This window comes from Gemmatimonadota bacterium, assembly GCA_026706345.1.
Taxonomy (GTDB): Bacteria; JAAXHH01; JAAXHH01; order JAAXHH01; family JAAXHH01; genus JAAXHH01.
In genome coordinates, this window is sequence record JAPOYX010000281.1 from 1 (window position 1) to 54,532 (window position 54,532).

Annotated in this window: 48 protein-coding genes and 1 pseudogene; 23 read left to right on the forward strand and 26 right to left on the reverse strand. The window is 61.6% G+C overall.

The genetic code is table 11. The annotated features are described in order from the left end of the window. Positions 1-510: 510 nt before the first annotated feature. From OXG98_19550 to OXG98_19560, 3 genes are read right to left on the reverse strand one after another with little or no spacing between them, the layout of a single operon-like run. Positions 511-726, reverse strand: a complete 216-nt coding sequence (locus OXG98_19550; protein MCY3774206.1) for a hypothetical protein — start codon at positions 724-726, stop codon at positions 511-513. Beyond that, complete coding sequence (locus OXG98_19555) at positions 723-2,726, reverse strand: class I SAM-dependent DNA methyltransferase (GenBank protein ID MCY3774207.1); 2,004 nt, start codon at positions 2,724-2,726, stop codon at positions 723-725. Before OXG98_19555 ends, OXG98_19550 begins: the two co-directional genes overlap by 4 nt. Position 2,727: 1 nt before the next feature. Further along, complete coding sequence (locus OXG98_19560; GenBank protein ID MCY3774208.1) at positions 2,728-4,239, reverse strand: GNAT family N-acetyltransferase; 1,512 nt, start codon at positions 4,237-4,239, stop codon at positions 2,728-2,730. An 865-nt stretch (positions 4,240-5,104) separates the two neighbouring features. Between OXG98_19560 and OXG98_19565 the strand changes: the two genes are divergently transcribed. Next, on the forward strand, positions 5,105-6,010 hold the full coding sequence (locus OXG98_19565; GenBank protein MCY3774209.1) for a DUF4143 domain-containing protein: 906 nt from the start codon (positions 5,105-5,107) through the stop codon (positions 6,008-6,010). 97 nt (positions 6,011-6,107) lie between these two features. On the opposite strand, the gene OXG98_19570 is transcribed toward OXG98_19565, so the two are convergent. Together OXG98_19570 and OXG98_19575 are read right to left on the reverse strand one after the other, a co-directional pair. Further along, positions 6,108-6,899, reverse strand: a complete 792-nt coding sequence (locus OXG98_19570) for a phytanoyl-CoA dioxygenase family protein (protein ID MCY3774210.1) — start codon at positions 6,897-6,899, stop codon at positions 6,108-6,110. Between the two features lie 66 nt (positions 6,900-6,965). Continuing rightward, complete coding sequence (locus OXG98_19575) at positions 6,966-7,532, reverse strand: gamma-glutamylcyclotransferase (protein ID MCY3774211.1); 567 nt, start codon at positions 7,530-7,532, stop codon at positions 6,966-6,968. Positions 7,533-7,927: 395 nt separating this feature from the next. On the opposite strand from OXG98_19575, the gene OXG98_19580 reads away from it, so the two are divergent. The 3 genes from OXG98_19580 (at position 7,928) to OXG98_19590 (ending at position 8,885) form a co-directional block, all read left to right on the forward strand. Beyond that, positions 7,928-8,152, forward strand: a complete 225-nt coding sequence (locus OXG98_19580) for a hypothetical protein (GenBank protein ID MCY3774212.1) — start codon at positions 7,928-7,930, stop codon at positions 8,150-8,152. A gap of 85 nt (positions 8,153-8,237) precedes the next feature. Continuing rightward, positions 8,238-8,540 (forward strand): hypothetical protein, encoded by a 303-nt coding sequence (locus OXG98_19585; GenBank protein MCY3774213.1) that lies wholly within the window; start codon positions 8,238-8,240, stop codon positions 8,538-8,540. Between the two features lie 87 nt (positions 8,541-8,627). Beyond that, the gene (locus OXG98_19590; protein ID MCY3774214.1) at positions 8,628-8,885 is read left to right on the forward strand and encodes a hypothetical protein; all 258 of its coding nucleotides are present in this window, start codon (positions 8,628-8,630) and stop codon (positions 8,883-8,885) included. A 15-nt stretch (positions 8,886-8,900) separates the two neighbouring features. Here the strand turns inward: OXG98_19590 and gatB are convergent, their stop codons facing one another. The 7 genes from gatB to OXG98_19625 all read right to left on the reverse strand — a co-directional run bounded on the left by gatB (position 8,901) and on the right by OXG98_19625 (position 17,059). After that, positions 8,901-10,442 (reverse strand): Asp-tRNA(Asn)/Glu-tRNA(Gln) amidotransferase subunit GatB, encoded by a 1,542-nt coding sequence (gene gatB / locus OXG98_19595; GenBank protein ID MCY3774215.1) that lies wholly within the window; start codon positions 10,440-10,442, stop codon positions 8,901-8,903. Between the two features lie 64 nt (positions 10,443-10,506). Beyond that, positions 10,507-12,066, reverse strand: coding sequence for an amidase family protein (locus OXG98_19600; GenBank protein ID MCY3774216.1), 1,560 nt, complete (start codon positions 12,064-12,066; stop codon positions 10,507-10,509). 4 nt (positions 12,067-12,070) lie between these two features. Continuing rightward, positions 12,071-13,876, reverse strand: a complete 1,806-nt coding sequence (locus tag OXG98_19605; protein ID MCY3774217.1) for a VCBS repeat-containing protein — start codon at positions 13,874-13,876, stop codon at positions 12,071-12,073. Positions 13,877-13,889: 13 nt separating this feature from the next. Further along, a complete protein-coding gene (locus OXG98_19610) occupies positions 13,890-14,165 on the reverse strand; it encodes a DUF4321 domain-containing protein (GenBank protein ID MCY3774218.1) in 276 nt (91 codons plus the stop codon). Between the two features lie 159 nt (positions 14,166-14,324). Next, positions 14,325-15,083, reverse strand: coding sequence for a CDP-diacylglycerol--serine O-phosphatidyltransferase (gene pssA, locus OXG98_19615; GenBank protein MCY3774219.1), 759 nt, complete (start codon positions 15,081-15,083; stop codon positions 14,325-14,327). Beyond that, on the reverse strand, positions 15,080-15,721 hold the full coding sequence (locus OXG98_19620; GenBank protein ID MCY3774220.1) for a phosphatidylserine decarboxylase: 642 nt from the start codon (positions 15,719-15,721) through the stop codon (positions 15,080-15,082). Before OXG98_19620 ends, pssA begins: the two co-directional genes overlap by 4 nt. A gap of 9 nt (positions 15,722-15,730) precedes the next feature. Further along, positions 15,731-17,059: a trypsin-like peptidase domain-containing protein gene (locus OXG98_19625; GenBank protein MCY3774221.1), complete on the reverse strand. Its 1,329-nt coding sequence runs from the start codon at positions 17,057-17,059 to the stop codon at positions 15,731-15,733. A gap of 582 nt (positions 17,060-17,641) precedes the next feature. Here OXG98_19625 and glnA point away from each other — a divergent pair. Together glnA and OXG98_19635 are read left to right on the forward strand one after the other, a co-directional pair. Beyond that, positions 17,642-19,057, forward strand: a complete 1,416-nt coding sequence (glnA, locus tag OXG98_19630) for a type I glutamate--ammonia ligase (GenBank protein MCY3774222.1) — start codon at positions 17,642-17,644, stop codon at positions 19,055-19,057. Between the two features lie 85 nt (positions 19,058-19,142). Continuing rightward, positions 19,143-20,714, forward strand: coding sequence for a hypothetical protein (locus OXG98_19635; GenBank protein MCY3774223.1), 1,572 nt, complete (start codon positions 19,143-19,145; stop codon positions 20,712-20,714). A gap of 151 nt (positions 20,715-20,865) precedes the next feature. Here the strand turns inward: OXG98_19635 and OXG98_19640 are convergent, their stop codons facing one another. The 7 genes from OXG98_19640 to OXG98_19670 all read right to left on the reverse strand — a co-directional run bounded on the left by OXG98_19640 (position 20,866) and on the right by OXG98_19670 (position 31,393). After that, positions 20,866-23,946 carry an efflux RND transporter permease subunit gene (locus OXG98_19640; protein ID MCY3774224.1) on the reverse strand — a complete coding sequence of 1,027 codons (3,081 nt, stop codon included), beginning with the start codon at positions 23,944-23,946 and terminating at the stop codon, positions 20,866-20,868. After that, entirely contained in the window at positions 23,943-27,230 is a 3,288-nt protein-coding gene (locus OXG98_19645) for an efflux RND transporter permease subunit (GenBank protein ID MCY3774225.1), read from the reverse strand. The genes OXG98_19640 and OXG98_19645 overlap by 4 nt, the downstream gene beginning before the upstream one ends. 61 nt (positions 27,231-27,291) lie before the next feature. Further along, positions 27,292-27,756: a hypothetical protein gene (locus OXG98_19650; GenBank protein MCY3774226.1), complete on the reverse strand. Its 465-nt coding sequence runs from the start codon at positions 27,754-27,756 to the stop codon at positions 27,292-27,294. A gap of 156 nt (positions 27,757-27,912) precedes the next feature. Further along, positions 27,913-29,418, reverse strand: coding sequence for an efflux RND transporter periplasmic adaptor subunit (locus OXG98_19655; protein MCY3774227.1), 1,506 nt, complete (start codon positions 29,416-29,418; stop codon positions 27,913-27,915). 147 nt (positions 29,419-29,565) lie between these two features. After that, positions 29,566-30,024, reverse strand: coding sequence for a Spy/CpxP family protein refolding chaperone (locus OXG98_19660; protein ID MCY3774228.1), 459 nt, complete (start codon positions 30,022-30,024; stop codon positions 29,566-29,568). A 73-nt stretch (positions 30,025-30,097) separates the two neighbouring features. Further along, positions 30,098-30,592 carry a zf-HC2 domain-containing protein gene (locus OXG98_19665; GenBank protein MCY3774229.1) on the reverse strand — a complete coding sequence of 165 codons (495 nt, stop codon included), beginning with the start codon at positions 30,590-30,592 and terminating at the stop codon, positions 30,098-30,100. A gap of 228 nt (positions 30,593-30,820) precedes the next feature. Next, positions 30,821-31,393, reverse strand: a complete 573-nt coding sequence (locus tag OXG98_19670; GenBank protein MCY3774230.1) for an RNA polymerase sigma factor — start codon at positions 31,391-31,393, stop codon at positions 30,821-30,823. A 365-nt stretch (positions 31,394-31,758) separates the two neighbouring features. Here OXG98_19670 and OXG98_19675 point away from each other — a divergent pair, with 365 nt between their 5' ends. Continuing rightward, positions 31,759-32,730 (forward strand): phytanoyl-CoA dioxygenase family protein, encoded by a 972-nt coding sequence (locus tag OXG98_19675; GenBank protein ID MCY3774231.1) that lies wholly within the window; start codon positions 31,759-31,761, stop codon positions 32,728-32,730. A 69-nt stretch (positions 32,731-32,799) separates the two neighbouring features. Here OXG98_19675 and OXG98_19680 read toward each other — a convergent pair whose 3' ends face one another. Next, the gene (locus OXG98_19680; GenBank protein MCY3774232.1) at positions 32,800-33,654 is read right to left on the reverse strand and encodes a sugar phosphate isomerase/epimerase; all 855 of its coding nucleotides are present in this window, start codon (positions 33,652-33,654) and stop codon (positions 32,800-32,802) included. 172 nt (positions 33,655-33,826) lie between these two features. Between OXG98_19680 and OXG98_19685 the strand changes: the two genes are divergently transcribed. The 10 genes from OXG98_19685 (at position 33,827) to OXG98_19730 (ending at position 44,820) form a co-directional block, all read left to right on the forward strand. Continuing rightward, positions 33,827-34,456, forward strand: a complete 630-nt coding sequence (locus OXG98_19685) for a class I SAM-dependent methyltransferase (GenBank protein MCY3774233.1) — start codon at positions 33,827-33,829, stop codon at positions 34,454-34,456. Positions 34,457-34,552: 96 nt separating this feature from the next. Then, positions 34,553-36,403, forward strand: coding sequence for a glucosamine-6-phosphate deaminase (gene nagB, locus OXG98_19690; protein MCY3774234.1), 1,851 nt, complete (start codon positions 34,553-34,555; stop codon positions 36,401-36,403). Positions 36,404-36,646: 243 nt separating this feature from the next. Beyond that, a complete protein-coding gene (locus OXG98_19695) occupies positions 36,647-37,594 on the forward strand; it encodes a 2-dehydropantoate 2-reductase (protein MCY3774235.1) in 948 nt (315 codons plus the stop codon). Positions 37,595-37,761: 167 nt separating this feature from the next. Further along, positions 37,762-38,763, forward strand: coding sequence for a homocysteine S-methyltransferase family protein (locus tag OXG98_19700; protein ID MCY3774236.1), 1,002 nt, complete (start codon positions 37,762-37,764; stop codon positions 38,761-38,763). A gap of 81 nt (positions 38,764-38,844) precedes the next feature. Beyond that, positions 38,845-39,114, forward strand: coding sequence for a virulence factor (locus tag OXG98_19705; protein MCY3774237.1), 270 nt, complete (start codon positions 38,845-38,847; stop codon positions 39,112-39,114). Between the two features lie 35 nt (positions 39,115-39,149). Next, positions 39,150-39,788, forward strand: a complete 639-nt coding sequence (locus tag OXG98_19710) for a hypothetical protein (protein ID MCY3774238.1) — start codon at positions 39,150-39,152, stop codon at positions 39,786-39,788. 109 nt (positions 39,789-39,897) lie between these two features. After that, positions 39,898-40,941 (forward strand): MtaA/CmuA family methyltransferase, encoded by a 1,044-nt coding sequence (locus OXG98_19715; protein MCY3774239.1) that lies wholly within the window; start codon positions 39,898-39,900, stop codon positions 40,939-40,941. 108 nt (positions 40,942-41,049) lie between these two features. Next, positions 41,050-41,814 (forward strand): corrinoid protein, encoded by a 765-nt coding sequence (locus OXG98_19720; GenBank protein ID MCY3774240.1) that lies wholly within the window; start codon positions 41,050-41,052, stop codon positions 41,812-41,814. A gap of 31 nt (positions 41,815-41,845) precedes the next feature. Next, positions 41,846-43,819 (forward strand): ASKHA domain-containing protein, encoded by a 1,974-nt coding sequence (locus tag OXG98_19725; protein MCY3774241.1) that lies wholly within the window; start codon positions 41,846-41,848, stop codon positions 43,817-43,819. 56 nt (positions 43,820-43,875) lie between these two features. Continuing rightward, positions 43,876-44,820, forward strand: a complete 945-nt coding sequence (locus tag OXG98_19730; protein MCY3774242.1) for a GNAT family N-acetyltransferase — start codon at positions 43,876-43,878, stop codon at positions 44,818-44,820. Between the two features lie 80 nt (positions 44,821-44,900). Here the strand turns inward: OXG98_19730 and OXG98_19735 are convergent, their stop codons facing one another. Next, positions 44,901-45,509: a type II toxin-antitoxin system HicB family antitoxin gene (locus OXG98_19735; GenBank protein ID MCY3774243.1), complete on the reverse strand. Its 609-nt coding sequence runs from the start codon at positions 45,507-45,509 to the stop codon at positions 44,901-44,903. 176 nt (positions 45,510-45,685) lie between these two features. On the opposite strand from OXG98_19735, the gene OXG98_19740 reads away from it, so the two are divergent. The 4 genes and pseudogenes from OXG98_19740 to OXG98_19755 all read left to right on the forward strand — a co-directional run bounded on the left by OXG98_19740 (position 45,686) and on the right by OXG98_19755 (position 47,564). After that, a complete protein-coding gene (locus OXG98_19740; protein MCY3774244.1) occupies positions 45,686-45,925 on the forward strand; it encodes an AbrB/MazE/SpoVT family DNA-binding domain-containing protein in 240 nt (79 codons plus the stop codon). Next, on the forward strand, positions 45,925-46,281 hold the full coding sequence (locus OXG98_19745; protein MCY3774245.1) for a type II toxin-antitoxin system PemK/MazF family toxin: 357 nt from the start codon (positions 45,925-45,927) through the stop codon (positions 46,279-46,281). The genes OXG98_19740 and OXG98_19745 overlap by 1 nt, the downstream gene beginning before the upstream one ends. Before the next feature lie 89 nt (positions 46,282-46,370). Then, positions 46,371-46,490 (forward strand): annotated as a pseudogene (locus OXG98_19750) (PH domain-containing protein). Between the two features lie 81 nt (positions 46,491-46,571). Continuing rightward, complete coding sequence (locus tag OXG98_19755) at positions 46,572-47,564, forward strand: zinc-binding dehydrogenase (protein ID MCY3774246.1); 993 nt, start codon at positions 46,572-46,574, stop codon at positions 47,562-47,564. Positions 47,565-47,580: 16 nt separating this feature from the next. Here the strand turns inward: OXG98_19755 and OXG98_19760 are convergent, their stop codons facing one another. From OXG98_19760 to OXG98_19780, 5 genes are all read right to left on the reverse strand, one after another. Beyond that, on the reverse strand, positions 47,581-48,474 hold the full coding sequence (locus OXG98_19760) for a dihydrodipicolinate synthase family protein (GenBank protein MCY3774247.1): 894 nt from the start codon (positions 48,472-48,474) through the stop codon (positions 47,581-47,583). A gap of 97 nt (positions 48,475-48,571) precedes the next feature. Then, positions 48,572-49,948 (reverse strand): amidohydrolase family protein, encoded by a 1,377-nt coding sequence (locus OXG98_19765; protein MCY3774248.1) that lies wholly within the window; start codon positions 49,946-49,948, stop codon positions 48,572-48,574. Between the two features lie 120 nt (positions 49,949-50,068). Then, positions 50,069-50,668 carry a phosphoribosylglycinamide formyltransferase gene (purN, locus tag OXG98_19770; GenBank protein MCY3774249.1) on the reverse strand — a complete coding sequence of 200 codons (600 nt, stop codon included), beginning with the start codon at positions 50,666-50,668 and terminating at the stop codon, positions 50,069-50,071. A 94-nt stretch (positions 50,669-50,762) separates the two neighbouring features. Next, positions 50,763-51,779, reverse strand: a complete 1,017-nt coding sequence (locus OXG98_19775) for a lactonase family protein (GenBank protein MCY3774250.1) — start codon at positions 51,777-51,779, stop codon at positions 50,763-50,765. A gap of 140 nt (positions 51,780-51,919) precedes the next feature. Further along, positions 51,920-52,768 carry a DUF4382 domain-containing protein gene (locus OXG98_19780; GenBank protein ID MCY3774251.1) on the reverse strand — a complete coding sequence of 283 codons (849 nt, stop codon included), beginning with the start codon at positions 52,766-52,768 and terminating at the stop codon, positions 51,920-51,922. 304 nt (positions 52,769-53,072) lie between these two features. On the opposite strand from OXG98_19780, the gene OXG98_19785 reads away from it, so the two are divergent. Together OXG98_19785 and OXG98_19790 are read left to right on the forward strand one after the other, a co-directional pair. After that, positions 53,073-53,771 (forward strand): DUF3299 domain-containing protein, encoded by a 699-nt coding sequence (locus OXG98_19785; protein MCY3774252.1) that lies wholly within the window; start codon positions 53,073-53,075, stop codon positions 53,769-53,771. A 122-nt stretch (positions 53,772-53,893) separates the two neighbouring features. Continuing rightward, positions 53,894-54,532: ABC transporter ATP-binding protein (locus OXG98_19790; protein MCY3774253.1), on the forward strand; the 639-nt coding region annotated here is incomplete at its 3' end.

The following is a 54,532-nucleotide window of genomic DNA, read 5'->3' on the forward strand; positions in this document are numbered from 1 at the left end:
CGTTTATGTCCCAAGGCTTCCATTCGAAATCGCGCTGGAAATCTGGAATGACGTACCTTCCCTCCTTGAGCCTGCTGATGACCGTGTTCAGACTAATGTGATCGGGTTTCTGCGCATCCTTCATTCTTTGTCTCCTTCATTGATAATCTCCTTCAACAACCCCTCCGTCTCCTTCTCCAAGGCCAGTACATCGGCCATGATTTCTTCCAGAGACCGCATGGGCTTCCGCATATAGAAATACCGTTTAAAGCCGATCTCGTATCTGATTCGCACACTATCGGGCTGATACTATGCGTCGGCTACATACGGAAGAATCTCCCGTCGAAGTAACACTCAACGGCTTTTTCTACATTACGCCGGATCGTTTCAACCAACTGCTCCTCCCTGCGTATGGATGCCATATCCAAGTGCGCTCATCGCGTAATCGCCGTCGACTTTTTCATTGCCGGCTACGAAGCTAATCTCGGGGCTGGACTCCGATCCCTGCTGCCGTATCAGTTTCTCTTCGGCTCAGTCGTCGCTACGGTCAGATGGTTTTGCCCGCGCTTCTTTGCGTATCCGTGCAGCCATTTCTTCCAGCACGGGGTCGGAATACCGCCTGGTATTGAACCATTCTACCCGTTCGTCAGGCGTCATATGGGCTGTTTCAGCAGTAATGCGGGCACGAGCTTCCCGCGTGAATTTGATGCGGTCGAATTTCTTTTTTGCGCGAGAGGAATCCGTCATGACGGTTCACTCCCTCCCAAGATCTCATCCAACAACCCTTCCGTCTCCTTCTCCACTGCCACGATATCCGCCCGGATCTCCTCCAGCGACCGCATAGGCTGCGGCTTGTAGAAGTACCGCGTAAAGCTGATTTCGTAGCCGATCTTCACGCTATCCGGTCGGTACCATGCGTCAGTCGCATAGGGCAGGACCTCGCGCCTCAGAAATGCTTCGATACCCCCCGCTTCCTGCAACGGGATCTGTTCGGTGTCGCGAAGATCGGAGTCCGGTTCGTATTCCACCACGGCCGGTTTGCCATCCATTTCGACTTCAAACAAGCCTCGTAGCGGATCGGGTACGGTTCCCTTCCTGTGGATCTTCCGTATAATGGGCGTTCCATCTTCGCTTCGGTTGCCGCTTGGGATTGACCCGGAACCTGCCTTGAGGTCCTTGATCTCTGCGGCTTTGTACACCCGGTTCGGATCGGCGCCGGCGATGCGGAGAGGCCGGTCCATGGTCACCTTCCAGTACCCGAAAGCGGCGTTGTCGAAGATCCTGCTTTCATCGGTTTCTTCGAAAGCCGAGAAAGTATCGCAGATACGGGTGATTTCGTCTTCCCCGAGTTCGCAGTTCTTGTTGCCAAGATTCTTGCGCAGCGGCTGGAACCACTTGGTCGCGTCGATCAACTGTACCTTGCCCCGGCGATGCTCGGGTTTGCGGTTGGTGAGGACCCAGACGTATGTCGCGATACCAGTGTTGTAGAACATGTTGAGCGGCAGGGCGACGATGGCTTCCAACCAGTCGTTCTCGATGATCCACCGACGGATGTTGCTTTCGCCCTGTCCAGCGTCGCCGGTGAAGAGGGAACTTCCGTTGTGCACTTCGGCGATGCGGCTTCCAAGCGGCGTGTCCTGTTTCATCTTGGCTAGCTTGTTGGCTAGGAAAAGCATCTGCCCGTCACTAGAACGGGTTACTAGGGAGTATTCAGGGTCTCCACCATGTTCGATTACGAAACGTGGGTCGCGCATGTCTTTCTTACCACCCATGCGATCCAGGTCGGTCTTCCAGCTTTTACCATAGGGCGGATTGGAGAGCATGAAGTCAAAATCCTCGGACGAGAAGGCGTCATTGGAAAGGGTAGAATGTTCGGGACCGCCCACGATGTTGTCGGCGGCGTCACCCCCTCCCTTCAGCAGCAGGTCCGCCTTGCAGATGGCATAGGTTTCGGCGTTGATCTCCTGGCCGTACAGGTGAGTGGACACCTGCTTGCCGCGTTCTTCGGCCAGTTCCATCAGGGTATCTTCGGCCACGGTCAGCATGCCGCCGGTTCCGCAGGCGCCGTCGTAGAGCAGATAGGTGGATGACTGGATCTGGTCCGCGATGGGCAGGAAGACCAGCCTGGCCATCAGTTTCACGGCGTCCCGCGGCGTCCAGTGTTCGCCCGCCTCCTCGTTGTTCTCCTCGTTGAAGCGCCGGATCAGTTCCTCGAAGACCGTGCCCATGCCGTGGTTGTCCAGGCCGGGACGCCGGGTCGTGCCATCGGTGTTCATCACGGGATCAGGACTCAGATTGATCTCTGTCGAGGTGAGTTTCTCGATCAAGGTGCCAAGAGCGTCGGCGCGGGACAGGCGTGAGATCTGGTTGCGAAACTCGAAGTTCTCCAGGATTTCCTGTACGTTGGGCGAGAATCCGTCCAGGTATGCAGTAAAGTCGGCCGTCAGTTGCTGGCGGTTGGCCCGCGCCCTGAGGTCCCGCAGAGTGAACTTCGAGGTGTTGTAGAATGCCTGACCGGCTGCCTGGCGAAGGGCAAAATCCTGATCCACGACGCCCGCTTTGTCGAGCATCGCCTTGGTTTCCAGCACTTTCCTTTTCGTGTCCTCCAGCACCGCGTCCAGCCGGCGGAGCACCGTCATGGGCAGGATGACGTCGCGATACTTTCCACGGACATAGAGGTCACGCAGGACATCGTCCGCGATCCCCCAGATGTAGTTGGTGATCCAGTTGAGGTCGGAGTTTGCCATATTACTTCTGCAGCCAATCCTTCAATCTACGGTAGCGGTCTTCCGGAACCTGTGTAATAGATTGCGGAGGACCTTCCAATATCCCGTTTTCTTGAAGCGTTTGGAGGTCTATGGGTTCGTTCAGATGTAGAGTAAGAAGGAAATCGATGACCTTCAATGGTTTTTCGCTGGAGTTTACCAGTTCCTCCAACTGTTTGCGAGTATAGGCGGAGCGCCTCGTCGTCAAAAGCATAAGTTCGTTCAACGTCGAGGCCTCTGTCACCCTTTCGACGACACCGACGGTACAAATAGACTGGGAGTGCGAACGCCGCTCATCCTGTGTGGTATAGAACAGGACAACGGAACCAGGTTCAAGTTTTGTGGTAGGCGCACGACATATGTAGGTCTTCCGTATCGTATTGCCCGGTGTACGATTCACATCTGTCGAGGAACCTTCGAACAGCGACAATTGGCTGTCAGGAAAAGCTTCCGGAAACAGTATCCTGTAAAACCTGGGAAGGATCGGAACTACGAATTTCCGAGCGTCCGGTCTATCATAGTACGCGGGATAAAACTGACGGTTGAACGCTACGGGATCCTTCTGATACGACGTATCCGATCGGACATCCTTCCTCAATTCCTTCTCCAGGAGCCATTCACCGTCATCGAGTGTTCGCGTCTTTTGGAAACCATACGTTTCCAGCAAACCGATCAACACGTGCTGTTTTTCGAATGCGGTCAGATATACGACTTCGATGTCGTTCGATCTGGACCACCACAGCACCTGCTTAAGCAGTTGTTCACCGAATTTCTCTCCTTGATACTCAGGCGCCAATTTGAAGGTGGACACTTTTAATATCTTGTCCGCCCTGGTTGCGCAGTCCGCCTCTTCTTGTGTTTCAGGTTTTCGAATCACAAGTCCCGCAAGCTTGGCATCGAATCTGATTACCCAGCAAGACCGATGGCTGTTGACGCATTTTTCCTCGAACCACTCGTTAAAACCAGGATAGTCTGCTCTGAGACTGTCAAAGAACACATCTTCAACGTCGATTTGATAAGCCGGCACTTCTTCGACGTAAGGCAGTTCGACGGTGTGGGATTCGTAAGTTCGACTTATGAAATCAACCGCATCTGCTACGCCGAATACTTTTCCTCCTAGGTTTCCTCGTTCAGCCCGACGTATCAATCCCGTATCTTCTGAAATCAGGAGATCGACCGCTTTCTTCTCCAATATTCCAAGAAGTTGCAGATCGCATCTGTCGTTTTCATTCCTGATGGAACCAAATCTGCAAATCAAGTCGGATTCGGAATCAATTGCTACATCGCGAAGGCGAACGTACTTCTCCAGTTTGCTGTATGTTAACCGACGTCGCGCGCTATCCCTGTCCCGATCGATGTCTGCATAATTAGCATCGGACACGTGGAGAGTCAGATTGTGTTTCTGGCACAACTGCGCAAGAGATGCCGCCTGGGGGTCAACCGGTTTGGGATCTTCCAGTTTGATGGCTACGTTTGTGTCGAGGAGGATTTTCACGGAGTACTTTCGTTAAAAGAGGAGATATATCTTCGTTCACGTACCTGTATGATTGAGGAATTATAAAACCATTGTTACTGAAACTTTCGGCGCCAATCTCCTCCGACAGGCGTGTGATTGAAGACAATACTATAGCATAGCCGTTCCTGGCTCCATCGAAGTAAATATCGAAATCCCGGCGCTTTACCCCACCATCAGTATGAAACCTCGCCCAGAGGGATTCCACGGACATGTTGTATACGTCTTTCACTTTGGCCCAACCTGTTACAGCCTGAATGGGCGATGTGGAGTAAATCCAGAGGATAGCGCCCTCCAGATGCGTTCCAACAGGAAATCTTCGTCTGAACTCGACCGTCTTCGTCCCAGTTAGTATGTTTTCAGCGTGGTGCGGATGTACGCTGAGTACAATCTGCGGTTCTGACTCTATTGGGGTACTGTACATTGCCAAAGACATGCTGTGATCTCCAATTCAGTGTGATGGCTATTAACTGTATTCTCATCAGGTACGAACTTGCGTTGGCTGTATCCGTCACTACTACACGGGCCTGGGCCTGTCGTGGTTAGGATACCCACAGTCCATATCACTATGTCCACAGTACCGTTTATCACCGGAGGAAGAGATAAAGTCTTCCCACTGATTAAGGAAACACTGCTCTTGAGAATCCATTGCATTATGTACGTCGTTTAAAACACCTCCACAAGAAGTAACTAAACATTTGTATTGAATTCCCGGTGAAATGAAGGGCAACAAACGAGATTCAACGCAAAGGTATAGTCGGTATGCGACATCTTCTGCTCGAATTTAACAAACGACCCCAGTAATGAAGTTCAACTCGACATTTACCACCAGGTGTTGTATAGCAAAATGCTGCATCGTTTTATCGAAGAGCGGAAGCTGCGGTTCGTCCTGTGCGGGTCCAGTGCAAGGAAACTCAAGCGGGCCGGCGTCAATCTGCTGGCGGGTCGGGCATTGCGCCGCGCGATGCATCCCTTCGTACCTGAGGAACTGCGGAAACGTTTCGACCTGGAGGACGCACTGCGAAACGGGTTGTTGCCCGCCGTCTGGGATTCGGAGGACCGGTCGGAGACGTTCACCGCCTACACGCAGATTTATCTCAGGGAAGAGATCCAATCCGAAGCATTGGTGCGCAATCTGCCCGGCTTCGCGCGGTTTCTTCCGCTGGCAACGTTATTCCACGCCCAAGCTATGAACGCCAACGACATTTCCCGGGAAGCGCAGGTGTCACGGTCGACAGTGACCAGTTACCTGGAGATCCTCGAGGAGACCCTCCTGTGCATCCGGTTGCCGGCGTTCGAGGGTAAACTCCGCGTACGGGAAAGGAAGCTGCCCAAATGGTACTGGTGCGATCCAGGTATTGTACGTGCCATGAAAAACCAGAAGGGACCGGTCGCACCGGAGGAACGTGGCGTCCTCTTTAAAGGGTTGGTCGCGCAGTTGATCCGGTCGTACAAGGATTACCGAGATCTTTGCGAAGTATGGTACTACTGGGCAACGGCCGCGCAGAATAGGACTGAAGTGGATTTTCTACTTGAACGCGGGGGCGATTTTGTTGCTATCGAAGTAAAATCCGGCGGCACGTACTCTCGTTCCTGGTGCACAGGATTGAGAGCGGTGGCCGGTCTGGACGGCCTTTGCCGGCGGATCATTGTCTACCCAGAAGGACCGGAGTTGCAGACCGAGGACGGCATTGAGGTCCTGCCTTTTCCGGTTTTCTCCAACCTGCTGGCTGATGACGATCTGTGGCCGTGACCCAGACAGTTACCGCATACTCAAATCGCCATTGCACGGTCCGTTACCGAGTTTCTGGCCTTTTTCAAGTTTCCTGCCTTTATACGCCTGATTTACTTCACACCTCCCGCAGCAGTTCGCCCGGAATCCTGGATCCGGGATACTCCGCCTCGGGGTCGCGCTCGGCGATGATGGCCGGAACCGGATCGGTCCAATAGGCCGGCACGGTGTCGGGGCGTCTGTGCCAGGCCAGTACCAGGGTGCGGCGCTCGTCGGTCAGGTTCCGATGCGCCGAGTGCAGCACACGGGCATCGGCCAGTACCAGGTCACCGGCCTTGACGCAGACCTCGACCTGGTCCGGGTGGTCGCTGAACATCGTGGGATGATCTTCGGCAATGAAGCGGGCGCCCTGTTCATGAGCCGGCACCATCTGGTCGTGCAGCGGGATGCGTTTAAGATGGGTGCCGGGGATGATCTTGAGGCATCCGTTCTCTCGCGATGTATCGCTCAGGTAGTAGGACACGAAGATGATCTGCGGCCAGGGAGAGCAACTCATCGGATCGTTCCACTGCATCCAGTCCTGGTGCCAGTACAGTGCCGGTTCTCCGGGATCCTTGGTGAGGAGGATGACACCACCGGTGCTGGTAAAATCGCCCAGACCCATCTGTTCAAGGGCACGCCGCGTGGCAGGCCAGTCGAGCAGTTTCTGAATGGTCGGGTTCTCAGTCCCCTGCGCGGTAACGTGCTGGCCCTGGTACCTGACATCGGGTGGCGGCACCCAGTTTTCCATCATGCGCTCGGATTCGATGCGCAGCTCCTGAAGGAAGGAGTCGCTGAGGATTTTGTCGACCACGCAGAAACCGTCGCGAATTAGCTGTTGGCGTTTATCTTTAGCTTGTTCGGGGGACATGGAATCCTCGATTGAGTGTGGTGCAGCCAGGTCTTCTGATCTAATGTGACTGGAACTAGCCTTCGTTCAGACCGACCGCGTAGCTGACTCGCATAAGTCACGATTTAGGAGACTCCAATGGTCAGTGTAACCAGCCTCGGCCAGAACCTTCTTTGCTTTCATCCGTTCTTCGCGGTCACCACGGGGATCGCGCATGTAAGTTACCTGACGCAGCATCTCGTGATGGTCTTCGTCTGGAATGTGCTCCCGCGCGCCTGCTATCACGAGCGCAAGATACCAGTCGTAAGGCTGGAGATCGGGTTTGGTAAACGTGGCCAAGTAGGTCGCCACCGGAACGATTTTGCCGCTTTCAGCCAGCCGAACGCAAAACGTGTCGCAACGTTCGTAACCAACCCCTTCGGACTTGTCGAGGCAGCAAACCTCCGAACACGGAATCTCAAACAGCATGCCGGGAGTTCGGCAACCATTCTTCGGACTAAGCGTCGCTTTTCCGGAACAATCTTTACTGGGCTTACTGAATTTGATAATCCAGTCGTCGGCGTATGCACGCTCCTTCGAAACAGCCCCAGGACAACGATTTTGCAACCGCTTGGTCAGCATATTCGAGCCATAAGCAAAGTAACACAAAGGCATGGTTGGACTTCTCTCCTTCGCATGGTATGATCGGCCAGATCCTTCTGTACCCAGATTCCTTTGTAGAATCCCAACCACGGACACGGTAAACAAAGTATTCACAATGTATACACGAAACAAGATCGTCCTATGACCCATTCGGCGATTCCCACCGCCGGGTCCACCTTTCCTCGCCTGTTTCTCCCGCAATATAACGCTCGCCCATACCCGCTTTCCGAACCTGCACAACAGTCGCATCAGTTACGCCAGCCCGCACGAATAATCCCATTTTCGCACGATTGTTACCAGATTTACAGCGATTTCTACGACTGATTCGTAAAGGAGTGTTGGTCGCACGCATCGATTCGACGTGCGAATGGGACCATTCACCCAAACTGCATGGGAGGAATTTGAACATGGAACTCGCTCAACTTCTCATATCGCCAGGCATGTTGCTGGCGGCCTTCATCTTCTTCTGGAAACAGAACAGAATCATCATCGACGAACTGAAAAAAGATATCGTGTCGCTGCGCGAGGAGATCACATCCATCCGTGACGGAATGCACGACATCAACGGACGTCTCGGTCGCGTAGAGGGTCTGTTGATGACCCTGGACTTTGAAAAACTGCAAAAGGAGTAGTCGAATCACAACTGGCACACTGGCCGGGACGAGAATGGCTGGATCGATTGACGGACTGCGTCCCTCACAGATTGGAGGAAAGACCGTGGAGATTGCACAACTTCTTGTTACACCAATCACTTTAGTGATGGCATTCATCTTCTTCTGGAAACAGGCCAAAACCGGAAGAGAGGAACTGAGACGTGAATTGAAATCGGATATGAGGGAACTGAAAACAGATCTGAAATCAGATATGAAAGAACTCAAGGAGGCATTTAAGGAAGAAACAACATCGATTCGCAAGGATGTCGCTTCCATTCGTGTAGAAATGCACGACATGAACGGACGCCTCAGCCGCGTCGAGGGCCTGTTGATGACCTCCGACATCGGACGATCAAGCAAGGAGTAACTAAGGCCTGAAAGGTGTAATTTGTATGGCGAGAACGTTTGGAATGATTGCCGGCCTGCGTCCCTTACCAAAGTAGGAGGGAAGACTATGATGGAACTCGCCCAGCTTCTCCTTACACCTGTTACGCTGCTGACGGCCTTTATCTTCTTCTGGAAACAGACCAAGGCCATAACTAACGAACTGCGACGGGAACTGAAGGCAGATATGAAGGAATTGAAGGAGGAGTTAAAGGAAGAGATCGCGTCCGTGCGCACGGAAGTTACCGCCATCCGGGTAGAAATGCACGACATGAACGGACGCCTCGGCCGCGTCGAGGGTCTGCTGAAGATAACGGATTCCGGTTGATTCCCGGGAACCGTCTCAACCTTCCGCCAGCTTCTTCCGGAGCAACTCGTTCACCATCTTCGGATTCGCCTTGCCCTGGGTCGCGCGCATGACTTGGCCCATGAAGAAGCCCAGGAGCTTGGTTTTGCCGGCCCGGTATTCGGCGACGTCGTCCGGGTGTTCGGCGAGGATGCCGCCGACGACGCTTTCGAGTTCGCCGGTATCCGAGATCTGTACGAGGCCCTGTTCTTCGATAACCTTGGCCGGCGCTTTGCCGGTTTCGGCCATGATGTCGAGGACGTCCTTGCCGATTTTGCCGCTGATCTTGCCTTCCTTGATCTGTCCGAGGAGCTGGGCGAGGTGATCGGGTGGAATGCGGGCTTCGAGGGTCTGCTGGTCCATGCGGTTCTCGTGCTGGACGCGCAGGAGTTCGCTGAGCATCCAGTTGCTGACGGTGCGCGCTTCGTCGGCCGCTCCGTCAACTGTTCTGCCGGCCGCTTCGCCAGCCGCGCTGCCAGCCTCATCTCTGGTTGCATCGCGGGCTGCTGCGCCGGATGCCTGGCCGACGCATGCCTCGAAGTAGTCGGCCCGGGCCCGATTCTCCGTCAGTTGCCGCGCCATGTCCTGTGGCAGTCCGTAGTCATCGACGAAGCGCCGCATGCGAACATCGGGGAGCTCGGGCAGGTCTTCGCCGATCTCGTCCACCCAGGAACGGGCGATTTCGACGGTAACAAGATCGGGGTCGGGGAAGTACCGGTAGTCGTGGGCTTCCTCCTTCGACCGCATGGGAAAGGTCTCTCTTTTTTCCTCGTTCCACAGGCGGGTCTGGCGCACGACGGTACCGCCGTCGTCGAGCAGCTCGGACTGCCTGGCGATTTCGAATTCCAGCGCCCGTTCCATGGACCGCATGGAGTTCATGTTCTTGATCTCGACGAGTTCGCCCAGGGGATCGCCGGGCTTGCGGATAGACACGTTGGCGTCGCAACGCAGGCTGCCCTCATCCATATTGCCGTCGCAGACGCCGATGTACTGCAGGATCTGCCGCAGACGGGCGAGGTAGGCCGAGGCTTCGCGGGGGCTGCGGATATCCGGCTCGCTGACGATCTCCATGAGGGGCACGCCCGTACGGTTGAAGTCGATGTAGCTCAGGTCCGGATCGTACCCGGGTTCGTTGTGGATGGACTTGCCCGCTTCCTCCTCCAGGTGGATCCGCCGAAGCCGGACGAAGCGGGGACCGTCCTCGCCCTCGATCTCGATGCCGCCGGCCAGGGAGATGGGCTCGCCCGCCCGGTCGTACTGCGAAATCTGGTAGCCCTTGGGCAGGTCCGGGTAGAAGTAGTTCTTGCGGGCGAAGGCGCTGGTTTCAGCAACATGGCCGTCCACGGCCAGGGCCATGCGGATCGTGTATTCGACGGCGCGGCGGTTCAGAACGGGCAGGACGCCGGGCATGCCGAGGCAGATGGGGCAGACGCGGCTATTCGGCTCGCAGCCGAAGGCCACCGGGCACCCGCAGAAGATCTTCGAGTTGGTCAGGAGCTGGGCGTGCACTTCGAGCCCGATTACGGATTCGTAGTTCATGACCGCGTAGCCTCCGAACCTGGTGCCGCGTCGCACACTTCCATGCAATTTCTATTCTCGCCTCTCATGGCCGCGTAGCCTCCTCGAAGGCGTACGCTGCCCGGAGGATCCGTTCTTCGCCGAAATGCGGCCCGATGATCTGCAGGCCGATGGGCATACCGCCGGGATCCTTACCACAGGGCAGAGAGATGGCCGGCACGCCGGCGAGGTTGATAGGTACGGTATATACATCGGACAGGTACATCTGCAGCGGGTCGTCGATCTTCTCGCCGATCCTGAAAGCGGTGGTGGGCGTGGTGGGCGCCACCAGGAGATCGACCTTCTCGAAGGCCTGGTCGAAGTCGCTCTTGATGAGCGTGCGCACGCGCTGGGCCTTGTCGTAGTAGGCGTCGTAATAGCCGGCGCTGAGCACGTAGGTGCCAAGCATGATGCGGCGTTTCACCTCGAGGCCGAACCCCCCGCTGCGGGTCGATCCGTACATGGCGTCCAGCCGGTCTTCGGGCGCGGGTGGTTGCGCGGCGACCCCACCACCTGATCCTCCGGCGGTCGCTTCAGCGGCCGTCCCTACTGCCACTTCTCCAGTCGATGCGCCGCCGACCGATCCGTCGCCGCCCGGCCCTCGAATCGACGCGCCGCCCTCGCCCCGGTACCCGTACTTCACGCCGTCGTACCGGGCCAGGTTGGAGGAGGCTTCCGCGGTGACGAGGATGTAGTACGCGGCCACGGCGTACTCGGTGTGAGGCAGGCGAACGCTTTCCACGCGCGCGCCGAGGGATTCCATGCGTTCGATCGCCCGGTTTACGTTTTCCTTTACGGCGGCATCGAGTCCCTCGGCCATGTATTCTTCAGGCACGCCGATGCGCACCCCTTCGATGCCCTGCTTCAGGGATGCCGTGTAGTCCGGCACCGCTTCCGAAGACGACGTGGTATCCATGGGGTCGTGGCCCGCGATGACGCCCAGGAGCCGGGCACAGTCTTCGACGTTGCGGGCCATGGGGCCGACCTGGTCGAAGGAGGATCCGTAGGCGATGATGCCGTAGCGGGAGACCCGCCCGTAGGTAGGCTTGAGCCCCACGACGCCGCAGAAGGCCGCGGGCTGGCGGATCGATCCGCCGGTGTCCTCGCCCAGGGCCAGGACCGCCGTGCCCGCCGCCAGGGCCGCGGCGGAACCGCCGCTCGAGCCGCCTGGGACCCGGTCGGTGTCCAGGGGGTTCCGGCAAACCTCGAAACTGGTGTTTTCGTTGGAGGATCCCATGCCGAACTGGTCCATGTTTGTCTTGCCGATGATCACGGCGTCCGCCTCGCGCAACCGGGCAATGACCGTGGCGTCGTATGGCGGCACGAATCCCTCGAGGATCCTGGACGCGCAGGTGGTTTCCAGGCCCTTCGTGCAGATGGCGTCCTTGATGGCGATGGGGACGCCGGCCAGTGGTCCGGTCTCTTCGCCCGCGGCGACGCGCCGGTCCACTTCCCGGGCGTCTTCGATCACCGTTTCAGGCTGGACGGCGAGATAGGCGTTTATAGCGGGGTCTTTCGCTTCGATCAGGCGCAGTACTGCCCTGGCCACCTCTTCCGCCGTCACCTCGCCCGACTTGATTCGCGGCGCCAGTTCGTGGGCCGCCATCTCGTTAAGGTGTTCCAAACTCCGCTCCTGAACCGTCGATGGTTGATGCGATCAGCAGGGTCACGCGATGGGGTTCTACCCCCGGCTGCTGCGTCGGCGCCCCGTGCGCGTCCCGCTGCTTGAAGGGACGATGCAGGACAATATCCTGCCTGCCGTCCCCGTTAAGGTCCGCCATCCAGGCGTATTCCTCGTCGTTGGGCAGTTCGACCGCCACCTTCTGGGGCTGTCCGGCAAAGAGGTCCGGACCCGGCACGCCGGCGTAGACGTGCATTTCCCGGTGGGTCCACTCGATCAGCAGGTCGGAGCGGCCGTTGCCGGTCACATCCCCGATGAACAGGTTCTTGTTAAACGCCCGCCGGTATTGTTCACGGTCTGTTCGCCGGGCGTGCTTCCCTCCCTGCAGCACGAAGTCAAGGGGGACCCAGCCTGGTTCGCGGGGACTTGGCGCACCATCCAACTGAATCTTCCGGATGGCGGTGGGCCGGTCCGGGATGCGTCCCTCGCTCACCCGGTAGAACGCGAGATTGAGCCACACGTCATCGCCCATGAAGCCTTTGATCCGCTTGAATAGACTGCTTTCGAGGTATTTGTTCTCAATCGTCGTGACGACCAGGTCGATTTCACCATCCCCGTCGAAATCACGTTGGTCCATGGCGAGTTGGATATTGCCTTCGGACCGGATCGAGATGTCGGCTTTGGGCGCGAAATGGATGCCGCCATCCGAAGTACGGCCATCGGAGGCACGGCCATCGGAGGCACGACCTTCGGGTGCGAACCGGGTGGAGCCATCGGAGGCGCGTGAACCGTAATACACTTCATAGACGGACCGCTTGTCGGCAATACTGTCGCCTTCAAGGGCGTAGACCACCAAGTCCGCGACGCCGTCCCCGTTCAGGTCGGTGAACGAATACAAGACCCGGCCCTTCATGTCCCCGGCGGCAAGCGTGGAAAGATCGTCGGAGTCGAAACGCACGGCGGTCGTGAAGGTCACGGCCTCAGGGTCGAACAGGCCCCGATCGTCCTGGATATGCGCCTCGAAGTGGTCCCCGTTCCAGAAGACCAGGTCGACGCGGGCGTCTCCGTTGTAGTCGAACGCGTGGACGCGGCTTACGCTCCAGGGGTCGAATCGATATCCGTCGGCTCCGTAGATACGTTCTAGTACAGCGGGGGGACCGACCACCACGGGATCGGCAAATGAACCGTCGTTCAACTGTACAAATACCCTGAATCCATCGTCGTCCGGCAGGACCAGGTCGATCCGCCCATCGCCGTTCACGTCATGGGTGACGTCCACGTGCGGCACTTCGCCCGGGTGAGGGGGGTCGAAACTGGACGTGGCGGCTGCGAGGACGACTTCTGTCGACGATTCGGGATCCCACGCGTCGAGCCGGCCCTCCCCGTACGTGATCAACCGGTCGCGGCTTCCGATGCGGGCCAGGTCGACGAACGATACTCCGGGACGAAGCCGCGCATTCGTGTTCAGCGCCCAGGTCCCGTCCTCATAGGCGTATACACGCAGGTAGGGGTCGCCGCGCTCGTCCACATGCACCACGGCGAGGTCCGCGACGTCCCTGCCCAGCAGAAATCCGGACAGTACGGTTTGCCTGGCTGCCGGCCCGATGACGACTTCCTGTTTTTCGAATGTGAATACCGGGACGGTTTGTGCTGTGGATCGCGCGGCGGCGGGGCTCGGGGCGCCTGCTAAGAGGAGTATACCCGCCGGGAATATGGCAAATGCCAGAAACAGGGTCAGCGCCGGGCTGATGCGAACGGGGTTGAATCGGGATCGGCCTGGATATCGTTTCGTCATCTTAATATGGGTACTAGTACCACCGGTAGTAGTAAGTGGCGAAACCGATGCCGAGGATGCTGATGACGTTCACTTTCAGCGTGAACCCGAAGGTGACGGAGAATATGACGAGGGGCAGCGTCGCGGGTGGAAAGGTGTAGGTGAAGGCCTCGAGGAAGAACTGCTCCGCCATGCTGCCTGGCATGAAGTATCCGAAGAGGAGCGCGATCAACTCTCCGACGACGCTGCCGAGGATGGCGCCTACCAGGATGTAGAGTACCAGTTTACCCATCCCTTTGTATTGCGTCATGGCAGGTCTCCCTGTGGGGTGGGTGCGGTGTCTCGCATCTCGCCGAATTCATATTGTATCTTGGAGTCATTTTGTACATCGGAGTCAAATAGCGCGGGGCCATGCCGCCCTTTCCGCTCGCTCCTCCATGGTTCCCGCTCGCTCTTCCCTTGATTTCGCTCACTCTTCCACGGAAAGCGCCACGTCCTCGTCATGCCGGACCATGTGGATGCCCCATGCCGCGATGCCGGAGAGGATGTACAGCAGCACGATCGGGAAGATCGTGAGCTTCGGGTCCCATACCAGGGCGACCAGGGCGACGGCGATGACAAGCAGCTTGAGGATGGACCACTTGCTCTTGAAGGCGAGCGAAGGCAGGGTTCGGTAGGACAGCGGGCTGACCATGAGAATGGACAGCAGGAGCATGAACCCCATGAACGGTCCTTCCAGGTGCAGCTCTTCCCACCGGTCCCAGCAGAAGATGACGTAGGAGGCCACGGCGATGGCCGCCACGGGGATCGGCAGTCCCATGAAGTTGTCCTTCTCCTGGTTGATCCGCTCCACCCGCCGGAGGGTCATCACGTTGAACCGGGCCAGGCGGATCGCGCCGCACATCAGGAAGAGCAGGCAGAGCACCCAGGTGATCTCGCCAAAGGGCTTCAGGGTGTAGACGAGCACCATGGGCGCCACGCCGAAGGAGACCACGTCCGCCAGGGAATCCAGTTCGATGCCGAAGCGGGTCGCCCCCTGGCTGAAGCGCGCCACCTTTCCGTCGATGGAGTCCAGCAGGGCCGCGGCGATGATGAGCCAGGGCGCCCGGCCGGGATCGCCGGTCAGGGCGTTGAACCCGTCGATGCAGTAGAAGATGGCGGATACCCCGCAGAAGATGTTGCCCAGCGTGAATACGTTCGGCAACGCGACGCGCATCCAGTTTTTCATTTGAGCACTCCCAGTATCGTCTCGCCGCCGCGGACCCGGTCTCCGTTCTTCACCCGGATTTCCGTGCCGGCCGGCACGACTACGTCTATCCTCGAACCGAAGCGTATCAGGCCGAACCGGTCGCCGATACGCACTTCGTCGCCCTCGTGGACGTCGCAGACGATGCGCCGGGCTACGAAGCCGACGATCTGCTTGATCAGGACGCGGCCCCTGTCCCCTTCTATGCCCAGGACCATCTGCGCGTTGTCGCCCGAGGCCTCGTCCTTGAAGGCGAGCTTGAACTTGCCTTCTATCCTCCGGCGCAGCTTGATCACGCCGCTGATCGGAATCCGGTTGACGTGCACGTTCACGATGGACAGGAACACGCTGATCTGCGTGGCCGGTCCGTCAATGAAGGGGTCGTTCCCGATCTCCTCGACCGTCACGACCCTGCCGTCGCCGCCGGAGATCACCAGGCCTTCGCCCGGGGGCACGCACCGGGCCGGATCCCGGAAGAAGAACCCGACGAACAGGGCCAGCGCGGCAAAGACGGCCGCCAGCGCGTTCCAGATCAGACCGGGGGCCAGGTAGCCGATCACCAGGCAGCCAGCGGCAAGTGCCGCCAGGGGGATGACCATGACCCAGCCGTCGCGTACCATTCTTTATCCTTACAACTCGGCGATGTGCAGGGTCAGGGGCATCAGCCGGCCTTCCCGCTCGACTTCGAGTTCGATGGAATCGCCCACCAGGCTGCCGTACAGGGCCTCCCGCGCGTCCGGGTAGCTGGCGATCGCCTCCCCGTTGATCTTCCGTATGACGTCCATGACCCGGATGCCGGCCCGGGCAGCCGGGCTTTCCGGATCGATTTCGTTGACCAGCACGCCCATCCGGTCGTCTATGTTCAGTTCCTGGGCCACGTATTCCGTGATGTCGATCACTGACAACCCCGTCCATCCCCGCCTCGGTCCGCCGTACTGGATCAGTTCGTCCGCCACGCGCCGGACCCGGTCGATGGGTATGGCGAAGCCTACCCCTTCCGAGCCGCCGCTTTCAGAGAGGATGAAGGTGTTGATCCCTATGACCTCGCCTAGGGCGTTTACAAGCGGTCCGCCGCTGTTGCCCGGATTGATGGTCGCGTCGGTCTGGATCATGTCCCGGTAGACCGTCCTGGAGCCCTGCTCCCGGCGGAAGTCTCGGCCCACCGCGCTGACCACGCCCACGGCCACCGCCGGCTGGGCGTCCTCGATGGCCAGTCCCAGCGGATTGCCGATGGTGATGGCCCATTCACCGGCCATGATGTCGTCGGACCGGCCCAGCGCCGCCACCGGTATATCCTCGCCCTCCACGTAGAGCACGGCCAGGTCCGACATGATGTCTACGCCGACCAGGGTGCAGGCCAGGCTCCGACCGTCGGTCAGAACGGCCCGGATCCGCCGGGCCGTGTAGTCTCCCAACTGCACCACGTGGGCGTTTGTGACGATGTACCCCGCCTCGTCGATGATCACGCCCGAACCCGTGTTCGGCTCCTCGCGGGTGTACAGTTGCGGCACCACGAAGTGGCCGAAGAAGGGGTCGTCGAACATCCGGGTGAAGCCGCGCCGCTGCATCTGGAAGGTCGCGACGATGCTCACGACCGCGGGCCCCGCCCGTTCCACCGCAGAAACGATGGTCGTCCGGCGGGACACGCTGATGGCTTCGTTGGCGGCGGCCAGTCCCGGCGGCGAAACTGCGCCTGTCAGCGGATCGCCGCGTCCGCCTGTACCGGTCGGGCCGGGCGAACTGGGCCATGCAGATGATCTGCCCTGGCCGGGCGAAGCGGCCGTTTCGGACGATTCGGATTGCGCCGCGCCTTCTATGGATGACGGCCGGTCGGATGTCCCGTTCCCGCCCCCAGGTCCGCCGCTGATTACGTACAGCGCTTCGGGATAGGCCACCACCAGGATAACGATGCCCAGGAGCGCGCCGCCGAAGGCCGCCAGGATATACCACACCGCCATCGGGGTCCATCTCGCGGTCCAGAAGCTCCGATGGGATCTTTCGCTGTTCTGCATCATTCGGCACCGGGCATCCGCACCGCAACCATGCAGAATCTAAGGCAACGCTGATTTCAGTCGGAATCGCCGGGAGAAGTCCTGCGCCTGAATGACCCGGAGCAACCTTTCAAGCCGTTTCTCCGGTCCCGAAAATAGTTAATCCATATATACGCGCGGGGACCCCTCGAGTCAATACCTTTTCCGTGGGAAGGCGCGCCGTCCGGCCGTCCGGAACCCGGCATCGAAGCCCCGGGATTTGAAGTGGATTTCTTCCCGGAAGATCGGTACGCAGTCCCGGGACCGGACCAAACTATCCGGCCAGGAGGTTAAAATGGCGTCCGGCGATTTAACAAGGATTTAACTTCAGGGAAACACTTGCGAAACAATGACGATATACATTAAGTTTGCTGAATCCGATTTTTGGCAAAATTCATCATGTCGCGGTGATGGGACCGGGCCCATCCGTCTTTTGCGGACGGACGACAGTCGGCCCGGATACTTCCATCGTCGATTCGGACGGACCCCAACCAGGGAGGAGTAACAGTCGTGACCCCAAACGAGGTAATCGCATACGCAAGGGACAGTGGAGCGGCGATGGTCGACTTCCGGTTCATCGACGTGCCGGGAACCTGGCAGCATTTCTCAGCGCCCATCGAAACGCTGGAAGAAGAGACCTTCGAAGAAGGCGTCGGGTTCGACGGTTCGAGCGTCCGTGGCTTCCAGACCATCGACAAGAGCGACATGATCCTGATCCCCGATCCGCTGTCGGCCAAGATCGATCCCTTCATGGAGGAGAAGACGCTGATCCTGATCTGCAATGTCAAGGATCCGGTGACGCTTGAAATGTATACACGCGACCCGCGGTACGTCGCCCAGAAGGCCGAGGCTTACATGCAGTCCGTGGGCATCGCCGACACGGCCTATTTCGGACCGGAAGCCGAGTTCTATATCTTCGACGACGTGCGGTTCGCCCAGAAGCCGAACGCCAGCTTCCACCGGGTCGACGCGGGCGAGGGCTGGTGGAACACGGGCCGCAACGAGGGACCGAACCTCGGCAACAAGATTCCCTACAAGCGCGGATATTTCCCCGTACCGCCGAACGATACCCACCAGGACCTGCGTACGCGCATGGTGCTGACGCTGCGGAGCATGGGCATCGAGTCGGAAGTCCACCACCACGAAGTGGGCACGGCGGGACAGGCGGAGATCGACATACGCTTCAACACGCTGCTGCGCATGTCCGACGACCTGCTCATGTACAAGTACATCGTCAAGAACGTTGCCAGGCAGGCGGGCAAGACGGTGACTTTCATGCCCAAGCCCATCTTCGAGGACAACGGGTCGGGCATGCACGTGCACCAGAGCCTGTGGAAGGACGGCAAGAACCTCTTCTTCGAGGCCGGCACGTACGCCGACCTGAGCGACATGGCCCGGCACTATATCGGCGGGCTGCTCAGGCACTGCGCCTCGGTCCTGGCCTTCGCCGCGCCGACGACGAACTCCTACCGGAGGCTCGTCCCGGGATACGAAGCGCCGATCAACCTGATCTATTCGCAGCGCAACCGCAGCGCCTGCGTGCGGATCCCCATGTATTCGAAGAGCGAGAAGGCCAAGCGGATCGAGTTCCGCACGCCGGATCCGGGGGCCAATCCCTACCTGGCCTTCACGGCCATGATGATGGCCGGCCTGGACGGTATCGAGAACCGGATCGAGCCGCCGGAGCCGATCGATCTCGATCTCTACGACCTTGAGCCGGAACAGGCCGCGGAAGTGGCCCACACGCCGCAGGACCTCGGCGAAGCGCTGGATGCCCTGGAGGAAGATCATGACTACCTCCTCAAGGGCGATGTGTTCACGCCGGACCTGATCGAGACCTACCTCGATTACAAGCGGGAGAACGAGCTGGACCAGATTCGCCTGCGTCCACACCCGTGGGAGTTCGGTCTCTACTACGACATTTAGGTCGTACGGCCGTAGCGTTTCATCGTAACTTGCGCGCCTCCTCCGTTTCGACGCGGGGAGGCGCGGTCTTTTTAAGGCCACGCCCATGACGACCCTCAACATTGATCGCGTCGCGCTCGCATCGCCGATACCGGACGCGGTGTCCGGTCATCTGCGGTCCTTCGGATTCGACGACCCGGCCGACGCCTGGCGCGTGCTGGGACAGATCGATAGACGCCTGGCTCCGCTCGCCCTTCCGGGGAATCCCTTCCCGGCGCTGGTCGAAGCGGCGGGCACCTCGCTGCAACCAGACCGGGCCCTCATCAGCCTGCACACGCTCTTTACCCGGTGCGGCGAGGATCATATCCCGGCCCTGCTGGACCTGCTGGCCGTCCCGTCGGAATCCCGGGACGCCCTGCTCACGATCCTGTCGTGCAGTCCGTACCTCGGCAACGTGCTCGTCCAGGACGTCGGATTCCTGCTCGACACCTTCGCCGGGGACGCGTGGCGGACGTTGCAAGACGCCGATGAACTGGACGCCGACCTGGCCGGGATGCTGCAGGGCGTGTCATCACCGGACGAGGCCATGAAACCCTTGCGCACGTTCAAGAAGCGCGCCTACCTCCGCATCGCGGTGTGCGACCTGATGAAACAATCCGGAACGCCGGCGGTCCTGGAACGGCTCACGGACGTGGCCGACTTCTGCCTCCAGGCCGCCCACGATGTGTGCGGCATGAAACTGGAGGCTCGGCACGGACGGCCGATGCTCGAAGGATCGAAGCCGAGCGGCTTCGCCGTCATCGGCATGGGCAAGCTCGGCGGCCGGGATCTGAACTTCAGTTCGGACATCGACCTGCTCTACGTTTACGACGCCACGGACGGTCGAACCGAGAAGGACGGGACATCCACCTACGAGTACTACCCGAAACTCGCCCGGGCCATCACCGACCTCATCAGCCGGCTTACGCCGGACGGACAGGTGTTCCGCGTCGACCTGCGCCTGCGCCCGGAGGGACGGGCCGGCGACATCGCCAATTCGATCGAAGGCTACCGGTGGCACTACGAGATCCAGGGACAGGCCTGGCAACGGCAGGCGCTCCTGAAGGCCCGGTGCTCAGCGGGAAGCAGAGAGGTGGGCGGCCGGTTCCTCGACACGATCCAGCCCTTCGTGTTCTACCCCGCCCTCGACCAGCCGCTGATCCTGGAAGACATCAACCACATGCGGGAACGGATCGCGAAGGCGCTGGTAGAACGGGGCAGCGGCGACTACCACGTTAAGCTGGGGAAGGGCGGCATCCGGGAGATCGAATTCATCGCCCAGGGATTCCAGCTCGTGTACGGCGGATTCCAGGGTTGGCCCTGGGAACGCGGCACCCGCAGGATGCTGGCGTCGCTGGCGGAAAAGGGGTACCTGTCAGATGAAGAGGCTGCCGATCTGGACGACGCCTATATCTTCCTGCGGGACTTGGAAAACCGCATCCAGATGACCTCGGGCCACCAGACCCACGAAATTCCCCGGGACCGCGGCGCCCAGGCCGTCCTGGCCGGCATGATGGGCCTGTCGGGTGTTTCCCTCGAGGCAAGGGAGGCCGCGCCGGACCGGATGCTGGAAGCCTACGGGAAGCACACCGCCCGCGTCCACCAGATCTACGACCGGGTCTTCCACTCGGCGATGTGAAACAAAACGCCCGGCCCTGGTTTCAATGACTCCAGGACCGGGCGTCTTTCTATATTGTGCGCGTTACCTTACCGATCACCGTACCTTCAGACCGCGCTAAACGTAGACCGCTTGTGCGCAGACTGCGTTTGCGCGTTAAACCCCCGCACGCTTACGCCCAGGCCCGCTTCACGCTGGACATTACCCAGTTGCTCAGGTCCTCGAAGATCGTGTAGACCGTCGGCAGCAGGATCAGCGTCAGGATGCCCGAGGTGGTCAGGCCGCCCACGAGGGCCAGGCTGACCGGGCCCCACTGGTTGGCGCCGCGGTCTTCCACGGGACCGAAGATCTCGGGGAAGAGGATGGGGGCCACCATGGGCAGCAGGCCGAAGATGGTCGTCAGGGACGTCATGAGTATCGGCCGCAGCCGGTGCCGGCCGCCCAGGAGCAGGGCCTCCGTGCGGGTCTTCCCTTCCCTGCGCAAATGGTTCACGTGATCGATGAGCACAATGGCGTTGTTCACCGCCAGTCCGGACAGCACAATGACTCCGAGATAGGAGTTCGTGTTCAGCGTCGTCCCGGACAGGTAGAACACGACGAAGGCGCCCACCAGTCCGCAGAGCACCGACAGCAGGATCGTGAAGGGCTGGATGAAGGACTCCGATATGGCCGCCATGATCAGGTAGATGAGCACGACGGAGAGCAGGATGGCGAAGAGAAACTCGCTCTGGGATTCGCGCATCATGTTCCAGTTCCGACCCATGCTCCACGAGTAACCCGGCGGCAGATCGATACCTTCCATCATCTCCGTCACCTGCGTGTTGATCCTGCGCGTCCCGGCCCTTTCGGTATTGCCGCCCACTTCCACCTGTGATTCCCGGTCATGCCGCTCGATGACGTCGGGTCCCTTCTGCTTGGAGAAACTGGCCAGGTTCCCTACGGGGATCATGCCGCCTTCGGCCCGCTCGAAGGTCATGTTCTGCAGCTTCCGCATGCTGGCGCGATCCTCTTCCTCGAGGTGCAGCAGGATGTCCACCTCGCGGTCGTCGGCCTTGAATTTGCCCCTCGCCCGGCTGCTCAGGGCCGCCTGCACGGTCCGGGCGGCCTGTCTCGGCGAGATCCCGTAAGTCTGTGCCACGGCCCGGTCGACCTGGACCTGGATCTCCTCGTCGCCCCGCTCCAGGCTCGTATCCACGTCCTTGAGGCCCGGGATGACCTCCATCCGGGTCCGGATATCCTCGGCGATATTGGAAAGCACCGCCATGTTGTCGCCGCGCAGTTCGACGTCCACGCCCGACTGCCCGCCTCCGTAACGGCGCATCCGTCCGGGTCTCCACCGCACGCCGGCGATCTCGGGCAGTGCGCTGGTGATCCGGGTCTGAAGCTGCGTGGCCGATTCCTGCCGCTCCTCCGGTGGGGTCAGCACGATGCGGATATTTGCCCGGCGCAGGCTGCCGTAGGACGAGATGGATTCGATGTGGAAGTCCTCCTTACGGTCCAGCAGGAGTTTCTCCACGTCCGTAAAGACGGCCTTGACGTCCTCGATGCTGTAGCTGCCCGGCAGGTCCGCGGCGATCGCGATGTCCCGCGTCGGCGCCATGGGCTGGAACTCCGTCTCGATGTTCTGGTACAGCCAGTAGCTGCCGTATAGAATCGCGGCGAAGGAGACTACCGTGACGAAGCGGTGCTTGAGGTTCCAGGCCAGGACCGAAGTGTACAGCCCCGACAGCCTCGCGAAGAACGCCGAGGGCTTGCCCAGCGGCCGGTTGAACAGTCTCGACGATACCAGCGGAATGAGTGTCAGGGCGATGAACACCGCCGCCACCATGACGATGCAGAAGGTGACGACGAAGTCTTTCATGAAGAGCATGAACCGGCTTCCGCCGCCCATGAAGACGAGGGGCATGAAGACGCAAAGGGTCGTCGCGGTGGCCGCGATGATGGCCATGGTCACTTCACGGGTACCCACGACGGCCGCGATCCGCGCCGGCAGATTCGATTCCTGGCGGTGCCGGTAGATGCTCTCCAGCACCACCACGGCGGCGTCCACGAGCATGCCCACCGCCAGCATCAGCCCCATGAGCGAGATCAGGTTGATGGACACCGTGGATCCGGCGCCCTGGCGCAGCAGGTACATGAAGGTGAAGGTGCAGATGATCGATATGGGAATGGCCAGACTGATGATCAGGGTGCTCCGCACGTTCCGCAGGAAGAGGAACAGCACGATGATCGCCAGCATGCCGCCCAGCAGTCCTGTGTTCCGCAGGTCCGAAAGCCGGTCCGTTATGCTCTGCGACTGGTCGAAGAAGACCCGCGTTTCCAGGTCCGCGAACTGGGGCTGCGTCTTGAGTTCATCCAGCACGGACTGGGTGCGTTGCGCCACGTCCACGATGTTGGCGGTGGACGTCTTGTACACTCTGATCGTGACCGCGTCGACCCCGTTCAGGCGCTGGAAGCTGTCGTCCTCCGGGTAGTCGAATTTCACCTCCGCCACGTCGCGCAGCGACAGGGTCGTGCCCGGTATGGGCAGGTTCGCCACCTCGTCGGCCGCCCGGTACTCGTTCACGGAACGGACCGAGTACTTCCGGCCGCCCTCGGTGACCGTCCCGGCCGTCAGGGTGACGTTGTTCTGCACCAGGGTCTGACTGAGATTGAACAGATCCAGGTTGTGGGACTGCAGCTTCTCGCTGTCCACGTGCACGAGCAGCTGCTTTTCGATCATCCCGCTGATTTCCACGTTCGCCACGCCTTCCACGCGCTGGATGCGCGGCTGGATCACCTTGGTGACGATGTTGTAGAACTCCGCGGGATCCCCGCCCCACGCGACGCTGAAGTTGTAGATGGGCATGTCGTTCGGGTTCCAGCGCCGGATGCGGATGCGTTCGACGTCGTCGGGAAGATCGCCCCGGACCTGGTCGATCCGGTCCCGGACCTCCATGGCCGCCATGTTCATGTCCGTGCCCGTCTCGAACTCGATGCGGACCCGCGCGTTGTCGTCGCTGGAATGGGACTCCATGCTCTTCATGTTGCTCAGCGTGCCAAAGGCGTCCTCCAGCGGCCGCGTGATCTGCCGTTCCACTTCCTCGGGCGACGAGGACGGGTACGGCACGCTGACGTTCAGGGACGGGAAGGACATGTCCGGCAGGAACATCAGCGGCAGCTTGGTGTAGGAGATCACGCCAAGGGTGACGACGCTCACGATGACCATGATCGTCGTCACCGGTCGGTTTACGGAAAATTCGGCGATGCTCATGCCTCAGCCACCTCCTGGGATACCGGTTGTCCGGCAGTACGTGTAAACAGACTGTATACTCTTGCCATGGCCGACTCTATCGTCATGTAGATGAGCGGCACGAGGACCAGCGTCACCATCGTGCCGGCGATGAGTCCGCCGATCACGGTTACGGCCATGGGCGCGCGCAACTCGGCGCCTTCACCCACGCCGATAGCCATGGGCAGCAGGCCGAGGACCGTGGTCGCCGTCGTCATCATGATGGGCCAGAGGCGCGTCTGGGCCGCCTCGACGATGGCCTCCTGCAGTTCGGTGCCCCTGCGGCGCAGCTGGTTGATGTAATCCACCAGCACGATGGCGTTATTCACCACGATCCCGGTCAGCATGATCACCCCGATCAGCACAACCACGCTGATCGTCTGTCCCGTGAGCACGAGCGTGAGGACCACGCCGATGATGGAAAAGGGGAAGGTGAACATGATCACGAAGGGATGGAGCAGCGATTCGAACTGCGACGCCATGACCAGGTAGACGAGAAAGATCGAGAGCAGAATGGCGAACTGCAGGCTGGCGAAGGCCACCTGCATCTCCTCGTTCTGCCCCTTGATGCCCACGACGAAATCGATGGGCAGGCGAAAACTGTCGATGATTCCCTGGATGTCCTCCGCCACGTCGCCGAGCGAACGGCCCGACAACCCCGCGGACACGATGGCCACGCGCTGCTGGTTGACCCGCCGGATCTCGCTCGGGCCCTGGGAGACGTGGACTTCCGCAACCGCCGACAGGGGGACTGGCACGGTGCCTTCCGGGTTTACCACCAGCCGTCGGATGGCGTCCAGGCTCAGCCGGGTCTCATCCTCGGCCCACACGCGGATATCGATCTTCCGGTCCCGGCGGGTGAGCTCCGTGGCCACGTTGCCCTGGACCTTGTTCTGCACGATCTGCGTGACCGTACCCAGGTTGAGCCCCAGGTTGGCAAGCTTCCGGCGGTCGAAGAGGATCTGGACCTCGGGATTCCCGCCTTCCATGCTCGCCTTCACGTCGGTGAGGCCGGGCACCGTGGACATTTCCGCCGCGAGTCCCTCGGAAACCTCCGTCAGCCGGGTCAGGTTGTACCCGCTGACTTCCACCTCCACCGGGTTCTTGAAACTGAAAAGCGCGGGACGGGCGAACTCGGGCGCCTCGATGCCGGGAATGGATTCGAAATCCATCCGCAGGCGGTTCATCACGGTCTCTTCCACCTCGCCACGCAGGCCCGGTTCCAGCCGGATGTGCAGCTGGCCGATGTTCTCCCGCTCCTCGCCCGCGTTGCCGCCGGACTGGCCCATGGTTCCCGCCAGCACATACACGGTGCTCACTTCCGGGTAGTCCCCGGCGATGTCCGACATGCGGTTCAACGCATCCTCGGTCACGGGCAGCGGCGTGCCCACGGGCAGCTTGACGTTGACGAAGAACTCGCCCTGGCTCATCTCGGGGATCAGCTCGATGCCGATCGTGGGTACGACATACAGGGAACCGGCCAGCAGGGCGGTCCCGGTGAACAACGTCAGCACGCGGTGTCCCAGGGCCCAGCGCAGGAACGGCGGGTAGGTCCGCTGGATGACCGGGAAGATCCGGTCGAAAACCCAGCCCACCGGCCATAGCGCCACGCGCACCAGTCCCCAGACCGTGAAAAGCACCCACCGGACGATGTAGAATACGCCCGTTACGATATAGCCCAGTCCGCGTGAGAAAGCACTCCAGACGGCCCCGATCACGGACCGGATCTTACCCAGTGACGTGGTCGGATCCGGTTGTGGACGGGATTCGTCGTCCGCGTACGGTTCCCGGTCGCGGTGCAGGATCGACGAAATGACCGGGATCAGGGTGACGGCCACCAGGGTGGCCACGATGAGCGAGAAGGTGACGGCCAGCGCCAGGTCCCGGAACAATTGCCCGGCGATGCCCTCCACGAAGACGATGGGCACGAAGACGCATACCGTGGTCAGCGTCGCGGCCACGACGGCCTGTCCGACTTCCGATGCGCCGAGGCGAACACGCTCCGCAATGGGCAGGTCGCCCCCTCGCCTGCGGTGCCGGTCGATGCCCTCCAGCACCACGATGGAGTTGTCCACCAGCATGCCGACCCCCAGGGCCAGCCCGCCGAGGGACATGATGTTCAGCGATACGTCGAAGGCGTACAGGAAGAAGAAGGTGGTGACCACCGAAATGGGGATGGACACGCCGATGATGAGACTGCTCGAACTCCGCAGGAACAGGTACAGCACCAGGATGGCGAGGATACCGCCGTACATGGCCGTCTTGAGCACCTCGTCCACCGACTGCTGGATGAAGATCGACTGGTCGAAGACCACCTCCAGGTTCACGCCGGAAGTGAGTCCCGCCACGGTCTCCCGCACCGAATCCAGCCGGTCCTTGACCACGCGCCCCACCTGGATCGTATTGGTGCCGGCTTCCTTGTAGATGGCGATCTCGATGCTCTCCCGGCCATCGATCCGCGCCGACAGCTTGCGTTCCTTGTGGCTTTTCGTCACCGTGGCTACGTCGGAGAGCAGGATGGGCACGGTGTTGACCTGGCCGACGATGATGTCGCCGATCTCGTCCACGGCCTGGAACTCGTTCAGGATGCGTACCAGGTATTCCGTCTCGCCGTCCTTGATGGTTCCTCCGGCGACGTTCACGTTCTCCTGCTCGAGCCGGGTGGCCACCTGGGTGATGGGAATGCCTAGGCTGGCCAGCCTGGACTCGTCCAGCTCCACGTGGATTTCCTCTTCCAGGCCGCCGCTGATCTTGACCGCGGCGACGCCCTCGAGGGCTTCCAGCTCGCGCTTGATCTCCTCTTCCGCCATGATGCGCAGGGCGGTAAGGCTCTCATTCCCGGAAAGGGCGATGCGCAGGATCGGATCGAGACTCGGGTCGAACCGGAGCAGGATGGGTTTCTCCGCCGCCTGGGGCAGGTTGAGCAGGTCGATCTTCTCCCGCACGTTCAGGCTGGCGAAATCCATGTTGGTGCCCCATTCGAACTCCAGGATGACGTCGGACCGTTCGGGGCGGGAAATGGAGCTGACGCGCACCACGCCGGTGACCACGCCCACCGCCTCTTCGATGGGCTCGGAGATGAGGTTTTCGATCTCGTTGGGCGCGGCGCCGACGTACTCGGTGCGCACCGTCAGGGTCGGGTACGTGATGTCCGGCAGGAGATTGATGGGCAGCCGCGAAAACGCGATGAAGCCGAAGAGCAGCATCGCCGTCATCAGCATGATGATCGTGACGGGCCTGCCGATGGAAAATCCGATGATCTTCATGTATAGTTTACCAGTTTACCGTGTTACCTGCTTACTGCGTTACCTTCGGATTCAATGCTATTCAATGTTCGTCGCCGATCAGATTATGGATCATCTCGACCAGTGCCTTGCTCGCCTCCTCCATGGACTTCGTCTCGCGACGCGCGCCGACGTAGAGGTCCGCATACTGCTGGCAGATCTGAAGCGACGGCGTGAAGGCACCGGCCGAATCCAGTTCACGGCGCACGCCTTCCACCGTGCGATGGAACATCTCGACCGTGTCGAGGAAACCGTCTTTCAGTTCCGCCTTTTTCACTTCATCCCATGCCTTGGCCGGCACATCGCCTATTTCGGCCGGCTTGCAATCGCACAGGGTGTGCAGTTTCGGCCAGATGGCCCGGAACCGTTTTTCCACCTCTTCACGCTTGCCGTCCTCGGGATTTTCGAGGGTCAGGGACCTCTGGATCAGTTTCTCGTACTCCGGTCCTTCCTGGGCCGTGGCCGGGAACGAGATTGACGCAACGAGCAGCAAGATAAACCAACGCATAATCCATCTCCCGTGATTGTGCTTGTTGATTCCGCGCCTGCGTCTGTTTCTGCTTGCACGGTGATTGCGCGAGTACGGCTATACTAATGTATATACATCCGCGTTCATCTTCCCGCGTTATCTTCCCGTCTTCATCTTCCGTGAAGAGTCGCCGTGCTACTGCGGCCGTCCCCCTCCGCGCTGTGTACGCATCTGGCGCATCTGCTGGATCAGGAACGCCCGCTGCCTTTCTTCGTCATCCGCGAAAGCCGGGTCTTCCTCCATCTGCTTATCGTAGGCCGCTTTGATCTCGGGGTTCTGGAACATCCGCTCCTTCATCTGATCCAGGTCCATGGCCATCATCCTGTTGCCGCCGCGCATACCGCCATCGCCACCGCCGGGTCGACCTCCGGCCCCTTCTCCCGCGCCGTCCATGGCGGCTCCGCTGGTGGCGGCTCCGCTGGTGGCGGCTCCGCTGGTGGCGGCTCCGCGTGCGCCGGCGTTGCCTTCCTGCGCCGCCGGACGCTGTGCCGAACCTTCCCCGCCTCCACCCATGCCGCCTGCAATCCCGTCCGCGGCGGGCGGGATCTGCCCGGCAATGCGGACGGGTGCTCCGTTACGGAGTCCCTCCTGCCCCACGGTGATGATGGAGTCGCCGTCGGACAGGCCGGAAATCACCTCCACGTAATCCCCTTCCGCGATGCCGATTTCAAGAAGCCGCTTCTCGGCCGTGCCGTCCCGGAACAGGAAGGCGTAGGATCCCTCGGCTTCCGCCACCAGCGCTTTCTTCTCGACCTGCAGGACGTCTTCGTGGATCGCGATCACCAAGTTGACCGTGGTGAACATGCCCGGGCGCAGCGTTCCCCTGCGATCCCGGATTTCCACGGTGACCTTGACCGTCCCGCTCTGGGGATCCACGATGGGACTTATCCGGGCGACCCGGCCCGTGTGGGTCTGGTCCGATCCTTCGACATTGATGCGCACCGACTGTCCCGCCCGGACCTGTCCGATGTCCTTTTCCGGCACGTAGATGCGGGCGAGCAGCGGGTCGAGATCCGCCGTGCGGAATACCACGTCATTCGCATTCACGAGGTTCCCCACCTCGATCAATCGCTCTGTGATGATGCCGGCGAAGGGACTTCGGACCGTGGCATAGGCCAGTTGCAGCTTCGCCGATTCGTACTGGGTCCGGGCCGCTTCGTACTGGAACTTGGTCTGTTCGAATTCCTGGCTGCTGAGCAGTTCCTGTTCCAGCAGCTCCTGGGACCGGTTGTAATTCGATTCCAGGCTGTTCATGTTCACTTCCCGCTCCTGCAGCGTCAATTCCAGCGCGTCGGTGTCGAGCTGGGCCAGCGGCTGGCCTTCCTCCGCGCGGTCGCCCTCCTCGACCAGGATGGTCTTCACGAGCCCCTGCGTGCGGGAGACGACGTCCACGTGCCGCTCGGCCTCGAGCGACGTATAGGTAAGCAGCGTCGCCGCGATGTTGCCCCGCCCCACGGTTTTCACCTCGACCGGTATGGAAGCCCCGGTGCGCGCCATGGCGCCCATGCCGGGCCGCCCGCCGCGCTGATTCTGAGCCGCGTTGTCTTCCGCTTCCTCCTCGCCGCCGCAGGCAAGGGTCCCCGCCATGGCCAACGCCACCGACCAGCACGCCAGTTTCCTCATCCCAAACCGCTTGAACATGAACTGCTCCTTCAATTGTAAGATCCGGTACACGCCGGTCTTGTCGTCTCACTGCCCGCCTGGCAGGCTATTCCTTTCCATCGCACCTGGGTCGGGTTGTTCCTGCGCACCGAAATCAATGGCGCGCCTTCCCGCCGGCACGTCCCGCTATCTTCGCCGGTATCCGTTCCGGAACCGCTCCTTGATCATGGCGAAGAACTTCGTCTGTTGCTCGGGGGTCAACACGTCCTTGTGCGCCAGGATGTATTCAAAAACGATGGCTTCCCGCTCCGCCTGCAGCGAATCCATCTGCGCCTTGATCCGGTCTACCTCCCCACGGTCGGCATCCGGCGCCATGAGCAGATCGTACAACTGGTCCCGTTTTTCGCGGTATCCATCCCGGTAGGGTGTCATCCGTTCCCCGAGTTCGGCGCGCATTGTCCTGACCTGTTCCGCCTGGGCTTCGGTGAGTCCGAGGCGTTCGGTTACGGACATCCGGGCCTCGCGCCTGCTTTCACGGCCGCGCCGCTCGTCGTCGCCCCAGCGGTGATACGCACGGGTCGCCAGCGAAGCGAGATTGATGACCGTGAGCAGGACCACGCCCCATATGATCAGCTTTTTCTTCATCCGTCCCGACCGTTCCTCGCAAATGGGTTCGGCTTACCTGTTAATAGTCTCGAAGTTCATACTTGCCTTTCACTTACCTGCCAGTATCGTCCAGGGGTGCGTCCCAGTCCAGCAACAGGTATTCCTGGCCGACCGATTCTGCGGTGACGTCCTGCAGGTCTTCGGCCAGCGTAAAGGCCAGAACGTTCGACTCGGCGATCGGCGCTTCCAGCTGCGCAGTTTCTCCGTTGGGACCGCTGCCGAGATAGGCGCCGATCAGGATCCCCACGGCCAGCGTGGCGGCCATCAGCGCCGGACGGGCAAGCCAGTCCAGCTTCGATCCGGCCGCCGGACCGGTTCCGACGGGCTCTTCGCCCCGGAGGGCGGTCTCGAAGCGCATACGGAGCCGCAGGGTGGGACCGGATACGCGCAGAAGCGTGTCGGAATCCCATGTCGCGCGCAGCACGTTCACCCGCTCCCGGCACCGCGGGCAGGTACGCAGGTGTTCCTCGCACCGTGCCAGCTCTTCCGAGGGCAGATCCCCGTCGATATAGAGAAACACCCGGTCTTCAAGGAAACGATGATTCATGGCAGGCACCCGCCTGATAAGGGTCGTCGTGTTTCTTACGGCGATTACGTTGTTTATGTCTTTTACGTTTATTCTTTTACGTTTATGTCGTTTGCGTCGTTTAGATTGCGCGGTCGAGCCGTGCGGCCGTCACCCGCTGTTATCCTCTTCCTGTAAACTTAGACAACCTGTCCGTCCAATCCATTCGATTTTTATGCAGCGTGTCGCGGCATGATCGTCCCCACCGGTTCAAAGTTCGTCCAGATGCGGCCGCAGCCGCCTGCCCAGGCTGGTCTTGGCCCGGTGCAGCAGGGACTCCACCGCGGAAGGGGTACAGTCCATGGCTTCGGCGATAGCCTTGTAGGACATGCGCTCGAAATGGGAGAGGATCAGCGCGGTACGCTGCCGCTCGGGTAACGCATCGATCGCCTGCCCGACGATGCGTTCCCGGTCCGCCTGCTGGAGGTCTTCCTCGACGCTCCGGTCCCGGAGCATCGCCGTCTCGTCGGCGCCCTCGTTCCAGAAATCCAGGGCGAGCCACTGCAGCCGGCGTTTCCGGCGCCGGACGTTGAGGCACTGGTTGACGGCGATCCGGTAGAGCCAGGTCCCCGGATCGGCGTCCCCGCGAAACCGGTCGTAAGCCTGCATGGCCCGGACGAAAACATCCTGGGTAATGTCCTCCGCCTCCTGTGGATTTCCCATGAGCCGGTAGCAGGTCTGGTAGATGCGCCCATGCCAGGCATCGAACAGCCTTCGAAAGACCTCCTGCCTGTCTTCCGGCGCATTCCCCTTGAGCTCACCGGATCGATGGGTATCGGGCATTTTCCACGGCACCTTCGGGTCATCTTGGCGGATCGGGCGGTCCGCGCGGTCGCCGCCACCAAACTCCTGATTACATTCATGAAAACGCGGGCCATCTTACCCTTGCGCGCGGTCCGCGCGGTCGCTATAATAAAAACGGCTTGTAAACCGATGTTTCAAGCCAAAGTCTAGCATTCTGCCGAACCCGACTGAACGCGATGGGCCGCGGACCTTTCGCCGAAATCCCCATTTCGTCCGGGGTTTTCACCGAACCCGGTTTCCATCCACAATATACCGCTAAGACGCCGATTTCTTGTCTATATGTTGAGGCATCCGATCACGGACGAGGCGTAAAACCCCTGCCACGGGGCACGACGGAGGTGGTTATGTCAGCCATTACCGACGAACAGATGGCCTTTTTCGAAGACCAGGGTTACCTGATGGTGCGGGGCCTGCTGGATCCGGACGAAGTACTCGAGCCCGTTATCGAGGAATACGGGACCGTGCTCGACCAGCTGGCGGATGAGCTTTACCTGGCGGGCAAGATCGAATCCAGGTACGAAGACCTGCCTTTTGGCGAGCGGATCACGAAAGTCTGGGGGGAAAGCGGCGTGGTCCACCAGCAGTATTTCGATTTCACGCTGCCTCAGGGCAACATAAAGGAAGATACGCCCTTCTGGTGCGGTCCCGCGGTGTTCAACGTCCTGACCAACCCGCGGCTGCTCGACGCCGTGGAATGCTTCATCGGTCCCGAGATCTACTCCAACCCGGTCCAGCACGTGCGCATCAAGCTGCCCGAGCATCTGACGCCGGTCAACCCCAGCACAGGCCGCATTCAGCTCGGCATATCGCCGTGGCACCAGGACAACGGCGTCGTCACGGAGGAGGCCGACGACACCGACATGCTGACGGTCTGGTTCTCGCTGAAGGAGGCGACGGTCGAACAGGGATGTCTCACCGTCATCCCCGAAAGCCACCGCGACGGCCTGCTCCACCACTGTCCCGATATCTGGGGCCTCGAAATCCCCGAGAAGGTGAAGGACCGGTCCGCCGCCGTTCCCCAGCCGACCAGGCCCGGCGACGTCCTGTTCCTGCACAAGCACACCTGCCACTCGTCGCTGCCCAACAAGAGCAACGAGATCCGGTGGAGCTACGACCTGCGGTACAACCCGATCGGCCAGGCCTCGGGGCGGGGCGCCTTCCCGGGATTCGTAGCCCGCAGCAAGGCCAGCCCGGAGCGGATCCTGACCGATCCCGTCGCGTGGAACCAGATGTGGGTGGATGCCAGGGACGCCCTCGCCGGTCTGCCCAACCCGTCCTTCAATCGCTGGAGCAGGGACCACGAGCTCTGCGCGTAGGGGTTTTGGACAGCCGGAGACGATGGGTGCCGGTCCGCGTCTCACTCGAGACGTACGCCTACCGTCTCGTTACTCGAAATGCACGCCTGCTGTCGCGGCTGTCTCCACCAGGAACCGCCTGACCTCCGCTACCTCGCCGTAGTCGGTCAGGTGCTCGACTACCACGCACGTCCAGTCCGGCAGCGACGCCGCACGGCGCAGCAGGCGCGCGTAGTCCAGCACGCCCCGACCGGCAGGCTGCTCATCGAGATGGACGATCAGCGGCACGTCTCGAGGCGCCGCATCCTTGGCGTGGACGTTCACGATCCGGCTTCCCAGGCGGTCGAAGGCGTCGTCGATGAAATCGCCGGACCTGTAGAGTGACAGGGGATCCAGGATGTTGGCAGGGTCGAAGTTGATGCCGGCACCGGGGTGGTCGACTTCCTCCATCAGCGTCATCGCCCTGTCCACGGTGGACAGGATCGTCATCAGGGACATCTCCGGGGCGATAAGCACCCCGTGCCCGGCCGCGTACGGCCCGATCTCTTTCAATGCCTCGATAAGACGCTCCAGCGCCGCCGCGCCGTGATTCTCCGGATGGGGAAACCATGGATTCGCCGGGTGCATGCCGCCGGCCTCGGTCAGAAGCACGCGGCAGCCGAGGGCCGCGGCCAGGGGAATCCGGTCCCGCAGGATGCGCAGTTGGGCGGCAGACTCGGTGGCGTCGGGCCGCACCAGCGGGGTACCCACACTCCACCCCTGGCCGATGGAAACCCCTGCCTCGTCCAGGTTCTTCCTGATTAGCGCGCATTCGTCCACATCGACGGATACCGTCGGCTCCAGGTCCACGCCGATGACGTCGAAACCCAACTCCCTGACCCAGCTTGCGGTCCCCTTCGTGATCCGGTCCAGGGGCGGGACGAAACTATCCAGGCAGAGTCGCATGATGGAAACGAATAGATTAATTAACCTGCGTATTATGAATTAGTTATACAGACAAACGGCCGCGCTGCGTGAAGAAATTGACACTTTTGGATGTAATTTCATATATATGTATACCGAACGCACGTAATTACAAGACGATCCTGCGACAACGGCACAAAAGGACGGCATACCGGTGAGCAGCAAGGACTTCTTCGACCGCGTCGCCCGGGACTGGGACGAGATGCGCGAAAGCTATTACTCCGATGACGTCAGGGCGGGCGCCCTGGCTGCCGCCGGGGTCCGTCGAGGCAGAATCGCCGCCGACATCGGCGCCGGCACGGGCTTTATCTCACAGGGTCTGATCCAGGCGGGATTACGGGTCATTGCGGTCGATCAGTCCGGGGTAATCCTGAACGAAATGAAGCGAAAATTCGAGGACATCGACGTGATCGACTATCGCATCGGGAGCGCGGAGGACCTGCCCATTTCCGACGAAACGGTCGACTATGCATTTGCCAACATGTGCCTCCACCACGTTGAATCCCCGCCGGGCGCCATCCGGGAAATGACCAGAATCCTGAAACCCGGGGGTAAACTCGTGATCACGGACGCGGACGAGCACGAATTCGAATTTCTGCGCGAAGAACACCACGACCGCTGGCTGGGGTTCAATAGATCTGATATAAAGGGATGGTTTGAGGCCGCGGGACTGACCGACGTAGGGGTCGACAACGTCGGATCCTGCTGCGAAGTGCAGTCGACTTGCTGCGACGATTTCGCCCGGATCGGGATATTCGTGGCCGCGGGTGAAAAACAGCCGTGAGTAACGGTCACGATACGTGGTCGCCGGTCTTGTAATCGTGTAACATTGGGAATCAGTACATTCGGATACCGACAACATCGTTTTCAGGACGTCCCCGTGCATCCCAGTACTGAACACATACCCATCGTAATCTGTCCGGACCACAAGGCACTGTCGAAGACGGTCGCACGCGAAATCGTCGATTACGCCAGGAGCCGCGCAGAGCAGGGTCAGTTGGCCGTGCTCGGCCTCTGCACGGGCTCCACGCCCATCGACGTATACGGTGAGCTCATCGCCATTCATCGCGGCGGCGTCAGCTTCGAGAACGTCGTCACGTTCAATCTCGACGAATACTACCCCATGTCGAGACAGTCGACTCAGAGCTATCACCGGTACATGCGGGAAAACCTCTTCGACCACGTCGACATACCGGACGACCAGGTCTTCGTTCCCCTGGGCGACCTGGCGCCGGAAGAAATCGAGGAACATTGCGACTGGTACGAGGAACGCATCCGTGCGGTGGGCGGCATCGGCATCCAGCTTCTGGGCGTCGGTCGGACGGGGCATATCGGTTTTAACGAACCCGGCTCGCTGCCCGACACCCGGACCCGCTTGATCCGGCTGGACGAGATTACGCGCAAGGACGCCGCCTCCAGTTTCCACGGTGAGGAGAACGTGCCCATCGAGGCCGTGACCATGGGCGTCGGCACCATCCTCGACGCGGAGCGTATCATCCTCATGGCCACGGGGGAGCACAAGGCCCCCATCGTCCGGGAGGCCGTCGAAGGCGAGGTGAGTCCCCTCGTGGCGGCCAGCTATCTGCAGAACCATCCGAACGCCACGGTCTTCACCGATCCGGCCGCATCGAGCGAACTTACCCGCGTCAAGCTGCCCTGGCTGAACAACCACGCGGTGGACTGGACCGACCAGCTTTCGCGGCGTGCCGTGCTATGGCTGTGCGAGCAGACGGACAAGCCGGTGCTGCACCTGCAGCGGCGGGATTACAACGCCCACGACCTGTACTCCCTGGTCGACACCGTCCCGTCCGTCGACGAGCTGAACCGGAAGACCTTCGACGCGGTCCGCGCCAAGATATACGGACGCCAGGACCTGTTCACCAACAGGCGGTGCATCTGCTTTTCGCCCCACCCGGACGACGACGTCATCTCCATGGGCGGCACGCTGTTCCGCCTGGCCGGCGTCGGCAACGACATCACCATCGCCTACATGACCAGCGGCAACATCGCCGTCTTCGACGAGGACGTGAAACGGCTCATCGACTTCATCGGGCTGACCTTCCGCGACCTGGGATGTCCCCACGAAAGGTTCGACGGCATCGTGGAAACGGTCCGGTCCTTCCTCGACGGGAAACAGCCCGGCCAGATCGACCTCCCCGAGGTGCAGGTCATCAAGACCAACATCCGCCGGTCCGAGGCCATCGCGGCGGCGTCGACCGTGAACATCCCGCCGGAGAAGACCCGGTTCCTGGACCTGCCCTTCTACAAGACCGGCCAGGTGAAGAAAAACCCCGTCTGCGAAGACGACGTCGGCATCGTCCTGAAGCTGCTGAACGAAATCCGCCCGGAGGTCGTCTTCGTCGCCGGAGACCTGTCCGACCCCCACGGCACCCACCGCGTGTGCAAGGAAGTCATCGACCAGGCGCTCGCCGTCTACGACCGGACGAAGCCGGACGTGTGGCTTTACCGTGGCGCCTGGCAGGAGTGGGAAGTGGACGAGGCGGACGTCTTCATCCCCCTTTCCTATGAAGACCTCCAGCGCAAGATCCAGGCCATCTTCCGCCACGAGTCCCAGAAAGACACCGCCATGTTCCCGGGCGCGTACGACGACCGGGAGTTCTGGGAGCGCGTGCAGGACCGAAATACCCACACGGCCCGGCGCCTGGACAAACTGGGTTTTCCCCAGTACTACGCCATGGAAGCCTTCGTCCTGGAACGCGGCGAGCCGTAAAACCTCCGCATGCCGCACATGCCGCGCCGGCCGTAAAACCTCCGCATGCCGCACATGCCGCGCCGGCCGGTAAATCCCGCAGCCACGCTCCGCGAAAAGCTGTTGATCTTCCGATCATCATTCCATTATATTGGCCTGCTTGATTGACGGCGCCGCGCAGGGGCCTCGACGGCTCCTGACCTGAAGTGGGGTCTGGCAGATATCGATTCATCGACCGGGAATCCCGGATTATCGGAGGCACATGTGCGCATAGCGGTATTTGGTACTGGTGGCGTAGGTGGTTATTACGGGGGGCGACTCGCCGAGGCAGGGGAAGACGTCGTCTTCATCGCACGCGGTCCGCATCTGGAAGCGTTGCGCGAAAACGGCCTTCGCGTGGAAAGTACGAAGGGCGATTTTACGCTGCCCTCGATCCAGGTCACCGGTGACCCTGAGGAAGCCGGCGACGTGGACGTGGTTATGCTCTGCGTCAAGTGCTGGCAGGTACCTGAGGCCGTCGAGGGACTGCGTCCCCTTCTCGGACCGGACACCTGTATTCTGCCCATGGAAAACGGCGTGGAGACGCCGGAGCAACTTGCCGCTGAGTTCGGCTGGCGCCATGTGCTTGGCGGGGTCTGCGGAATCGTCTCCTTCATCGCCGAACCGGGACTCATCCGACACGTGGCCTATGAACCTTTCGTCAACTTCGGCGAATGGGACAACCGCTCGAGTGAACGGGTAGACCGGCTGCGCCAGGCTTTTGAGCGCGCCAAGGGACTTATTGTAGACACGCCGGCAGACATTCAGGCCGCCATGTGGCGCAAGTACATCCTCATCGCTTCGTGGAGCGGGATCGGCGGCGTAACCCGCGCGCCGATTGGCGTCGTCCGAAGCCAGCCTGGTACGCGCAGGCTCCTCGAGACGGCCATGGAAGAGATTCACCAGGTGGCCACCGCCCTGGGCGTCAGGCTTCCGGACGACATCGTAGCCCGGACCCTGGCCATCCTGGACAGCGTCGAATACGGCGGCACAGCCTCCATGCAGCGGGATATCATGGAAGGACGATTCTCCGAGCTGGAGGCACAGACCGGCGCGCTGGTCCGCATGGGAAAGGAAGCGGGCGTGGCCACACCGGTAAACGATTTCATCTACCACGCGCTGCGGCCCATGGAACTCCGCACCCGGGGACAGGTATCCTTCGAGGCCCCCTGAGGTACGATCCGGGGTTGTTTCCGGCGCTTCCCATGGCATGGGCAGGTGTCTCTGCCGGCGTCTTGAGACGGCGCAATGCGTTTCCAGACCCAGCGGACCGTACGCAGTTCGCGCAGCACCTGTCCGCACGCAGGGCGTGTTCCGGCAGGACAGTCTGAGAACCCTCCATGAAACCATTTATCGAACGCCTGGCGGAGGACCGCCCCCTCCTTTACGACGGAGGCTTCGGCACCGAGCTCTTCTCCCGCGGCATCGAACTGGCCAACAGCGCGCTGGCCAACGAACTGTATCCCGACATTGTCAGGGACGTCCATTTCGACTATATTGAAGCAGGTTCGGAAGCGATCGGAACGAATACCTTCGTGGCGTCGCATCCCCATCTGGAAATGGCAGGGAAGGACGCCTCCGAGTCCGTCGGGCTGATCCGGCGGTCCGTGGAACACGCCCGTGCCGCGATCGAACGAAGCGGCAGGGAGGTGTACCTCGCAGGATCCATCGGTCCGCTGCCGGGCGCCATCGAGGCCGACAGCGGCGACACCGAATTCGGCATCGCGAACAGCATCGCCCGGGACGCCCACGCGCGTGTGGGCACGGCGTTGGCCGAAGGCGGCGTGGATTTCTTCTGCGTCGAGACCATGTTTTCCGCCAACGAGGCGGCCCTGGCCGTGAACGAGTTGAGGCAATTCGGTCTTCCCATTGCGGTGAACCAGACGTACAAGTACACGAAGGACCGGGCCACGGGCGAGGTCATCTACAAGACGGACTGGGGCCACTCGGCGGCCGATCTTCTCGAGATCCTCGCGGGCGGCGCGCAGTCCGATGGGCACGACTTGCTCGGGCACGTGAAGATCGTCGGCCTGAACTGCGGCGCGGAGTCTCGGCGCGACGAGCACACGGGAATGCCCTACGCCATAAACGGCATCGGCCAGTTGAAGCGCGCCTTGGACGCCCGACGGGATGCGCCGAAACGGATGATGGCCTACCCGAACGCGGGGAAGGCGCGGCTGGACGAGCAGCACCGGACCTATTACGCGAATACGCCGGAGGAAATGGCGGCTTTCGTGCCGGACCTCCTCGAGGCCGGCGCCTACTTCATCGGCGGGTGCTGCGGCACAGGCGTCGCCCACATCCGGGCCTTTCGCGCGGCGATGGACCGGGTTGCGGCGTGAGCACACGGGAGCGGCGTGCATCCGGACAGCCTGCGGCAGCTTGAGCGAAGCGCTTGTGCCCTGAGCACAGGAACGGTCGGCATGGCGGTGTACCAGGTATTGTACTGGCGGGACATCCCGGCGCAGGTGCGCGTCTACGGCGGCCGGCGTCCCCTTTCCCGCCAGATGCCCGACTGGTTCCAGCAGGAGATCGACCGGGTGGCCATGCGGGACGGACTCACCGGTACCGACGCCTACCTGGACGAGTGGCACTGGTCCGAGAGGCAGGAATGGCCGGGAGAGGAAGAAGAGGCAGACGCGGTCGCGGCAGCCATATTGAAGCAACTCGAAGAAGTGTACGACAAGGGATAGGACCAGCCGAAACAGGACAAGAACGAGGCAGGAATTTGGGTCAGACGGTCGACATAGGCAGGCGCATCGAACTGGTACCCCTCGATGCACATTTCGGGGACATATCGATCGGTCTGTACCGCCAGCAGGACGATGCGGGACCGGTCTACCAGGTATTCACCTACAGCCGGCGGGAAGGCGTCGAAGACCGGATCACCTTCGTGGTGAAGGCCATGGAAATCCTCGGAGGCATGGTACCGGCCGGCGGTGGGCGCCTGCGGTTTCACTGCGGCTATGCACATCACCTGGCCGTAAAGCGGGTGTTCCTCGAAGCCTGCAAACTGGATCCGGCCGGCCCCGTCGAACCGCGGCCGCTGCAGATCCTGGACAAGAAGTCGGGCTTGCAGATCAAGGTCCTGAGCGAAGGCGACGGCGTCTACCGGGTCACGGCCCACGGCGAGGGAAAGGACCGCGAACGCCGCATTTCCTTCATCGCCGGCGGGCTGATGAAACTGGCCGAGATGGAAGAGGTAAGCGGCACCCTGGACCAGGTGGCTTTCCCCTGTGGCGAAGTCCACGACGCCCTGGTCGGGCTGTTGCTGGTCCGCGCACCCAATGTCCGGGCGGTCCTGCGCGAGCAGGAAGCGGTCGCGAGCCGGGGCGTCCTGGCCGCGCCGAGCCAGCAGGATGTTTGACGACCGGCGCCGTAGTTGAAAGAAGACTACCGCTACTGGTGGATGCACAAAGCGCGATCGATGGATGCGCAACGAGATGGGTCGTTGCACGATCCATAAGGAGGCAGTCATGAGCGACGAGATCATCAAGCCGATGAAGGGCCGGGACCGGGTACTGGCCGCCCTGCAGGGTGAGCCCGTGGATCGTACGCCCGTGTGCAATCCGACGTCCGTCGCCACGGTGGAACTGATGGATCTCGTCGACGCGCCCTTTCCGGACGCCAACCGGGACCCGGAACTCATGGCCCGTCTGGCGGCCACGAGCTACACGGAACTCGGATTCGACACCATCATGCCGGTCTTCACCATCATCCAGGAGTCCTCCGCGCTGGGTTGCAAGATCCAGTGGGAGCAGAAGGACAACTGGCCTACGGTCAAGATGAGGGAACCCATCTGGACCGACGTGGACGACATCAAAATCCCATCGGATTACCTGACGCACCGGGACACGAAATGCGTCCTGGACGCCATCAGGATGCTCAAGAAGGAATATGGCGACGAGGTGGCGGTCATCGGGAAGACCATGGGCCCCTGGTCCCTGGGATACCACTGTTTCGGCGTGGAACCCTTCCTGCTCATGTCCCTTGACGACCCGGGCAGGACGCATCTCGCCCTGGACCGCATGAAGGAGGCCACGGTGGAATTCGGCATCGCGCAGATCGAGGCCGGGGCGGACGCCCTGACCCTGCCCGACCACGCCACCGGCGACCTGGTGAGCGGCGAATACTACCGCCGGTTCCTGCGGGACCTGCACATCGAGCTGGCCGAACGGATTTCCATCCCGCTGATCATGCACATCTGCGGGCGTACCGTGGACCGCATGGGCTATATCGCGGAGACCGGGTTCGCGGCCTTTCACTACGATTCGAAGAACAAGCCCGAGGAATCCATGGAGGCGGTCGACGGCAAGATCGCCCTCGTGGGCAACATCAATAATCCCGAGACGCTTTTCGCACGGGGTCCCGAAGAAGTGGGCCAGGAAGTCTGCCAGAACCTGGAACACGGTATTCATATGGTTGGACCGGAATGCGCGGTTCCCCTGCAAGCGTCCGTCGAGAACCTGAAGGCGATCCCGCAGGCGGTGAAGGACTGGCACAAGGCTCACGCGGCTTAGCAGCCCGGAAATCGCGTACGACTACCGGGTTCGACGCCCCGCGCGATGCGGCGGCACGAGCGGTAGACGTCAATTTCGACATGAAACGGGAGGACCGGACAGGAGCGCATGGCAGAACTAAACGATATAGCCAATGACTTTCTGAAAGACGAAATAGAAGAGTTCATCGAAAGACCCAACGAGCGATCGCGGATCATCGACGCTTTCGCCCGGGCGACTCCCGCCATGCAGGCGATCTCCGCGGCCCTCATCGACGGGGACAACGGGACGGTCGACACGCTGACCCGAGCGGCGTTGGACGACGGGATCGAAGCGCTGGAGGTGATGGACGACGGCCTGATCAACGGCATGAGCGTCGTGGGCATCAAGTTCCGGGAGAACTTCATCTTCGTGCCCGAGGTACTGGCCTGCGCCCGGGCCATGAAGGCCGGAATGGCCCACATCGAGCCCATTCTTTCGGCGTCGGGCATCGAACCGGTCGGCACCGTCATCATGGGCACGGTCAAGGGCGACCTCCACGACATCGGCAAGAACCTGTGCATCATGATGCTCCGCGGCGCCGGATTCGTGGTCCATGACCTCGGCGTCGACACCTCCGAAGACGAGTTCATGGACGCGGTGGAGGAACACGAAGCCCCCCTGCTGGGCATGTCGGCCCTGCTGACCACGACCATGCCCAACATGGGCAAGACCATCGACGCCTTCATCGACAACGACATGCGGGAGGACGTCAAGATCATGGTCGGCGGCGCGTCGGTGACGCAGGAGTTCGCCGATGACATGGGCGCCGACGGCACCGCCGAAGACGCGGTGGGATGCGTGGAACTGGCCCAGCGCCTCCTCGAAGAACTCAAGCAGGAACAGGAAGCCTGACCAGCCCGTCCGGCGAAGTGGACCCGGGGTGATGCGGATCGACAGACGCGGGCGGATCGATGGACGCGGCGAACCGCTGACCAGCCCGGCAATTTCCCCTACCTTTCCCATGAAAAAGATCGACAAGGCGGCGTACCAGGAACGGCTGGACCGCATCACGGCCATCTTCAAGGACATGATGGCCCATGCGACCAGACAGGCCACCTACCGCTGCCCCTACAAGAACCGTTTCGACGAATGCACCGCCCGGTTCGGGTGCCGCAACCAGCGCAAACCGCGGAAAGCCGGCGGCCTGCTCATGTGCGGCGGGGACGACAAGCTCGACTACCGCAGCGCCTGGGAGACCGAGGAGGCGCCCCTGGATACATCCGCTAATCCGGCAAGCGGCTCCGTAACCGACGGCACGACGAACCAGCCCTCGGTCATCGGAAAATCCATCTTCGACTACGCCGACGACCTCGCCGTGCAGGTGCCCACCTCGTGTTTCCGCAACGGCATCTGTCACGAGTGCATCGTGGAAATACGGCAGGGGATGGAAGGACTCGTACCTCGGACGAAACCCGAGTCCTTTCTGCGGGAGAACTACCGGCTCGCCTGCCAGGCCCGGGTGATCGATCCGAAGGTGGACATCGCCTTTTCTCCCCTGCGCCGAACGCCCAAGATCCTGACGGTTACCGAAGAAAAGGAAACGCGGCTGGACCCCATGGTCACCCGCCGGGGCGATGCGGTTTACTACGACGGCGAGCAGGTGGACCAGTTCCGCGGGCACCTGTACGGGCTCGCGATCGATCTCGGCACGACCACGGTGGTCATGGATTTCGTGGACCTGGAGACCGGCCGAAGCGTTCACGTCTGTTCCTTCGAGAACCCCCAGCGGTTCGGCGGCAGCGACGTCATGCACCGGATCTCCTATGACGGGTCGTTCGAGGGTGAACTCTGGAACGCCATCATCAACGCCGTCAACCACGAGATCATGGACTGGTGCGAGCGGACGGGAACCGCGCGGCAGGAGATCTACGAGATCGTCGTGGCGGGCAACTCTACGATGCGGGACCTCTTCTTCCGGCTCGTCGTGCAGAGCATCGGCCAGAAGCCCTACAAGTCCCTCATCGAAAACGAATACCTCGCGGGCGAGCGGGAGACCACGGCGCTCACCATCGGCACCCGCCGCCTCGGACTCCGCGCCAATCCGAAGGCCCGGGTCTACGGCCTGCCCATCATCGCCAGTCACGTGGGCGGCGATGTGGCGGCGGACCTGGCCACCGTCGACCTGGCCGCGCAGCCAGGCGTATCCATGCTGGTGGACGTGGGCACCAACACCGAGGTGGTCGTGGCGGGCAACGGCCGCATGATCACGGCTTCCTGTCCCGCCGGACCCGCCTTCGAGGGCGGCGGCATACAGTATGGCATGCCGGGCTACGAAGGCGCCATCGAAACGTTGAAGTGGGAAGACGGGCGGTTCGCCTGGAGCACCATCGGCGACACCGCTCCCCAGGGCGTCTGCGGCTCCGGCCTGATCGACCTCCTCGCCGAACTGCGCCGCCACGGCATGATGTCGCCCAAGGGCGTATTTTCAGATCGCAAACAGTTCGAAGTGTCCGTCGTGCCCGAGTCCGGCATCACGCTCTCCCGCCAGGATGCCAGCAACCTCGCGCAGGCCAAGGCCGCCAACTACTGCGGTCAGTATATTGTGCTGCGGGCCTTCGGCGTCGCTCCGGGTGACGTGGACCGCCTCTTCCTGTCAGGCGGCTTCGCCAACTACGTGGACGTCCGCAACGCCATCGACATCGGGTTCCTGGCCCCCGTGCCCGAAGACCGCATCGTCAAGGTGGGCAACGCCGCCGTCCAGGGCGCCCGGGAGGTCCTCCTGTCCCGCTCGCGACGCATGGAAATGGAGACGCTGGTCAGGGACATCGAGCACGTCGAACTCGAGACCACCCCCGACTTCTTCGAGGTCTTTGTCGAGGCCTGCCAGTTCAAGCCCATGCCGGGGGTGCTGGTGTAACCGGTCCCGCAACATGCACCTGGCATACAGATCACCACTTATCGTTCAGGTCTTCCATGTTCCACCTCCGTCCCGCCCGTCCATCCTCCGATGAGGCGGGCATCGCTTCCGTCGTCAATTCCTTCGAGCAGAATCCCGTTTCAGAAGATACCGTGCACGAATGGTTGACTCACACGGCTCCAGGCAGAATCGACTATCGTCAGGTGGCTGTGACGGAGGACGACGATGTGGTGGGGTACGCGGTGTCGGTACACGAGACCTGGGATCCGCCGGGACAGTTCTACGCCTGGGTGGGCGTGGACCCTACGGAGCGGGGTGGCGGCATCGGTGCCGCGCTGTACTCCGATTTGATGCGGTTTCTGAAGCGCCGCGAGGCCGGGACCATAACCAGCGAAGTCCAGGATAACTGTGAGGTTTCTCAGGCATTTGCGAAAAAACGCGGATTCGAGAACGACCGGCATCTGTTCCAGTCGAGCCTGGACCTCGAGGCCTTCGACGAATCACCCTTTAAGCGAGTTCTCTCGAACGTCACCGAGACTGGAATACATGTACACTCGCTCGCGGATTTTGGTGATACGTCCGACGCTCGTAGGAAACTCTACGAAGTCAACGTGATTACCGATCAGGATGTGCCGGGTTGGAGCGGCCCCGGGCTCTCATTCGAGGAGTTCAACGAGTGGGTGTATGAATCGGGCTGGTACCGGCCGGATGGCCAGTTGCTTGCAGCCGATGGGGATGATTGGGTAGGCATCTGCGCGGTACGCCTGTACCCCGAATCGCAACAGGCTTTCAACGTGCATACCGGGGTAATCCGGGGATATCGAAGGCGCCACATCGCCCTTGCGCTGAAACTCGCCGCGATTCACCATGCCAGAAAACACAACGCGCGGTCACTAAGTACACACAACGATTCGACGAACGGCCCTATGCTGGCGCTCAACCGGAAACTGGGCTATGTCGCGGCGCCAGGACGGTATACGCTTCGCAAGACGATGCCCTGAAGCCTTCCGGTATAACCCCCTCATTCGATCCGCGAATGAAGTCCTTTCCAGACAACCGATACGTGGGATGCGGACACTCTCTACCCGCCCATCATGGCGATACGCCGCGCCATCCACTCTACGTAGGCCGTACGTGTCATTCCTCGCCTGTCTGCCTCGCTATCTATAAATACGGCCACGCCTTCGTCAATCGCCATATGTATGCGCACGCTTCGCCCGGACTGACGGATTAGCGGCACGGTCGTCAGTGCTTGTCCCGGTTCGGGACTTACCTGCTCCAGATCGCTTGGCTGAACGATCGAATCACCATCGGATTCTGTTTCGATAGCATAATCCCGTAGCGCCTCTTCGGCATTCAACAAGGCGTCATCAATGGTGTCTCCCATGGCGACGATACCCGGAAGATCGGGGAATGATACACCATAGGCACCTTTCACGCCATCGATCAAAGCGGGGTATCGGACTGCGTTACAATTGGACACACCCATTCCTCCTGTATCCTGTTTCGACCATTTTGCCTTCGATGCAATTGATCGTGCCACCGCCATTGACACCTTCCTGTGCCTCGGAAGTGTAATCACACCCCGAATAATCGGGTGCCGGTAGATGTCATGTCTGGCCCCATGCCGGGACAGGTACCAACCTTCCTTCTTCAATCGTCGCCTGAGCCTGGTCGTGTTGGATTCCATTAAGCCAAGTTATTTTGTGCAAATATATGCACATAAGCGATTCCTTGTAAACAGTTTCTTATTCAGTCGAGTTTCTTCTCCCAACCTCGACTAATGGAATAACAAGGCCAAGTGTATACATCAGGTCTGACATGTATACATACCGTATATCTACAGTGTATCTATAGGAGGCGTGCATGAAATCCCGTACGAAAATGTGGGGCAACAGCCTGGCGCTGCGCATCCCGAAGCCGATCACGGTCCAGATGGGCGTCACCGACGATTCACCGGTGGTGCTGGTGTTGCGAGGCAGGGAATTGACCATCGTCCCGGTGGAATGTACCCGGCAAAGGCTTGTCGATCTGCTTCCGGGTGTCACGAAGCACAATCTGCACGGCCGGATTACGGTCGGAACCCCGGATCGCGGAGAAACGTGATGCACAACGAGAACTACATCCCCAAACGGGGAGAATTGGTATGGATCTGCGCCCGTACGGGGGACGGATCAAACCTGTCCTCCGCATGCCCCGCCTTTGTGCTTTCACCCGGGTCCTACAACGCAAAGGTCGGCCTGGCCGTGCTCTGTCCGGTCGGCGACGAGGCGAAGGGGTATCCATTCGAGGTCCCGATTCCCGCGGGAATGCCGGCTTCCGGCGTCATTCTGGCCGATCAGCTGGAAAGCGTGACGTGGCCGTCCTGTATACTGGAACCGATCTGCAGCCTCCCCGCGGAAATCACGGAAGCTGTCCTGCGGAAGGCCGTGACATTGCTGGAGAGGGAAGACGGTCCTTGACGGTTGCGCGTTATTCAGGCAAACTTTTACGCTTCATGACGGTTGTGTGTTAATAGGACAGACTTTTCAGGTAGAAGGGGAAAGTCGATCTCGACTCCGAGATGAAGATCTGGATCTCTGGAGGCGAGTTACCGGTCAAGAAGGAATTCAAGCGGGGTATAGACGTCACGGACGTTCAGCGCACCCTGGCCGGGTTCATTCTGGACTGATACCCGGGCCATACGGAAGTAGATACACCGGGCGGTCTGCGGGCGCTGCAGCCACGGATCGTTATCCCGGGAAGGAAACCGATGTCTCAGCCAACCATGAAACGCGTCATCAAGCCCGAAGGCCTCCACCGGATCGAGATCGAGGAGGTGCCGATACCTGAACCGGGTCCCGGAGAGGTTCGGATCAAGGCGGCCTGCAGCCTGATCAGCCGGGGCTCGGAACTCGGTGGCCGGTATACGCGGGAACACGCGGTGAGCCCGGACGTCATGGGCTATTCCATGGCGGGTACGGTGGATGCGCTGGGGAAAGGGGTCGAACACCTGGACATCGGCGACGGGGTCGTCGCCCTGGCGCCCCACGCCCAGTACACGGTCCGGCCGGCCCGGCTCGTTTTTCCTTGGGACCAGACCATCATCATGCCCATGTCGGCAGGCCTTTCCTTCGACAGCGCGCCGTACTACCCGCTGACCGCCGGGGCGGTCACCTGGGTGGAAGTGGAGGATATCAAGCCCCAGGACACCGTCGTCGTGCTCGGCCAGGGTCTCGTAGGCAACCTGATCCTTCAGGTCATCAAGGCAAATGGCGACGGCAGGGTGGTGGCCGTGGACGCGCTGGAAAACCGGTGCACCATGGCGGCGGAATTCGGCGCTGACGTGGTCGTCAACGCCCGCAAGGAAGATCCCGTCAAGATCGTGAAGCGCATGACCAACGGTCTCGGAGCCGACGTCGTGGTCTACGCCGTGGGCGGTCCGGCGGGGCCGGCGGCCTTCGGGCAGGGGCTCGACATGCTGGCCCTTGGCGGGCTGATCCACCTGATCGGGCTATACGAGGACCAGCCTCTTTCGCTGCCTTCGGACAAGATACAGGGCCGCAGGCTGCTGGGTGGTTACTTCCGGACGCGAGCGAGCGCCCGCCAGTCCCGGCGCGCCATGGAACTCCTCGCCTCGGGGGCGATCGGTACCGAACGGATGACCTCCCACCGATTCCCCTGGCACCAGGCGGCAGACGCCTTCGCACTGCTTTACCAGAAACCCGGAGATGCGCTGGGGGTCCTGCTCGACTGGCGGGACTGAGCGTCACCTTCCGGTATCACTCCAATCCCAGTCTCGTCAGGAGATCGTTCAGGTCCGCCAGGGTTTCGTCGTCCAGCGGGACGAACGGCTGGCGCGCCCGGGCGGTCTTGATGGCGCCCCGGCGCTGGTAGACGTTCTTGCGAATGGATAGTCCGATCCCGGGCTGGCTCTCGAAACGGATCAGCGGGCAATACCGGTAGAAGGTCTCGGTGGCGCCGTCAACGTCGCCGGACATGTACTTCGTGTGAATGTCCTTCAGAATGTCGGGGTAGGCGAAGCCGGTCATGGTGCCCATGCACCCGTGGCGCAGTTCCTCTAGGAGCATGACTCCGCCCAGGCCGCCGAAGATCTCCACGTCGGGGTTCGCCGCAAGCACCTGGCTCGCCTTCCGCGGCGACGGTTCTTCTTCCAGTTTGAGAAAGCGGCACCGCGGGGACCGGTCGGCGATGGTCGCGATGAAATCGATGCTCATCAGGACGCCGCTGCTCATGGGGTGGTCCTGGATCACGATCGGCACCGATACGGCGTCGGCCACCTTGAGGTAATGGGCGAGCAGCGCCTCGTCCGTGCCCTTGGCCAGCTTGGACGGCGCCACCATGAGCGAGGAAGCGCCCAGTTCCTCGGCCCGCCGGCTCAGCGCGACGCATCCGTCCGTTCCGGTGTGGCTGGTTCCCACGCAAATGGGGATGCGTCCGTCCGCGGCCTCGACCACGCCGGCGATGACCTGGTCCCGTTCGGCTTCCACCAGCTTGCTAGTCTCACCCATGACGCCGAGAATCGTGATTCCGTCGATGCCGAGGTCGTGCAGGAAATGGGTCAGCGTAGCCAGGCTGCCCGTGTCCAGGCTGCCGTCCTCTTCGAAAGGGGTCGGCGCGATAGTATACACGCCCCTGGGGTCTTGATCTGCCATGCTTATTCCTTTCGTTTAATTGGGTTTCAGCCAGCGGCCGTGCCCCGGCTTGCCCGTCAACCGGGTTTCAGCCAGCGGCCGTGCCCCGGTTTGCCCGTCAACCGGGTTTCAGCCAGCGGCCGTGCCCCGGTTTGCCCGTGATCTCGCCGTCCTCGTACACGGTCTCGCCCCGCACCATGGTACGCTGAATGCGGCCCTTCATGGGCATGCCGTGGACGATGCGCATGACTTCCCGCGCCTTGGTGAAGCATGCGTTCCGGTCGAAGGTCCATCGCGCGTCCATGTCCACGAAGGTGAGATCGGCATCGCATCCGATGGCGATACGGCCCTTGCCCGGGAGCCGGAAGACTTCGGCCTGGCGGGTCGACATCAGCCGGACGAGGTCTGTGATCGACAGGCGGCCGTCGTTGACGGCGGTCAGCATCAGGGGCACCATGGACTCGAGTCCGGGCAGGCCGGGCGGGATGGCGAATATGTCCCCGCCTTCTTTTTCTTCGGGCCGGAAGGGAGAATGGTCGCTTCCGACGAAGTCCAGCGTGCCGTCGTGCAGGTAGGACCAGAGCGCCTCGACCTCTTCGGCGGGCCGCAAGGCGGGATTGCACTTGGCGAAGCCGCAGTGTACCGAAAGTACCTGGTCGGTCAGAAAGAGATACTGCGGGCAGGTCTCGGCGATGACGTCGAGCCCCCGCTCCTTGGCTTCCTTCACCAGTTGCGCAGCCCGCGGGCTCGAAAGATGCACCACCTCCACGGGGCCCCCGGCCTCGGCGGCCAGGCTCATCATGACGGCGACCGACGTGTCCTCCACGATGGATGGCCGGCTTTCGGCGTGGGCCAGGCCGTCGTTGCGACCCTGGGCGGCAAGCCGTTCGATGAGCGTCTCGATCATGGGCCAGTTTTCGCAGTGGAAGCTGTGGCGCAGCCCCGTGGCCGCCGTGGCGGCCATGACGTCCCGGAGCAGCGAGTAGTCCAGGCACCAGAGGCCGAAGAACTCGCCCTCCCGGTGGGACGGCGGCGCGGTCAGGAAGGTCTTGAAGGCCACGGCGCCCGCCTCGGCCACCCCACCGATAAGGTCCACGTTCTGATGGCCTGCGGCGCCGTATAGACCGAAGTCGATCAGTGACTGCGCTCCGATGGCCTCGCCCCGTTTGCGGAGTCCTTCCGCCGAACTGGCGGAAACCGGTGAGATGGGCATCTCCAGCAGGGTCGTAATGCCGCCGGCCGCCGCCGCGCTCGTGCCGGAGACGGGATCCTCCCGTTCTTCGTGGCCGGGCGACCGGAGATGGACGTGGGGGTCGATCAGACCCGGCAGGACGTGCAGACCCTTCGCCGATAGCTGCCGGCCACTTTCGGGCCGGGCATCGGGTTCGAGCACACCGGCGATGCGACCGTCCCGCACGGCGATCGTGGCGGCCATTACGCCGTCCTGGCTGACGACCCGGCCATCGGTAACGATAAGGTCAAAGGTGGAAGCCATGAGTTACTCCCGATAAACCGCCCGCGGGCGGGTAAGATGCGGCGACTGGTGCGGTGGGTCACAATCCCTTGCGCTCGTGCTCCGGCGCGCTGTGCTCCGGCGCGCTGCTCTCCGGCGCACTCATGCTCCCTTGCGCTCGTGCTCCAGCGCTAAGGAACCCACCGTTTCGACCAGCAGTTCGTGCTCCACTACGAGGACCCGTTCCGCCAGCGACTCCGGCGTGTCGCCGGGCTTCACCGGCACGGTCCTTTGTGCGAGCACGGCCCCCTGGTCGTATTCCGCCGTCACATAGTGGATCGTGACCCCGGTGATCCGGTCGCCGGCCGCCAGCACGGCTTCGTGCACGCGCAGTCCGTACATGCCTTGCCCGCCGTGCCTGGGCAGAAGGGAAGGGTGGATGTTGATTATGCGGTCCCCGTAGGCGGCCAGCGTCTCCGGTCCCACCCTTTTGAGATACCCGGTCAGGACGACCAGGTCCACCTCGTGCCGCCTGAGTAATTCAAGGATCGACCGGTCCAGTTCCTCCGGCCCGGGGTGGGTATCGCCGTTCAGACAATACCCCGGAACGCCCGCCGACTCCGCGCGCCGAAGCACTTGCGCCGACCGGTTGTTGCTGATCACCACGGCCGGCAGTGCCCGGATAGTCCCGGTTCCGCACGCGTCGACGACCGCCTGCATGTTGGTTCCGCGATGGGAAGCGAGAAACCCGACACGAAGCATCAGCTCAGCGCCCGTACCCGAACCCGGATTCGGACGCGATCCTGAATCTGGTCCCGACCGCGCCCCGGGCCGCCTGGACAGCGGGAACGGGCTGTCATTCGTCCATGTCCAGAACCATCACCCATGCAGGCGACGGTCCGACGTCATATACGTCGAGGGGCGTAAGAGCGCCCGTATCCTGGTCTACGCGATAGGCTGCCAGTCTCCCCGATCCCTGTCCCGCGGCGTAAAGATACCGGCCCCGCGGATCCAGGTTGAAGGCCCGCGGCGTTTCCTCCGTAGGCGCCTGCCCGATCGGGTCGAGCAGGCCCGTAGCCGGATCGGCCGAGAAGCCGGCGATGCTGTCGTGCCCCCGGTTGCTGGAGTACACGAATCGGCCCGATGGGTGGATATGAATCTGCGAACAGGTGTTTTCACCGGTGAAACCCGAAGGCAAGGTCGATACCGTCTGCAAGGCCTCCAGCGTTCCCCGGTCCGGATCGAACCGGTAGGCCGTCATGCTGCTTCCCTGTTCATTGTCGGCGTAGAGCACATTCAGCACGGGATGATGACAGTAGTGCCGCGGTCCCGTATCCGGCGGCTGGTCCACGCGGGGCGGATCGTTCGGCGTCAGCTTTCCCGTGCCTTCGTCGAACCTGAACTGGCAGATCATGTTCGACTCGGCCACGTGGGGCACGAAGGCGAACCGGTTCGACGCGTCCGTCTGTATGTAGTGGGCGCATCGCGCCGTCTCCCGTCGATCCACGGGCGGCGCCTGGACTATGCCGTCGGCGCCTATGGCATGGACCCCCGCCACGGCGTGTCCGTAGGACGCGGAGAGCAGAAACCGGCCGGTGTTGTCCAGGGCCATGTAGGTCGTGTCCCAATCGAAGAGTGTGGAGCCCAGCAGGGAAATCCCGCCCGTCGTCCGGTCCAGGCTGTAGGTCTGCACCGACGGCTCGCCCCGCAGTCCGGCGTAAAGATGTTGCCGGGCCGCATCCACCACGAGGGGCATCACGCCGGCGCCCGCGGCGACGTCCTCCCTGAAGGTAAGGCCACCTGTGCCCGGGTCCATTTCGTATATGGCGATTTTACCCTCGCCGGTGATGGACAGGTACATATACGAGGCCATCGAGCGCTCCCTTCCATGCGCGGCCGTGACCCGTCGCGCCGCGTCATTCGATCACTTGGTCTGATTGGAAAACAGGAAAGACAATTTGCAGGCCGCCCGGCGGACCGTCAAGCCTCATTTGTCCGGATCAACTGCCCGGATCAGCGCTTCTTGGCGATGACGTCCTGGCGCGTGGTACTGGCGGTGGTCACCACGACGTTTTCCGTGGACCAGGCTTCGGTTTCCTCCGTGGGCGGACCGTACATGGCGTAGGACCCGGCGGGCATGAAGTGGGCCGAGTACCGCCCGTCGTCATCGGAATAGACGGTTACCGAATCCGTCCTTCCGGGCTGAAAGAAGGTCACGGGGTAACCACGCAGCGGCTGGTCGTCCCGGAGGACCGCAGGCGTGCCGCTGTCGTGCTTGACGCTGCCGGAAACCTGGCCGGAACTCGCCAGGTCGACCAGGCGGCCTACCGGCGTGAACCTCATCCCGGTAATGTCGTGGACCCGTCGGGTATCGCCCTCAAACGCGATCGAACGCATCAGGTCGAAATCGATCACGGCGTCCGCCTTCCTGCCGCGCTCGACGACTACCGGGGTGTTTGCTTCGACGATCAGTTCCTTGCCCTGCGGATCCGGATATGCCTCGCTGAACTGCATGCCGTTCAACAGGGTCACGGTGACTTCGTGAATGTTCAGGCGCACGGCGTCGTATCTGCCCTCGGCCAGAGAGAACACTTCGAGGATCCGCGTATTGCCTCCCCCCAGTTCGACCAGGTCGATGATATGGGGCAATGTGCCGGGGGTTCCGAACGCGCTGTTCGCGGCGGAGCGGACGGACGCCCCCGACATGTTCACTACCACCGACTGGACGTGCTGGCGCATCGGCGTCTGGGCGGCCAGACGCAACTGCAGATCACTGATCACGCTTGATGTCGGATCGCCGCAACCGGGCGTCGCGATCGCAAGAAGAAGGATCAGAAGGCGATGAAGGATTCGTTTTTTCATGATCCGGAGACGCCCAGATACTCAGCGCGCATTGCGCTACCCAACCTGTCCTGTGAACGGTTCAGTCTGAAAACTACAGTTTCTTGACGTCTGTGTAAACCTCTTCCTTTTAAGCAGTTAACGCGGTTCCTCGGAGCTTCGACCACCGTATCTCCGGTCGCGGGCGGGTCAGGCGCCTGATCAGCATCGGTAGCCTCTAAGAGCCTGTCGTATCATACAACTTCGGGTATTCGAATTCTATTGCCAAAGGGTTCGCTTTTACCTATATCTATCGAATTGAGGAGGTCACAACCGGAGTTTTCCTATGATCGGCGCCAGCCGCAGACTTCTCTCCACAACCGCCGCCATGCTGCTGGTTGTTACCCTTAGCGTTGCGGGCTACCTCCCGGAGGCCGTATCGGTGCCCCCGGTCGACGCACCGCCGGTCGACGCACCGCCGGTCGACGCACCGCCGGTCGGCGCACCGCCGGTCGACGCACCGCCGGTCGGCGCACCGCCGGTCGACGCACCGCCGGTCGGCGCACCGCCGGTCGACGCACCGCCGGTCGGCGCACCGCCGGTCGACGCACCGCCGGTCGGCGCACCGCCGGTCGACGCACCGCCGGTCGGCGCACCGCCGGTCGCATCGGCCGACGAACCCATCAAGGTGGAATGGCGCCTCCTGGCCAGCCTCGATAACCGTACCGGCAAGCCGGGCGAGGAGTTGGCGGCGCTCGATGGCAAACTCGTCAAGGTCCCCGGATTCTCGGTACCACTTGAAGACTGGGCGTCCTCGGTGACAGAGTTCCTCCTCGTTCCCTATGTCGGCGCGTGCATCCACACACCGCCTCCCCCGCCCAACCAGCTCGTCTACGTCAAGATGAAAAAGGGCAAGTGGGCGTTTTTGAACGGGTGGAACCCGGTGTGGGTCGAGGGCGTACTCAAGATCGAGATGACCAAGAGCGTGTACGGCCACGTCGGCTTCACCATCACCGGCCAGCGGGTCTATCCCTACGAGTACTGATCCGCGATGCGGACACCTGCATGACACGATGCGGGCACCGGCATGCATTGAGCGCGCGTACTCGCTTAAGCCGAGGACGCGCGATTTTTCATGGAGTTACGCTTCGCAGGGATAAGTCATAGATGAGCCTCGCAATCGACATCCGGCACCTGCGCTTCCGCTACGGCGGCGGCCCCTGGGTGCTGGACATCCCCGAGCTGACCCTCGCGCGGGGGACGCGCGCGTTCCTGTTCGGCCCCAGCGGCAGCGGCAAGACGACGTTGCTCGGCGTGCTGGCGGGGGTCCTGGAAGCGAACGAGGGCGTGGTCGCGGTGCTGGGCGAGGACCTCGCCTCACTTTCGGGCCCACAGCGGGACGCCTTCCGGGCGGAGCACATCGGCTATGTCTTCCAGATGTTCAACCTCATCCCCTACCTGTCGGTGCTCGACAACATCGCGCTCCCCGCGCGCATGGACCCTGCACGCCGGGCCCGGCTGGACGGCGCGGGAGTGAAGGAGACCGCCGCGCTGCTGGCCGATCACCTGCAGATCGGCGATCTGCTGAAGAAGCCGGTGACGGAGTTATCGGTGGGTCAGCAGCAGCGCGTGGCCGCCTGCCGGGCGCTGATCGGCGCCCCGGAACTCATCGTCGCCGACGAACCCACCTCCTCCCTGGATTTCGACCGCCGTGAGGCCTTCCTCGAGCTGCTCTTCCAGGAGTGCGAGCGCGCCGGCGCCACGCTGGTGTTCGTCAGCCACGACCGCACGCTTGAAGGCATGTTC

Excerpts from the sequence above, each read along its gene's own strand:
- OXG98_19550 (MCY3774206.1), bottom strand. The coding sequence starts at position 726 with ATGACGGATTCCTCTCGCGCAAAAAAGAAATTCGACCGCATCAAATTC.
- OXG98_19555 (MCY3774207.1), bottom strand. The coding sequence starts at position 2,726 with ATGGCAAACTCCGACCTCAACTGGATCACCAACTACATCTGGGGGATC.
- OXG98_19565 (MCY3774209.1), top strand. The coding sequence starts at position 5,105 with ATGCTGCATCGTTTTATCGAAGAGCGGAAGCTGCGGTTCGTCCTGTGC.
- OXG98_19570 (MCY3774210.1), bottom strand. The coding sequence starts at position 6,899 with ATGTCCCCCGAACAAGCTAAAGATAAACGCCAACAGCTAATTCGCGAC.
- OXG98_19575 (MCY3774211.1), bottom strand. The coding sequence starts at position 7,532 with ATGCCTTTGTGTTACTTTGCTTATGGCTCGAATATGCTGACCAAGCGG.
- OXG98_19580 (MCY3774212.1), top strand. The coding sequence starts at position 7,928 with ATGGAACTCGCTCAACTTCTCATATCGCCAGGCATGTTGCTGGCGGCC.
- OXG98_19590 (MCY3774214.1), top strand. The coding sequence starts at position 8,628 with ATGATGGAACTCGCCCAGCTTCTCCTTACACCTGTTACGCTGCTGACG.
- gatB (MCY3774215.1), bottom strand. The coding sequence starts at position 10,442 with ATGAACTACGAATCCGTAATCGGGCTCGAAGTGCACGCCCAGCTCCTG.
- OXG98_19600 (MCY3774216.1), bottom strand. The coding sequence starts at position 12,066 with ATGGCGGCCCACGAACTGGCGCCGCGAATCAAGTCGGGCGAGGTGACG.
- OXG98_19605 (MCY3774217.1), bottom strand. The coding sequence starts at position 13,876 with ATGACGAAACGATATCCAGGCCGATCCCGATTCAACCCCGTTCGCATC.
- OXG98_19610 (MCY3774218.1), bottom strand. The coding sequence starts at position 14,165 with ATGACGCAATACAAAGGGATGGGTAAACTGGTACTCTACATCCTGGTA.
- pssA (MCY3774219.1), bottom strand. The coding sequence starts at position 15,083 with ATGAAAAACTGGATGCGCGTCGCGTTGCCGAACGTATTCACGCTGGGC.
- OXG98_19620 (MCY3774220.1), bottom strand. The coding sequence starts at position 15,721 with ATGGTACGCGACGGCTGGGTCATGGTCATCCCCCTGGCGGCACTTGCC.
- OXG98_19625 (MCY3774221.1), bottom strand. The coding sequence starts at position 17,059 with ATGGCGGTGTGGTATATCCTGGCGGCCTTCGGCGGCGCGCTCCTGGGC.
- OXG98_19635 (MCY3774223.1), top strand. The coding sequence starts at position 19,143 with ATGACGACCCTCAACATTGATCGCGTCGCGCTCGCATCGCCGATACCG.
- OXG98_19640 (MCY3774224.1), bottom strand. The coding sequence starts at position 23,946 with ATGAGCATCGCCGAATTTTCCGTAAACCGACCGGTGACGACGATCATG.
- OXG98_19645 (MCY3774225.1), bottom strand. The coding sequence starts at position 27,230 with ATGAAGATCATCGGATTTTCCATCGGCAGGCCCGTCACGATCATCATG.
- OXG98_19650 (MCY3774226.1), bottom strand. The coding sequence starts at position 27,756 with ATGCGTTGGTTTATCTTGCTGCTCGTTGCGTCAATCTCGTTCCCGGCC.
- OXG98_19655 (MCY3774227.1), bottom strand. The coding sequence starts at position 29,418 with ATGTTCAAGCGGTTTGGGATGAGGAAACTGGCGTGCTGGTCGGTGGCG.
- OXG98_19660 (MCY3774228.1), bottom strand. The coding sequence starts at position 30,024 with ATGAAGAAAAAGCTGATCATATGGGGCGTGGTCCTGCTCACGGTCATC.
- OXG98_19665 (MCY3774229.1), bottom strand. The coding sequence starts at position 30,592 with ATGAATCATCGTTTCCTTGAAGACCGGGTGTTTCTCTATATCGACGGG.
- OXG98_19670 (MCY3774230.1), bottom strand. The coding sequence starts at position 31,393 with ATGCCCGATACCCATCGATCCGGTGAGCTCAAGGGGAATGCGCCGGAA.
- OXG98_19675 (MCY3774231.1), top strand. The coding sequence starts at position 31,759 with ATGTCAGCCATTACCGACGAACAGATGGCCTTTTTCGAAGACCAGGGT.
- OXG98_19680 (MCY3774232.1), bottom strand. The coding sequence starts at position 33,654 with ATGCGACTCTGCCTGGATAGTTTCGTCCCGCCCCTGGACCGGATCACG.
- OXG98_19700 (MCY3774236.1), top strand. The coding sequence starts at position 37,762 with ATGAAACCATTTATCGAACGCCTGGCGGAGGACCGCCCCCTCCTTTAC.
- OXG98_19705 (MCY3774237.1), top strand. The coding sequence starts at position 38,845 with ATGGCGGTGTACCAGGTATTGTACTGGCGGGACATCCCGGCGCAGGTG.
- OXG98_19715 (MCY3774239.1), top strand. The coding sequence starts at position 39,898 with ATGAGCGACGAGATCATCAAGCCGATGAAGGGCCGGGACCGGGTACTG.
- OXG98_19720 (MCY3774240.1), top strand. The coding sequence starts at position 41,050 with ATGGCAGAACTAAACGATATAGCCAATGACTTTCTGAAAGACGAAATA.
- OXG98_19725 (MCY3774241.1), top strand. The coding sequence starts at position 41,846 with ATGCGGATCGACAGACGCGGGCGGATCGATGGACGCGGCGAACCGCTG.
- OXG98_19730 (MCY3774242.1), top strand. The coding sequence starts at position 43,876 with ATGTTCCACCTCCGTCCCGCCCGTCCATCCTCCGATGAGGCGGGCATC.
- OXG98_19735 (MCY3774243.1), bottom strand. The coding sequence starts at position 45,509 with ATGGAATCCAACACGACCAGGCTCAGGCGACGATTGAAGAAGGAAGGT.
- OXG98_19740 (MCY3774244.1), top strand. The coding sequence starts at position 45,686 with ATGAAATCCCGTACGAAAATGTGGGGCAACAGCCTGGCGCTGCGCATC.
- OXG98_19745 (MCY3774245.1), top strand. The coding sequence starts at position 45,925 with ATGCACAACGAGAACTACATCCCCAAACGGGGAGAATTGGTATGGATC.
- OXG98_19755 (MCY3774246.1), top strand. The coding sequence starts at position 46,572 with ATGTCTCAGCCAACCATGAAACGCGTCATCAAGCCCGAAGGCCTCCAC.
- OXG98_19760 (MCY3774247.1), bottom strand. The coding sequence starts at position 48,474 with ATGGCAGATCAAGACCCCAGGGGCGTGTATACTATCGCGCCGACCCCT.
- OXG98_19765 (MCY3774248.1), bottom strand. The coding sequence starts at position 49,948 with ATGGCTTCCACCTTTGACCTTATCGTTACCGATGGCCGGGTCGTCAGC.
- purN (MCY3774249.1), bottom strand. The coding sequence starts at position 50,668 with ATGCTTCGTGTCGGGTTTCTCGCTTCCCATCGCGGAACCAACATGCAG.
- OXG98_19775 (MCY3774250.1), bottom strand. The coding sequence starts at position 51,779 with ATGGCCTCGTATATGTACCTGTCCATCACCGGCGAGGGTAAAATCGCC.
- OXG98_19780 (MCY3774251.1), bottom strand. The coding sequence starts at position 52,768 with ATGAAAAAACGAATCCTTCATCGCCTTCTGATCCTTCTTCTTGCGATC.
- OXG98_19785 (MCY3774252.1), top strand. The coding sequence starts at position 53,073 with ATGATCGGCGCCAGCCGCAGACTTCTCTCCACAACCGCCGCCATGCTG.